This window comes from Candidatus Methanoperedens sp. BLZ2, from assembly GCF_002487355.1.
Taxonomy (GTDB): Archaea; Halobacteriota; Methanosarcinia; order Methanosarcinales; family Methanoperedenaceae; genus Methanoperedens.
Genome location: NZ_NTMG01000018.1, coordinates 1 through 55,414, shown reverse-complemented (window position 1 = coordinate 55,414; position 55,414 = coordinate 1). Strand labels below are relative to the sequence as shown.

Sequence of the window (55,414 nt, the reverse complement as noted above, 5' to 3'; positions counted from 1 at the left end):
GATTCATTAATTAAAGCAAGCGCAGTATCGAGAGTATTTGATTCCTCAATGCACACCATTTTTTCAAGCGAAGTCATCACTCCTGTTGCTTTTGTGTCAGATAATTCAAAAACATTGTGTATTATCTCCCTTTCGTGTTTCTCGATAGTCCCTTCCTTTTCCCCGACTCTTAGCATAATTTTAATTTTTTCTTCAGTGACGAAGGGATGCTGCACACGTTTCTTTCCGCCAAAGCGCACGATAAGGAAGTTTATGGATTCAGTTAAAACCCGGACAAGCGGATTTAAGATAAATATCACCGTTCGTATGGGCTTTGCTACATGCAATGCTATCGATTCGGGATGTCTTGAAGCAAGCGTTTTAGGAAAAACCTCTCCGAAAACAAGGATGAACATCGTCATGACTGCTGTAGCTATCGCGATCCCGCTGTCTCCAAATGTATGAAGCGCTGCGTCTGCTGCCAGCACTGAAGCGCTGATGTTGACGATATTGTTGCCTATCAGGATCGCGGTCAGGAACTGTTCAGGATTTTCAAGCAGTTCTAATATTACTGCTGCATTTTTATTGCCTGTATCTGCAAGGTGCCGGATCCGGATTTTATTTATTGAGATAAGTGCTGTCTCCGAGCCGGAAAAAAAAGCAGACAGCACAACCAATATTGATATAGTTGAAATTTCAATTGCTAACCAGGAATCCATCAATTATTTGACCTTTTTTCCATTTAATTTAAATAACTCTGAAACCGTATCCAGGAATTTTTCATCATCATGCTCCGCTGCATTCCTGAGAATCTTTGTTGGTTCTGCAAGGATCTGTTTGGCAAAAGAATTTGTCATATCATCCAGGACTTCACGCTCTATATCTCCTATCGTGTGTCTTGACTTGAGTTTGTTTATTGCCGCTTCGCGCTCCTGTTCCCGGATTTTCTCAACTTTAGAATAAAGAGCTGATATAATATTGTCCGCCATCTGGCGCTTATATTGCCGCTTAAGAAGAGCCAATTCTTCTTCTATAATGATCTCCGCTTTTTTTGCTTCGGCCCTTCGTTTATCAAGGTTTGCCTCGCTGATGCTTCTTAAACTGTCGATATTATGAAGGCTCACACCCGGCAGATCCCCTGTACTGCTTTCGATATTCCTGGGATTGCCAATGTCTACCAGCATGATATCCTTTTTTCGTTTTTCCAACAGTCTTGACATTATTTCTTGTGTTAAAACAAAATGAGGTGCCTTGGTGGCGCTGATTACAACATCTGATTTAGGGATATATTCTTCCATTTCCTCATACGGCACAGCTTCACCATTCAATTCACATGCCAGGGCCTGTGCTTTATCTAATGTCCTGTTAGCCACGTAAATAACCTTAATATCCTTATTAGCAAGCGCTTTTGCAACAAGAGTTCCCATCTCTCCTGCACCTATTACCATTACTGTTTTTCCAACAAGTCCGCCTAATTCCTTTTCAGCCAGTTCCACTGCTGCTGAACCAATAGATACCGAACCTTTGTTTATCCCGGTCTCATTCCGGGTACGCTTTCCAACCTGTATCGATTTATTGAATGCAGTATCAAGGACCTTTCCAACTGCCCCTGCTTTCTTTGCCATCAGGAACAATTCTTTTACCTGTCCGAGTATCTGGTCTTCACCCACGATCATCGATTCAAGACCTGAAGTCAGGCGCAAAAGATGCCTGAGTGATTCTTCATGGTCAAGGAAATCAATGATCCTTGAAGAGACTTTCATGTGTTTTGCAAACTCAAAAAGCACTTTACTTCCCTTTGGCGAAACAACGTAAACTTCAACACGGTTGCAGGTCTTAAGCACAGCGCATTCCTCTACAAGATCATGTGACTTAAGATGCACCAGAAGCTGATCTATACCGCCATGCCATGCGCTTTCCATTTCTACTATTGTCGCTTTGGTATGAGTAATTAGCATGCTTGATATTTCTGTCATTGATTTCCCTGTTTTTATGTTCGTTTTACCTTATATGCTTTGATGCAATAATATATGCTTTTTCATATGATTCTTCGAATCCCTTCCAAACATCATTGTCATTAATTATGTTCCACAGGATCTCTTTGCGTTTTTTCTGTTCGTCCACTTCGGTTTTTAATCTTTCACGGATTTCATTTTGAAGTTTTGACATTTGTGTAAATTCAGGTGTTATCACTTCTTCAACTTTTTGACGAATGTATTTTGAAAGGGCAGGACTCTGGCCCGCAGTGGAGATACCAATCACAATATCGCCTCGCCTGATGACTGAAGGGATTATAATATCCCCGATATCATCCACACGATTTACAAATTTTCCTTCATCTCTTGCGATCTTTGCTATTCTCTCATTCAACATAGCGTCATTGGTAGCCGGAATTACAATAAAGGCTTTTTTCAGGTAAGAGGAAATATCTTTCCCGGTAATATCTTTAACTTTTATCAGTTTTATTTTTCCCATCTCATAAAATCCGTTCAATCCGGATGTAAATTCCTTGCTTATGACAGTCACTAAAGCAAGCTCACAAAAAAGAGACGCTTTTCGCTCACCCACTTCCCCACCGCCGAAAATTATGATCTCTTTTTCCTTCAGGTCAAGCATAAGAGGTAAAAAATCACTCATAACCTCACGCCTGTTTTTTTGAACTCCCTTTCGCTGAAAAGTATGCTGTAATCCTTTATGCCCGTAGCAAGAGAGATCTCTTTTGCTATTTTTTCACATTCTTCACGCGAATATGCATGGACCATGGTAAAAAGGTTATAGTTCCAATCTGGATATCTGGGTCGTTCATAGCAATGTGTGACTTCCGGAAAGCCTGCCATTATGGCTCCCAGTTCTTCCACTTTCTCATCAGGAACGTTCCAGGTGCACATGGCATTAGCCGTTATTCCTATTGCCCTGTGTCCGATTGAAGCGCCAAAACGTCTTATGACACCTTCTTTTGCCATGCTGTGTACACGCGCAAGGACATCTGTTTCAGAAAGCCCAGCTTCTTTTGCAATATGTTTGAAGGGCTCGGATACAATCGGAATTCCATCCTGGATCGTTTTTAATAATTTCAAATCAATTTTATCCATGTTATCAGATAAGTTATTTTAGAAATATTCATATATATGTTCATTGTTTACATGTATGGATAGGAAATAAACCACCTGAATATGTAAACTTAGATATATTAATATGATAGAGATTAAAAACGTTTTAGAAGTTATAAATGAGGTACTTGTTTTACCGATAGCAATTATTACTTTTTTTCTATTGATCTATATAGTAATATATTTATATAAAAAAGATCCTGATGTGATTCGGTCAAGGATTTTCTTAAAATATGATGAAATCAAAAAGGCTTTTATTTTGTTTGCAGTATTTGCCTTTATATTAATCCTCCATGTATCTTTAATATATATACCGCATATTTTTTCACTGGATTATTCTTTTATTAAAGATTTACAAAGGATTTTTGGATTGATTCTTATTTTAATAATGATAACTTTTGTGTATATTATATTTGTAACTATACGAAAATCAAATTCCGAAATTGTTAAATGACCAATAAATTTCTAATTGGCATCACCTGCTCATCCTGATATTTACGTTCTTCCAATCACCATTAACCCCTCGAAGGGTTTCAATCGAGCCTTTGACCATCCCGCACAGGATTTTTTTAACAAAACCGTTCATAGGTATTTTTTTCCCATCAATCTCAAGAATTATTTCTATATCTTCCATATTATTTCTCCATTCCTAATATGTCAGATTCTTAATATAGTTCTATTGTTTATCCTGTCCGGAAAGATTTTAGAAGTATGAAAATAATTGTACGGGCCTATGCAGGAATACAAGATAAGGATCCATGATCTGCCAAAGGACGAGAGGCCGCGCGAGAGGCTCATAAAGAACGGCGCTTCGGCATTGAGTGATTCGGAACTTCTTGCAATAATACTGAGGACAGGTTCAAAGCAGGAAAATGTCATAAACCTATCCCAGAGAATCTTAAAAGAATACAACATTAAACAGCTCTCACAGATCAATTTAACACAATTGATGAAAGTCCATGGTATCAAGGAAAGTAAGGCAGCACAAATCGCAGCCTGTTTTGAGATCGCGCGGCGCCTCGAAACTTTCAAAGATGAGGACAAACAAAAGATCAACTCTCCCGAAGATGTTTACAGGCGGATATATCCAAAAATAAGGGAGCAAAAAAAGGAACTTTTCATCGAGCTTTGTCTTGATACAAAAAACCAGATCATCAAAGAGGAGACGATTTCGATAGGTTCTTTGAATGCCAATATCGTTCATCCAAGGGAGGTATTCAAGCTTGCACTGGCAGAATCCGCAGCACATATAATCGTGGTTCATAATCATCCGTCCGGGGACCCGACTCCAAGCCGGGAAGATATTGAAATAACACAGAAACTTGTTGAGACCGGGAATATAATGGGGATCACTCTTCTTGACCATGTAATAATCGGGGATGGAAGGCATTTCAGCATGAAAGAAGCAGGACATATATAGGGAAAAATATGGCATATTCTGCAATTATCCTTGCGGGAGGAAAAGGAAAACGTATGGGTTACCGGGAAAAAGCTCTTATGGCCATTAATGGTAAACCCCTTATCAGCTATGTTATCGATAGCCTTGAAAAGGTTGTTGACAACATTATAATTTCAGTTCGTGATAAAGCACAGGGAAAAATGCTGGATTCGGTGTTACCAGGATACACATATGCATTTGATGAATATGAAAACACAGGCCCTCTTGCGGGGATACTTTCAGGGCTTACGGTTTGCAGGGATGATTTTTGTTTTATCGCTGCATGCGATATGCCTTTTATAAATGAAAATGTAATAAAGCTGCTTTTTAAGTCCGGTGAGAATTACGATGCAGCCATCCCGCGCCGGGAAGATGGTTTTCTTGAGCCGCTTCATGCTGTTTATAAATGCAAACCCATGATATTTGAGACAGAGAAAGCTATCAGGAACGGAGAGAAAATAGTTCTTGCTCCGATTCAAAAATTAAGGGCCAATTATGTGGAAATGCAAGAGATCAGGAAAATCGATACGAATTTAAGAACATTTATCAATATCAATACCCCAGAAGAGATGGATATAATCAATAAAAATGTATAAAAAAAATTATCCTGCACTTGAGTTTAAAAGGTGTGTACCTGTACCGCATGAAAAAATCCATACGGTAGCTATAGAGAGCACTATTGAGATTTTCATAAATAAAATTCCGATCGCATCAATACTTGCTACACCGGAAATGATAAAAGAGCTTGCCATCGGGTATTTTATATGCGAAGGCCTTGTAAAAGATCCGGATAGCATAAAAGATTTTAAAATAGACGGGAACAGGATATATGCCGCAATAGAAGAGACCGTGCATATTGAAATCTGGCGTGAATTAAGGTCATCGGGCTGCGTTGGTGTACGATGGGAAGAGAATGAAAATATTTCAATTGATTCTGATACAAAATTCAGCATGGATCTAATTGGGAAAAGTCTCAGATTCCTGGAATCTGATATATACAGGGAAACGCGGGGAACACATGCAGCCTGCCTTATAAATGCCAGGGGTGAATGCGCGGCAAAAGCGATTGATGTAGGAAGACATAATGCTTTTGACAAGGTCGTTGGATATGCCTATCTTAACAGGATTAATGTAAGGGAGCATTTCATCATATCAACAGGACGCCAGTCTGCTGGAATGGTATTAAAAGCCGCAAGGGCCGGGATCCCTCTTGTTGCCACAAAAACCGCACCGCTTAATTCAGGCATTGATGCTGCCCTGCGGACCGGTGTTTGTCTTGTTTGTTTTGTTTCAAATGATAAAATGTCAGTTTTTTCACACTATGAGAGGCTTTTATTCCACCTGTAATTTGTATCGTTGGAAGCAGTAAAACCGGGAAAACAAGGTTAATGGAAGAATTGATAAAAGAATTGAAAATCCGGGATCTTCGGGTAGGAGCCTTAAAATATCACAAACATGGTGATTTTGAAATAGATATTGAGGGTAAAGATACATGGAAATATGCATTGGCCGGGGCTAATACTGTTGCCATATCCTCATCTGTGAAATTTGCGGTTATTAAAAATGACAAAATTCCGGTTGATATTGATGAGATTTGTGAAAAATATTTTGGCGACCTTGATGTTGTTCTTGCAGACGGGTTCACTCAATCCGATAAGCCCCGGATAATTGTTGTGGGGCCGGAGAAAAATGCGGGCATTTTCGAACACGGATGCAGGGTTATATCGGTTACGGATGAAAAAATCAAAGATATGGATATTATTCTTAATAAAGTGCTTGAATTCCTGAACCGGTCAGATCCAAAGTGAAGCTCCCAGAGTTGCGGACTCCACAACACACGCACAATAAGGGTAGCAGTTGTCTTGTTAAAAACCATTCTATTGATAGTGATTTTTGTTAGGTTAGAAGAGAACAGTATAAGATAGATTTTATTAATAAATATCAGTAAAAACGATAGTTAGAGCATCGATTCTACTTGTCGGATTAGAGGCAGAGACTGATATTCTAAGGGTTTAAGTACAGTGGTAAAATTATTTAACCCTAATTTTAACGCTTTGTTCCAAATTTTGTCTTATCATCACAAGTTTTTTACAACCTCCAAATCCAATATTTCCTTGCGTCTTTTCCAATCTGGCATAAGAGCTTCCATCATATTATAGAATTTTTCATCATGATTTCTATGCTTGAAGTGTATTAGTTCGTGCAATATTACATAATCAATACAAAATTTTGGAGCGTCAATTAGTTCGGTATTCAGCAAAATTGCTTTTTTATTTTCAATGCAAGAACCCCATCTGGCTTTCATTAATCGCATTACAATTTTAGGTCTTTCTATATCGTATTTTTTAATTTGTTTATATATTCGTTCTAGAGATTCGTTAAATACAGTTATGGATTTTTCTTTATACCATGACTTTACAAGTTGAGATTTTCTGACTGTGTCATTTTTGTCTTCAATAAACAGATTAAAAAAACCCCTCTGGCACTTGACACTCTCTTCGTTAGATTCAATAACTTTGAGTCGATACTGTCTTCCTAAGTATTTGAAGGTCTCACCGCTTATATATTCGCGTTCAAATTTTGTCTCAGGAAGTGTTTTTTTGAAGTATTCTGTGTTCTTTAATATCCAGGATGCTTTTTTTCTTACGAACTGGTTTATTTTATCAATTGGAACATCATGATTCGCAGAAACCTCTACTAATAAGTTGGGTTTTAAATTAAGGTTGATATTAGATACATTTTTTCTTGTGAGCGTATATTCTATCTTATGTCGCCCATAAGTAATTTCGTGTTTTACCATCGTCATTACCTAATATCTTTTGATTGAAATTGATTTTATTATTTCAATTATCTTGTCTATCTGCTCAATTGGAAGTTCCAAATTGTGTTCCTTTTTAAAGTCAAATAAAAGGTCGTCAATTTCCTGGGCAATTCTGTTATGGATGTCGGTATTGTCATGGAAATCAACTTTCACATGTTTGTCAATAATTGATTTTACTTTTAAGGAAATATCTGCTATAGGTTCATAAAGCCCTCTATCTTCATTTATTTCATAGACTTGCTCTTTTATGACCCCATAGAAAGCCTGAGCGTTCGGATCATTCTTGATGCTTGAAGGATATGCGATTCCAGAATCTCCTTTTCTGTAATCCTCTACAATTCCTTTCATTTTATTCAAATATTCTCCTTCAGATATTCTTGCTTCTTTATATGCTCGAAGAACTTCCTCTATTCTTTCAGAGAATTTTCTGTATAAAGCAGGATTTTCATCCCATTTTTCACTGATACTTTTTGACATTCTTGTTCTGATTGCATCGGCTTTTGCTCTTTTTGAACCAAGACGTTCAAGTTCTTTCTCAAAATTTGTTTTATCAAGAATGTCCACTGGATTAGTAATACGGATTATTTCTTCTGCCGAAATGTAATTATCCATCAGTTTTTGCATATGGGCTTCGTATTCCTTGTGGTCTATGCCGTCAGAATACCTTAATTTGACTACTTTTCTTAGCTCCTGGTAAAACTTTAAATCTTTCTTATATTTATCCAGTTCGTCTTTGCTTAATGCATTATATACTTGCTCTGATTCAAGTGCAATTGACAAATACCTGCCAAAGTGGCTCAGCATATTGTAAAAATCATCCCGAAGTTCTTCATTTGCCAATAGAACTTCAAATTCATCAACATCTCCCTTGTTTTTCACAGGAATAAAAATATTGATGAGATCTGTATGATATTGCCTTAAAGAACCGATTATACTGATAACGTCATATAAAGCACCTTTTAAATCTTCAGGATCAAAATTTTCCAATCCTGCTCCAGAATACATATCCATTGCTTCATCAAGTTTCTCTAACAAACCCCTGTAATCAATAATAAATCCAAAATCCTTGCCTTCATATAATCTGTTTACGCGAGCAATTGCCTGTAGAAGCGTGTGCTCTTTCATCGGTTTGTCCACATACAACACCGTTGCGCGCGGAGCATCAAAGCCCGTCAATAGCATATCAACAACAATTAACAAGTCAATTTCATCGCCATTGACAAATTCATCTTTAATTGTGTCCACATACTTTTCTTCATCGCCGTATTTTTCCATCATCTTGTCCCAGAATGTTTTGACCAGATCCTTTGATTTCTGGTCAACAGCTTCATACCCCTCCCAATCATCCGGCGCGGAGATTACAACTCTGCAATTGAGGTCATTTAACTCTTCAAATGCTTCCAGATAGCGGATAGCTTCTATTTTGCTGTTTGTTGCAAGCATTGCCTTAAAATTGGCGCTTTTAGTTTTGTAATTATCAACAAAATGCTGGTTAATATCGAATGCGATCATATTTATTCTTTGATCTGATGATGCAATCTTCTCAAACCTGCTCCATTTCTGCTTTACTTCTTCTTTTTGTTTATTATTCAGATTCCTTGTAATAATATCAAGTTTCTTGTCAATCGCCTTTTGATTGACTGTCTGCTCAACCATTTTACCTTCATAGAGAAGAGGTACAATTGTCTTGTCCTTTACACCATCGGCAATTGTGTATTGATGAATTATTTTACCAAATTTGATCATGGTGTTCTTTTCTTTTTTCATCAAAGGAGTGCCGGTAAAACCCAGATAGCAGGCATTGGGAAATACATTCTTCATTTTGATATGCATCTCACCGTATTGTGTCCTGTGTGACTCATCGACCAGGACAAATATATCTCTTGATGTCGTAGCTTTCGTCTTTTTCGATGCAGTATCAAATTTATGGACAAGGGTTGTGATTATATCAGCATTATTGTCTGCAATTAGTTCGATGAGGCGATTGCCCGATGTTGCCCTGCTGGCTTTTAATCGTGTGTGGTTAAAAGTATCCCGGATTTGCTTATCTAAATTTTTCCGGTCAGTAACTACGATCACTCTTGGACGTTCGACAGGCAGTTCAGATAATAAATATTTTGACAGCATGACCATTGTTATTGATTTGCCTGACCCTTGAGTATGCCAGATAACACCTGACGTGCGGTTTCCTTCTTCGTTGTTTGTGTTGATCGTCTTGATTATTTCTTTTACAGCGAAAAACTGCTGATATCGTGCGATTTTTTTCATATCAAGGTCATAAACAACAAAATATTTCGTGATATCCAGGAGCCGTTCAGGATGGAACAAAGAAACAATATTTTCATCCTGCACAGTTTGTTTCCTGTTTTTGACAATTTCACTTAAGATATTCTGGTGCCATTTCTCGTCCTTTTCTTTCCAGATTGACCAGAATTTTGCAGGCGTCGAAATTGTAGCGTATTTTGTCTCGTTCTTGTTTGTCGCCATTACAACCTGGACAAATTTGAACAGTTGGGGTATGTAATCCCTGCCCTGGTTTCTAATCATCTGGGATATTCCCTGTCCCATGTCGATAGATGCTTTCTTGCACTCGATTACTGCAAAAGGGATTCCATTGACAAATATAACAATATCCGGTCTTGCATTGTCTTTTGCGTTTTCTCTTTCAACAGAAAACTCTTCCACTACATGAAAAACATTGTTTTCGGGATTTTCCCAGTCAATAAATTTGATTGTAAACGACCGTTTCGTGCCGTCAAAAAGAGTCTCTTCATATGAGCGCCCAAGCATCAGGGAGTCGTAAATTTTCTCATTGGTCTTTACCAGACCGTTTCCCAGACCTTCATCAAGATCCTTCATTGCCTGCTCGATGTTTTTGTTGCTGAACTTGAGCTTTTGTCCTTTATATTCAAAGGAGTTTAGCTCTTCAAGCTGTTTTTTTAGTATTGGGGTTAGAAGCACATTGTATAAATTGCCTCTCAAAGTTTGCGCATCTTTTGGAGCGATTATCTTATAACCCAGATTATTCAATACCTCTATTGCAGGTTTCTGGGAAATATTTTGTTCATTATAATCGTCAGGATTTACCATTTTAATCTACCTCCACTCTTACTATTCCTGTAAGCAGTAATTGCATAAGGCCTTTTTTCTGCTCCTTGAGATGAATTAGTTCTGATTTTAAAAGTTCAATGTTATTGTCGAATAATCTTATGAATTCAACAATTTTATCTTGTTCAGTAATATCGGGTAAAGGGATGCGTATTTCAGAAAATTCATTCCACCTCAAACTGCCCCTTCTGTCTACAGATGCCGACATATTTACTTGATAAATAAAAATGTACAATCTTGTTTTTAGGAGATTAAAAAGAAAGTGATTATTTACTTTTGAGTTTGTTTTAAATACTGTATACATTGGACTAACTAAGGCATTTTCATACAGATTTTGACATCCAATGGAACCTTCATCAATATGGTTTGTTGCATAAACGAAATGATTCTTTTTAACTTGTTTATAAGTAGATATATCTTCACTGAATACTTGTCTCTTAAAATAACTCAATGAATCAACAAGTCCTTCATATTTTGTACAAGATAAAACAGGTAAATCGTCATTGTCTCCATTTTTTTCTGATACTTCAGTTGCGATTTCACCAATTTTAATGTATTCCCAATCTTCTGGAATGCGGATATATTTTGTATGTTTGTATTGATGTGATTTGATAAACTCATCAAACCTCTTTAAACCAAAAAGTAAATCATTTACAATAGCACTTCTTAGTTTCTTTTTCTCTTCAATGAGTGTTTCATTAAGCTCGATTGCCTTGTCCCAATTTGAAAGAATATTGATGATAATATTTCGTTCATTTATTTCTTGTGGAAATTGAATGTTTATTTCCGAAAGTATTTCTTGACTCAAATTAGAAATATTAGTTCCACCACCCAAAATAAATATTTGTTTCTTAATTGGATAAAAATGAAATAAATAGGCACAATAAAGGGCTTCAATTTCATTAGACTTGATTCTGGCTCGTATTGTGAAACCCGAAAAACTAGTAGAAGATATGATTTTATTAATATATAAACATCTACCAATTAATTTTCTGTTTCCGTTTGAGCGAACAAAAAGGAGATCTTCTTTTTTCAATAATTCATCATCATTAAGCTTTCGATCTATTATAATATTTTCAAACGAGTTATTTTGAGGTGTTATATTTTTTTGAAATCCCGAAACTCCAATGATTTTAACAATTTCTTTTCCATTATTTTTGATGAAGTTAAGACCATTTTTGAATTTGGCTAACCGTCCAAATTTTTTGACATCCCAGTCCCCTGGAATTATCCCCACCTTCGTCTTTCTATACCCTTCAGGAACTTCCCCCTTTCTTATTTTCTCAATCCGTTCCCTGATTTCCTGTTTCATTCCCCTTCCCCCTGCAACAATCTTTTCTTAGGTTTTTCTTCTATCTCTTGTATGCTTTTTTCAGGCAATTCGAGATCTTCAGGCATTGTTCCGCCAAGCTCTTTTATAGTCTGCCTTACTTTTTTGCCTACAACAAAGTGGGTATCATTAGCGTTCTCTTTTCCCCGGATATTTTCGCGCCTTAATTTATCATCAGTCTGGGTTGCCCTGAACAGGTTGGCTGCAAGCTCTGTGCTTCCCATATGATCCAGGATTTTCTGGTTTTTATCCACTCCTTTTCTTTTATGGATATCTTTAACACCAAGCCCATTATATAATCCCTGATAGCCTTTATTTTGAAATATTGCATAATCTTCAGGATTGTCAATACCGATTCTTTTGAATTTTTTCTGGTCGGAGGGATATTCACTCAAAAATTGAGATTTTTTAACTTCTTCAGATAAATGACTTGTGTAAGCATAATCAACCACAGAGGACGCAGAGATCACAGAGTGGTAATAATTCTCTGTGTCCTCTGTGCACTCTGTGGTTTTTTCGTACCAGAATTCAACACCATCTTGCATATGTTGTTTTGCCCTTTCAAAATCTCTCCGGGAATAATTTTCTATATCTGGCATAAGAATCACCTACAACCTGACAGACCTGCTTGCATTCTAATCCCGTCGAATTCGACGGGTTTGAAATCGGAATTTTTGAGCTGTTCCCGGACACCCAGAAATTCTATAGTGTTACGGTTTCGAAGCCAATTCCACGTGATTTTCTTTTTTTTGCTCATTTCGTTTCCCTCCTTGCGCACCTGCTCCACAATCATTTCCGTCACCCTCCGCTGACCTGTGACGCATTCGTGGATTAGCGACTTGTGGCAGGAGATGAGGATGGAGAGATGGAAGTATTTTGTCATGAGACGCCCCTTTCGGGAAGAACAGCCCGCACGACATCAGCAAGCTGTTTCTCAGTCGGCAGTTTGCCCTTCATATCCGCTGGCAGTTTCGACTGGAGTTGATAAACTGCAACACCGATGGGATTCTTCTTGGTGCGAAGGGCATATTCCACTTCCACGTCGTCCTTTTCAGCGCAGAGGATGATGCCGATAGACGGCTGATCGCCTTCACCGCGTTGCGTATCGTTGAGTAGATTCAAGTAGAAATCCATCTTGCCTGCGTATTCCGGCTCAAACTGTCCGACTTTCAATTCGAACGCCACCAGCGCCTTGAGGAAGCGGTGGTAGAAGAGCAGATCGATGAAATATTCCTTCTGGCCCAGCGTCAGCCGGTACTGGCGACCTACGAAGCAGAAGCCATAGCCGAGTTCAAGGAGGAACGCTTGCAGACGGGAGATAAGTCGATCCTCCAATTCCCGTTCCTTCACTTCCCGGCGGATTCCGAGGAATTCCAGATTGTAGGAACTCTTCATCATTTCATCGGCCTGCTCGGCCAGATACTCCGGCAGAGCGAGTGGAAAATTGTGCGTCTTCTTCTCGATCACGGCGCGTTCGTAAGCCCCGGCCTTGATCTGGTTGAGCAGGACGTTGCGGCTCCAGCCGAATTGGGCAGTGGCGCGCAGGTAATAAAGCCGGGCTACAGAATCACTCAATTTGTTAAGAATGAGCAGGTTTTGCCCCCAGGGAACTTCTGCGACAAGCTGCCGCATAAGTTCGATGACCGTTTCATTTGTCAATTTGGCTGCATCTTGTGGCCAAATTTCAGAGTCACCTACTTTAGCCCCCCTTGGCAATTTGGCTACAGTCTGCAGCCAAATTGTGGGATCTGAATAAGAGAGGAATAACTGTTTCGCACTGCGTAGATTTCTCGGCGAAAAGCCGGTCGTGCCTGGAAACGCCTGTTGCAGGTCTGCTGCGACCATCTCGACTACCGATTCACCCCATCCAAGTTCTTGCTGCTTTTCCACAATCCCACGCCCAATATCCCAGTATAGCAGGATCAGGTCGCAATTGACCGCACGTGCTGCACAGAGGCGGGCGGATAACACGCGAGCCTTCAGTTGTTCAATGAACTGCCGGTATTCCGGCGATGCGATGGAAACATCTTGCGATGTATTCATTTGTCGGCCTCCAATTCTCGGATATTCGATGCCATAAGCGTTTTCAGCTGGCGGATCGCAATTTCATTGGTGGATTCAATCCCTCTTTGAGGAGACAGCACAAAATAATTATTTCCGGCTTCATTTCTAAACCTCTCGAATTCGAGAGGTTTAAAATCAGGATTGCTTAATTTTTCCCACAAACCCAGGACTTCAATGGTAATATTTTTATTTTTGCTCATTTTCATCACCCCACCTACAACCCCAGTTCTTCAAGCTGCTTCTGCATCTTAACCTCAACTTCTGCAAGCTCTCGTTTGATGTTTGCGATATTTTCCTTGACTGCATCCATGTCAACAGGTTTTTCCTCTTCAAATGTATCCACATATCTTGGGATATTCAGGTTATATTCATTTTCCTTGATCTCATCGGGTGAGGCGACATGCGCAAACCTGTCAATATTTTCATATTTATCATAAGCATCAACAATTCTCTGGATGTCCTCCTCCCTTAAGATGTTCTGGTTCTTTCCCTTTTCAAAGTGCCCGTCATTAGAAGCATCAATGAATAATATATCCCTTCTGCTTCGGTTTTTCTTGAACACCAATATACATGCAGGAATTCCTGTACCAAAAAATAAGTTTGCAGGAAGCCCGATTACTGCATCAAGCAGGTTAAGTTCGATTATCTGCTTCCTGATTGCTCCTTCTGTTGCACCCCTGAAAAGTACACCATGGGGAAGGACAATCCCCATCCTCCCGCCTTCTGCAAGCGAGTAAAGCATGTGCTGGACAAAGGCATAATCCCCTTTTGATTTCGGGGGAACACCCCATTCAAATCTTCTGTAGGGATCAAGCGAGGCTTCCATTGTAAAGTCCCTATCATCTCCGCTTCCTGCAAAACCCATAGCCCATTTATCAAGACTAAATGGCGGATTGGCAACTATCACCTGGAATTTCATCAACTTTCCGTCTTCTAAGAACATTGGATTTGAAAGCGTATCTCCCCATGCGATGTTTGCATCATCAAACTTATGCAAAAACATATTCATCCTGCAAAGTGAATGAGTTTGCCCGTTTCTCTCCTGCCCATAAATTGCAACCTTTCCGCTTGGAACTTTTTTTGCAGTTCTGATTACCAGTGATCCTGATCCGATCGTGGCGTCATATATACGATCATTCTCTTTTGGCTTTACAAGTCTTGAAACTAATTCAGAGACCTCGGATGGCGTGAAAAACTCCCCACCTTTTTTCCCTGCATCAGACGCGAATTTTCCAATCATATACTCATACGCATCGCCGATGACATCTGCGCTTCCGATACTTGTTGGTCTCAAATCAAGATCCTTGAAATCTTCAAGCAGGTGCTTTAACATGATGTTTCTATCTTTGGTTTGTCCAAGAATTGATTCAGAGTTGAAATCTATATTTCTAAATACACCCCGCAGTTTCATTTTGTTTTCTTCTTCTATGTGTTCCAATGCCTTATTGATAACTTCACCGACATTTGATTCGTTTCTTTTACTGTAAATATGATCAAATGTTGATTTTTCGTCTAATACAAACCGATCTCTTCCTAAAGCACGCTGTATCCTCTCTTTATCTCCTTCATACTTTTTTTCATAATCTTCCAGATGTTCTTTATAGGTATCAGACAGATATTTTACAAACAACATGACTAAAACGTAGTCTTTGTAGGTTGATGAGTCGATCTTTCCTCTAAATGTATCACATGCCCTCCACAGGGTATTTGAAATAGTTGTCTTTGATGTCTTTGGTTCCATGATTATTTCTCCATTATGATTTTATTTATGCTGGCTTTTGCAAGTTTTTCTTTTTCTTCCATTAAACAAGACAGTAACATTTTTTCCTTCATTTGAAGTTGATTAAGTTCAACAATTTTCTTTTGCATAGCGAGGGGTATATCAGAAATGTCTATTTCTCTCAGATGCTTTGTTTTAATCAAGGGTATTGTTGTGCTGATAGATGATTTGAAGAACTTTTTTTCAATAATTTCAGAATTTAAGAATAATGCAACAAACTCTGGTATGTATGTCTGTTCTTTTAATCGGATTATGGCAAAATTAGAGGGTATGACCAATCCTTCCTGTTTTTCATTTATGCAAATTGCTGTATAAGGGGTTGTAAGTCGGACAATAATATCTCCCTTATTTGTAAGATACTTTTTTTCGAGATTTTCTTTTGAGAAGAATACATCTAACTCGCGCTCATTGAGAAATCCCTGAGGTTCAAAACTTTTCAGGGTCAACATACGATACTTATGTGTATCCTTATCTTTAGCATCGGCCCTTTTTCTTACAAGGACGAGACCTGTTTGCACTTCTGAGATGTATATTAAGTTCATTAAAATCAGTTCTTTTTTTGTTAGTACTGTTTTATATGAATTCATACTTAAATAGTTTGTGCTTATTTTTGTACTAATTAAAAAGTAACATAATTCTCTAAATGTTTTTGTAAATTTGCAAAAAGTAATATAGTCGATCACGGTAATTTTACCCGAAAATATCGTGCAGCCTTATCCAATAAGTCTCCCAACCATTTTAGCTTAGAAAAGTATCGCATTGATAAACTTGCTACCGTGTTCGGGGGTAGCGAGGAAGATGTTGGTTATTAGGCAATATAATTTCCAATATTTAATTTAAATACTGGATATAATTTTCAGCATTAGGCATATTTAAGAATTAACCTTACCTCAAAAATTCATCTCACCGACATACATTAACAATTCATCGATTCCTGTACCATTCAATTGTATTCCTCAGGCCTTCATTCATATCGTATTTTGCTTTGAACCCGATCTTACTTATTTCGGTAATATCAGCGACACTATGCTTGATATCCCCACTTCTTTCTTTTTCATATATGATACTTGATCTTGATCCGGTTTGCTTTATGATCTTTTCTGCAATCTCATTAATTGAAGTGGCAATGCCATTAGCAACATTAAATGTCTTCCCATCTCCCTTTGACATCACTAATTCATTAGCCTGCACAACATCATTGACAAAAACAAAATCACGCGTTTGCATTCCATCACCATATATCCGGATTTTTTGGTTCTTCAAAGCCTTTTGTAAAAAGATGGGGATTGCAGCAGCATATGGCGATGTCGGGTCTTGTCTTGGGCCGTAAACATTAAAATAGCGCAAAGAAGTGGTTTTCAATCCATGCTCTTCAAAATATATTCTCGCAGCATATTCACAATCAAGCTTGGAAATGGCATAAGGAGATTTTGGAACAGGGATCATGATCTCTTTTTTGGGAAGCTCAAGCGAGTCACCATAAACTGCTGCCGATGACGCAAGTATCACTTTTTTGACATTTCCGGATATAGCTGCCTCCAGGATATTGAATGTGCCTATAGTATTGATCTCTATTGTCTTAGCAGGATTTTTCATGCTCTCAACAACCGAAACAAGAGCAGCTTCATGGAAAATATAATCAATGTCTGTTATTGCTTTTTTCAGCAATTCCCTGTCCCGGACATCCCCTTCTATCAATTCAAAATTATTATTTTCTAAAAAAGGAGAAATATTTCCTTTCTTGGTATTGATATCATAGGTAGGGTCAAAATTGTCAAGGCATACAGTATCATATCCCCGCTCAAGTAAATGCCGGATAATATGCGAACCGATGAACCCAGCTCCGCCTGTTACTAAACATTTCATTGCTGTTTAAGATGGAGTGGACATTATTTAAAGATAATCTTTAACAAAACTGTTTTGAGTCTGAACATAGTTGAGTAATATTAATATGTAAATGCTCTCAATTGCCTGAACAGATAGAGGACAGAAAATGAGTTCAAAAAAAAAGAATATTAAATTAAAGAAAGTTGAAAAGAAATCTTCCATTAAATCAGGTATTTATGTTATGATCGGTATGCTTCTACTTATTGCACTGGTTTATTATCTTATCCCGCAGGGAAGCGATAGCAATAAATGGACTGTGAGTGATAAAGGAATTCTCTCGTATCCTGAAAACAGGGGCAAGGTTGATGTCAAAATCCTGAAAACCGAATCAGGACCTGATTATATCCTCAAAAACATTTCTTTTCCGAGCAAGGATTATACCGTAGAAGGACTTCTTCGCATTCCTGTTGCAGGAAAAAAAGTACCTGGAGTTGTGATCCTGCCCGGAGCTACTGTCCCGAAGGAAGGAACACAAACTCTTGCCGAAATTTTTTCCAGTATGGGATATGCAAGCATCGGAATCGAACAGCGAAACCGCGGTGGAGTGGATATGGATTATGATTATGGCCTCTGGAAAAAGGGATTAGAACCTGTGGAACATAAAATGGTATTTGATGTCCTGCGGGCTGTGGATGTGTTAAGGCAGGAGCCATCGGTTGATCCTGATAGGATAGTAATTGTGGGTGAGAGTAACGGAGGACGTTTTGCTATAATTGCAGCAGCAATTGATTCTGGAATAACAGGTGTGATCGGGATAAGCACAAGCGGTTATGACATCGAGTCACAAATTAGTGAGATAGGGGATGAGAATGTCATACGGTTCTATCGCTCAATCGATCCTGAAACCTATCTTGGGTCTATTCCTCCAGGAAAATTCGTTATGATCCATTCTGTAAATGACACAATTATTCCTGTACAGCTTGCCCGAAAGACATTTGAGAAAGCTAAAGAGCCAAAGCAGTTTTATACGGTAACCACCGGAACCCATGGATATAGCGAGGGCATGAAAGAGCCGCTGGAGAATGAATTAAAGAGTATGTTCAAGGAATAAACGCGCTTTTGCGCTTGCAGCTATAAAATCACGCACAAGCTTTGCTCCAAGGACTGCCGTTCCCCCGGAATCGTAAGCAGGGGCGATCTCGACAAGGTCAAAACCCACTATCTGGGGCGCCAAGCATGATATTACGTCCCTGACATCACGCGGTGTTATCCCGAACGGCTCCGGGGTGCCAAGAGCAGGTGCATAAGCAGGGTCGATCGCATCCATATCTACAGATAGATAAACCGGTCCCTTGATGTAATCGCGAAATTCAGAAATAATTTTTTCTATGCCTATTGAGTAAACATCTTCCGCCGTGAACATTTTTATTTTATTTTCACTGACGTACTCGTATTCTTCGCGGGTTCCGCTCCTTATCCCGATTGAAACATATTTTTGTGTCAAATCATCAATGACATGCCTTGATATGCATGCATGGCTGTTCTTCTCACCATGAAACTCCTCTCTCAGGTCCATATGCGCATCAAGAACCACAAATCCCAGTTCCGGATATTTATTTTTACAGGCTTTTACAAATGGATATGAAAGAGAATGCTCGCCTCCAAGCATTACAGGGATCTTTCCGTCGTTGACATATTTATCGGCGTATTTTGAGATTGCAAAAAGCGTATCATCGATATTTTCAGCGACTTCAAGATTGCCAGCATCATGGATGTCCACATCTGCAAGGTCATGATCAAAAAAACTGCTATAAGTCTCAAAATTATATGATGCTGCCCTCATTTCGTCAGGCGCAAACCTGCTTCCAAGCCTGTAGCTTGAGGTACCGTCAAACGGCACCCCGCAAATCACGTAACGGGCTTTTTCGTAATCGGAATTGGCATCTGCAAAAAGAGCCTGATGCATTTAAGTACGTATGTCTATTTTCATTTTACCCATGGCGACCAGATATGAAATATCTTTTCCGACTTCAATCAGTCCCTTATATTCTTCGGGTATTTTGAGCTCAAGTGTGGAATAGTCGGCGTTATCCATAATCTGGCAGACATCGCCTTTTATAGCCAGGACCTGTCCATTCTTCCTTTCTACGACAGGGACATACGTCTTATCCGTAACTGGCTGCACGATTGATCGTTTTGTACCGTCGAAAATGCCTATGGCATCGATCCTTGCTTTTGCTGAACCATGTTTTCCTGTTTTTGCATGAGAAATGCTTTTGATGACACAGGGTTCATCATCAATTAAGACATATTTTCCTTCTTTTAATGTCCGAACTTCAACTTGATCCTTCATTGTTAATCTCCTTGCCTCATGATAGCTTCTTATATATTAAACCTTTCTAAATGTATATATTTATATTTATCACTATATTTCATACTCTTGAGACCACATAATAACATATTTAAAGACCTATTAAATCTTAAGAAATCCCTTTCATTTGGGTTAATTATTTTTCCTTTTAGGCTTCATGATTGCTATAACTTAATGCCATTAGGACTTGTAGGTGGTAGTTCACCAATGATATAACTCAATAATCACTCCATCAATAACATAACTATATCACTTTTAAGTATTATTAAGCCGGATAATGTCGCAGTTTGACTCTAAATTCTATGATTTTTTCACGCATCCCGATAGCCTCGAACCAATGGCAGCGCTGGCAAAAAAGTATGGCTATTCAGGAATAGTTGTTACGAACCTAAAAGCCAATGAAGGTATCATTCTTCCGGATGATTTTTCCATATACAAAGGTGTCGAGATCCAGGCAAAGCCATCAAGGGTCAGGGAAGAAATAAAAAAACACAGGGACTCAAATCTTATTTCCACAGTCAGGGGAGGAGAAGAAGACATAAATCGTGCAGCTGTTGAATCAGAGGGTCTTGACATACTTTTACAGCCATCTGAATTTAATAATGTCCTTGCTAAAGCTGCGAGTGATAATTCCATAGCTATCGGATTCAATCTTGGCTTACTAATAAGGCTAAGGGGGGATGCGCGCGTCAGGGAATTAAAGAATATGAGGATAATTCTTAAACATGCAAGGAAATACAAACTCAAAATGATCCTCACAGGTGATTCCGGTTCAATTTATGATCTTCGTTCCCCGAGGGAAATGGTCGCACTCTCAAGCCTTTTCGGGATGACACCTTTCGAAGCCATTGACTCAATGAGTGCGACACCAGAAAGCATACTTCGAAGAAAAAGCCCTGATTATATCAAGGAAGGCATTGAAATAATATGAAAACCCTGCCCACCTTGCGTGAAAAAAAAAGATATATAGCGTTTGAAATTAATTCACAGAAGACGATAAACAGGCAGGAGCTGATCAGAGAGATATCGAATTCAATAATTTCTTTGTTCGGAGATAAAGGAGCAAGTGAAATTAACCCTTCGCTCATGTCATTTGAGGGAAGATTCGGGATACTTCGCTGCGCCCGGGAAAAAACAAATGAAACAAGGGCAGGTCTTGCCTGCATCAATAATATTCACGGAATACTCGTTTCTATTCATGTACTCGGTATATCCGGCACTATTAAAGGTGCAACGGAAAAGTTTATACAACAATCACTCGTTAAAGAGTCAGAACCCGAAAAAGGATAAAGAAATAACAGACTATAGGAAATTACGGTTTTTCATATAAGGAGATGATAGAATGCAAATGGCACCACAAATGGGATATGACAGGGCAATAACTGTTTTTAGTCCTGATGGAAGATTATTTCAGGTAGAATATGCACGTGAAGCAGTTAAACGCGGAACAACGGCAGTTGGAGTAAAGGCTGTGGATGGGGTGGCACTTCTGGTCGATAAACGTGTTACGAGTAAGTTACTTGAAGCGGAATCAATTGAAAAAATATTCCAGATCGATGATCATATAGGAGCTGCCACATCAGGTCTTGTTGCAGATGCCAGGGCGCTCATTGATCGAGCCCGCGTTGAAGCCCAGATAAATAAAGTTACTTATGATGAACTCATAGGTGTTGAAGTCCTCTCCAAGAAAATCTGCGACTTTAAGCAATCATATACACAATACGGTGGTGTCAGGCCTTTCGGGACAGCTCTACTTATCGCAGGAGTTGATGACCATCGTGCGCGCCTTTTTGAAACAGACCCCAGCGGCGCTCTACTTGAATATAAGGCCACAAGCATTGGTTCGGGAAGAACAGAGACCATGGAGGTCTTTGAGAAAAAATATACTGATGATATAAAACTGGAAGATGCAATTATCCTTGGCCTGGATGCACTTCACAGCACGACGGAGGGGGTTTTTAACGCTTCTACTATCGAAGTCGGTATAATAGAACTTTCAAACAGGAAATTCAGGAAACTCACTCCATCGGAAGTGGAAAAATACGTGGAACGGGTAATAAAGATGCACGCCTCCGAAACAAAGGGAAAGGATAAGAAAAAGAAATCTGAAGATTGAGGTAAATATGGTCACTCTTGATGAGTCCATAATTGCGCGTCTTAAGACTCACGGAAAAACTTTTGAGGTTTTTGTAGAACCTGAGGGAGCGCTGGCATATAAAAAAGGCGACCCCGTGAAGATCGAGAATATCCTGGCAGTGGAAGAAGTCTTCGAAGATGCCAAGAATGGTGACAGACCAAATGAACAGGATGTTATTAATGCTTTCGGGACGACCGATGCGTTGAAGATCGCGGAAAAAATAATTACGGATGGAGAGCTTCATCTTACAACCGAACAGAAAAAGAAGATACAGGATGAAAAAAGGCATCGTGTAATAAGTATCATTGCGACCAATGCCATCAATCCCCAGACAAAAGGTCCGCATCCGCCAGCACGTATCGAAGCTGCTATGAATGAAGCTGGCGTGCATATCGACCCGATGAAAAACGTGGATGAACTTGTAGAAATCGCGATGAAAGCGATAAGACCTATCATCCCGATACGATTTGAGGAAGTAAAGATCGCTATTAAGCTTCCGGCAGAATACGCAGTAAAAGCGTATGGTGGTGTTGCAGGATTTGGAACCCTGACAAAGCAGGAATGGCAAAATGACGGCTCCTGGATCGGTGTTTTAACTATTCCGGCGGGAAGGCAGGATGAACTGTACAGCCTCCTGAACAGGCTGACAAAAGGGAGTGCGGAGACAAAGTTCTTAAAGTGATGTAAATGGATAAAAAATTAGTAATTCCGGGTGAATTCTTATCAGATGATGTAAAGCTTGCTGATGAGGGTACATATGTTGAAGATAGTAAAGTATTTTCATCTGTCTTTGGTGTAGCATCATTGAAAAACCATATCAAAGTCGTGCCGCTGTCAGGGAAATATATACCCAGACAGGGCGACCTTATTATAGGCATAATAAACGAAGTCTCTTTTTCGAACTGGATAGTTGATATTCGGTCCCCTTATGAGGGTTTACTGCATATATCCGAATTTCCAAGACGAATAGATAACTCGGAAATGTCAAAATATCTTAAAGTCGGCGATTCAATAATGACGCTTGTTAAGGACGTTGACCAGAGCATGAAGGTCGAACTTACATTGAATGACCAGAGACTGAGGCAAATAAAAGACGGCAGGATCATTGAAGTAACACCTTCCAAGGTGCCAAGATTAATAGGCAGAAGCGGCTCGATGATCGCTATGCTGAAAAGTGAGACTAACTGCAATATATTTATCGGGCAAAATGGCAGGGTATGGCTTACAGGCAAAGATAAGAATCTCGATCTTGCAGTACGGACGATCCAGAAAATCGAAAAAGAATCTCATATTCCGGGTTTGACAGACAGGATAGTCAACTTCTTGAAAGAAGCAAAAGGGATACCGGTCAAACAACAGGTAAAAAAGAAAGCGAAAAAAGAAGAGACAGAAAAGCACGAACAGGTACCTGCAGAAGAAACTGCCAGAGGCGAAAAAGAAAGCGAAGAAACGGTCATGGAAGATGCAGAAGAACCTGAGAACATTGAAGAGAATAAATCCGGTGGGATTCTGGATGAACTGCTGGATAAATAATATGTCTTGTATGAAATTATAAGGAACGAGGAAGAAAGAGAAGAGGAATCTTATGGTAAAACCAGAAAAGTTAATTGAAAACGGTATTCGCCTTGATGGCAGAAAACCAGATGAAATAAGACCCATCAAAATAAAGGTGGGCGTTTTGAATAGGGCTGACGGTTCATGTTATTTTGAGTTCGGAGGGAACAAGGTAATTGCAGCAGTATACGGGCCGCGGGAAGTACATCCCAGACACCAGCAGAAATCAACAAGCGCAGTTGTTCGGTACAGGTATAATATGGCATCGTTCTCAGTTGAAGAACGAAAACGCCCCGGACCTGACAGGAGAAGCATTGAAGTCTCAAAGGTGAGCAGGGAAGCCCTGGAACCTGTTATATTCCAGGAATATTTTCCCCGTTCAGCCATAGATATCTTCGTAGAAGTCCTCCAGGCTGATGCAGGTACAAGGACGGCAGGAATTAATGCCGCATCCATAGCTCTTGCAGATGCGGGTATACCAATGAAAAGCCTGGTTTCGGCCTGCGCGGTTGGTAAAGTCGATGATACTCTTGTTCTTGACCTGAATAAAGATGAAGATAATTATGGGCAGGCTGATATGCCAATTGCCATGACTCCGGATGGAAAGATCACACTATTGCAGATGGATGGTCATCTTACCAGAGACGAATTCAGGGAAGGGCTTGAAATGGCAAAGAAAGGATGTCTTGAGATAGCGCAATTACAAAGAACTGCACTCATGGAAAAATACTCCTCCCTGATGGAAGGTGAAGTCAATGAGTAATGAAATTATGTCCGAACTTCGTAAAGATTATATCTATAATCTGATGATCAAAGGAGAAAGAGAGGATGGACGAAAATTTGACGAGTACAGGGAGATAACAATTGACACAAATGTTATTGAAAAGGCAGAAGGCTCTGCACGCGTCAAACTCGGGGATACACATGTGGTCGTCGGGGTTAAGATCCAGACCGGCACACCTTTCCCTGACACACCCGATAAGGGAGTGATTATTACAAATCTTGAACTTATCCCTCTTGCTTCACCTGTATTTGAATCAGGCCCGCCAAGGGAAGATGCCATAGAACTTGCCAGGGTAGTTGACAGGGGCATCCGTGAATCAGAGTCAATTGACCTTTCAAAGTTGTGTATAACACCCGGAGAAAAAGTATGGATGGTTTTCATTGATGTTCATGTCCTTGATGATGGCGGGAACATCATGGATGCTGCATCCCTGGGCGCCATAGCAGCTCTTATGACCGCAAAATTACCGGCACAAAAGTTTGGTGTGGGAGAGGACACGCCTGTTCCCATGAGGGATGTGCCAGTGGCCGTAACTGCGGTTGAGATCGGCGGGGCTATCATGCTTGACCCCTCACTTGATGAACAAAGCATATCGGGAACAAAACTGACAGTTATTTCCAACCAGGATGGCGGTTTATCAGGCATGCAAAAGAGCGGTGTTTCGCCGCTTACAACTGAACAGATAAATTATATAGTGGATATTTCAATTGAGAAGGCAAAAGAATTAAGAGAAAAATTCCTGGAGATATAATCATGGCTAAAATCAGTTCAAAAGGACATAAATCAAGATCCGCCGGAAGATTTGGTGTAAGATACGGAACAAAGGCCCGAAAACTTGTGGGCGATAGTGAAGAGAAAATGCGGGCCGAATATACATGTTCCAAATGCGGCGCAAAGAAAATATCAAGGATCGGCACAGGAATATGGCAGTGCTCCAAATGTGAACACACATTCGCTGGAGGCTCATATGTTCCACAAAGTCCGGCACACATGACAGTCTTAAGAGCAGTTCAGGCTGTAAAAGCTGAAATTAATAAACAATTAGCTTCAGCAAGATAAGGATACAGTATGGTTTATAAATGTACCCGTTGCAAGCGGGCAGTGGAGATAGATTATGAATATAGCGGTGTCCGTTGCCCTTATTGCGGCCATCGAATCCTTGTCAAGGAAAGACCTGTGGTTGTAAAACAGGTCAAAGCCGAATGATCATTACCACTGCACGAAAACCATCACCAAAAACACGAATATTCTGCAAACATTTAGGCAGGTTCACGGGCTGGAAATATGTGACCCGCGGAAAAGCCAGCCTGCAGGAGTTTGCAGATAAATCTTTTTTATTAGTAGGTGAATACAAAGGAAACCCTGGCAGTTTTAATTTTTTTTTTAAAGAAAAATGTCTTCTCTCAATCCGTGCCAATGTATCACTCGATAAAGATATCGGTATTGGGATCGAACCTGTAATCCAGGGAAATAATTCCCTTGCGCTTGATCTTGGTAAAGTCACAGGATTAAGAACAGGAACAGGGGAAAAATCAAAACGGATTATTATGGTCGATGATAATATTGAATTTACAAGTGATGGTGAATCCTATATCAAATTAAAAGTACTGGAAGTACGAGGCGAAGATAGTGTTTGATCTATTCAAGAAAGAAGAAATCAATTCCCTGAAAGCAAGAATATCACAGCTTGAGGAAGAGAACAGGATACTCTCCCTTCAGCTTGGGAAAAAAGATGAAAAAGCAAAAAAAACGATCGCAATAAAACAGGATGTTGACAGGGAATTAAATGAAGCCATAAATAAGATCTCTTCACTTACTAACGAGATACAGACTCTGAAAAAAGAAACATCACAGGAGTTTAAATTCAGGCTATCCGAAAGCATGTCCAAAAACAGGCTTGAGGAGATAATTTTTTTTATTAGCACAATGAAGTCGAAGATTTCGACATTGATAACAGTTTACCTGGAAAAAGATAAGGCGGTCGGGGATGTGGCAAGAGAAACGGTAAGCCTTTTTGACAGTTCAGCTTTGCATCTTATTGAAAAAATAGAATCATCAACTGGAAAAATAATTCTTTACGATACCAACCGGATCGTTAACCTTGTAATAATACCGGTTTTTCCAATCCTTACTTCAGAATGTGTTCTGGGTACACAATTCGACCTTGAACCTTTAAAACAGAATCTTGAATATGAAAAAATACTTGTTGTCAATACCCATGCAGGTGAGACCATTATAGGAATTGTCGAAGCTGATACTTTTGTGGAACATGAGATCGTAAGAAGCAGTGTTATGGGAAAACATAAACAGGGAGGATGGAGCCAGAAGCGATTCCAGAGCCTGGTTGAAGAGGATGTCAAACATCATGCGAATAAAGTGAGGTCTGCACTTGATCCGATGCTTTCAAAGCATACGGATATTCAATATGTCCTCGCAGGCGGAGAAGGTAAATTGATAAAAATGATAATGGAAGGATATGATTTTCCCCTTGTTATGAAGAGTATGGATACAATTTCAAACGGGAATGTTGACCAGGTCTTGAGGGATGTACTGGCTGTCAGATGTTACTGGATTTAACACCAGGAACAGTTAAATCTGCCATGTATAAATACGAGAATGCAAATAGTTATAGCATCCTGAGGATAAAAAAAATTGACTCAAAAAAAGAATATTCAAATAGATGAAGAGGTCTTAAAGAATACTACAAAATGCAGAAAAGATTTTTCCTGCCTATCGGATATAAGAAATAACCTTTGCAAGGTTGAACTCAATATCGATAATAAAATACATTTTGTGAAATGCATGAGCAGTGAACCCTGTAATTACAGGATATCATTTGGTTATTCTTTCGTTTGTATATGTCCTGTGAGGAAAGAACTTTTTAATCGCTATAATATCTGAGCTCAGGATATGCACAGCTTTGCCTCGAATATGGCTCAAGAACTGTGCAGCCCCGAATATAAAATTATATATGTATCAAGTCCTATCTTAGACGATTAATAGTGCGAAATGAGATGCAAGAATGACAAAAAAGATCAAACTCTCTGAACTTGGAAGCCTTCTTGGTGGCGATATTGAAGCCCTTGAAGGAGTAAAAATAGAAGGTGATGTTGAAATAGACCTCGGACAAATGGGTATGAATCCCCAGATGGCATACGCGTTAGGCCACGAAACCGCACAGATGGCTCTCCACCTGATGAATATTTCAAGAATATTGGGTTATCCCATTGACCAGGTGTTAGGAGGACAACAGGTTGCAGCCCCAAAGAAGTTAAGCAAGTTGATCGAGTCGAAATTCAGCGTTGGAAAAATAGAGGAATGGAAAACTCCTATCCAGGAAGTCGTGCTGGGAGCAACTTCATCAGACGGTGGAAGCAGAAAGAGTACAATAACACTTGGCGGGGAAAAATCCCTACCTTATTATTTTGACAGTCCGATGCCGCATCGCAATCACATCACTATGGATGTTTTTGACATGCCCATTAACATGGCAAAAGCGGTAAAATCCAACTATGAGGACGTTATCAACAGCCCTGCAGAATGGGCAAAGAAAGTCGTCCGGGATTTCGGCGCTGATATGGTCACAATTCATCTTATCAGTACCGATCCTAACATCAAGGACACATCCCCGGCGCAGGCTGCAAAAACCGTGGAAGAGGTCCTGCAGGCAGTGGATGTGCCTATTGTGATCGGAGGTTCGGGTAACCCGGAAAAAGATCCTGCTGTTCTTGAGAAAGCGGCTGAGGCCGCTGAAGGCGAACGATGCATTCTTGCATCAGCCAGCTTGAACCTTGATTACGCAAGGATTGCTGAGGCGGCTAAGAAATATAATCATGTTGTGCTCTCATGGACGCAGCTTGAGATAAACGCACAAAAAGAACTTAACCGAAAGCTTATGAAACAGTGCGGTGTGGCGCGCGAAAATATATTGATGGATCCGACGACTGCAGCCCTCGGATACGGGCTTGATTATGCTTACACGAATATGGAACGGATAAGGCTTGCAGGTTTATCCGGTGATACTGAACTTAATTTCCCGATGTCAAGCGGCACAACCAACGCATGGGGGGCGCGCGAGGCATGGATGACAGCGTCACCTTTAAAGGAAGATTCTGACTGGGGGCCCCGTGAGTACCGTGGCCCGATATGGGAAATAATCACAGGTTTGACATTATCGCTAGCGGGAAACGACCTTTTTATGATGATGCACCCCACCGCTGTTCAGGTTCTCAAGGAAATTACACAGACATTGTATGGTTTGAAAGAAACAGAGCCGCTTAATATTGATAATTGGATCACGGCGGTGGTATAATGAAAGTAAATAGTCCGCTTCAAGTCTATAAATTCCTGCCGCAGACAAACTGCGCAGAATGCGGTGAAGCAACATGTATGGCTTTTGCGTCCCATCTCATTGACAGGTCAAAGAAAGTTGAGGATTGCCCGCCCATACTGAAGGAAGGATTTAAGAAAAAATACCTGGAATTGGTGACGCTTCTTGCTCCGGAGATACGCGAGATCACGATCGGTACGGGAGAACGCGCAAAAAGGATCGGGGGAGATGATATTCTTTACCGGCACCAGTTGACTTTCTTTGATCCGACTGCATTAGCCTACGATGTATGGGACACAATGCCTGAAAATGAACTTGTGGAAAGAGTGAACAAGATCCAGAATTTCAGGAAATTCTATGTCGGGAAGTTCCTGAATGTTGACATGATAGCCATAAGATGTGTTTCCGGTGATGCCCTTAAATTTGCCGCGACGGTCAGGAAGGTAAGCGAGATCACAAAACTTCCATTGGTACTCTGTTCATTTGATCCGGCAGTCCTCAAAGCAGGACTTGAAGTCGTTAAAGATAAGAATCCGCTTATATATGCAGCAAATGAGAAAAACTGGAGTGAAGTTTCAGAACTTGCTTTGAATTATAAAGTTCCTGTGGTATTATTCTCATCAGACCTTGATAAGCTCAAATCCCTTGCCCTGACCTTCGGGGAAATGGGCATAAAGGATATTGTCCTTGATCCTGGTACTTATCCGCAGGGTAAGCAATTGAAGGAAACTTTTGAAAGGTTCATAAAACTTCGCCGCTCAGGAATAAAAGAAGGACAAAAGGATATAGCTTATCCGATCATGGCTGTTCCCCTCAATGCCTGGCTTGTTTATAAGGATACGGTTACTGCTTCTTACTGGGAAACGGTACTTGCCTCAATATTTACCGTAAGGTACGGCGACATCATGATACTTCACAGCCTTGAGCCGTATGCCATGCTTCCTGAAGTCCACATCAGGGATACGATCTATACAGATCCCAGGACACCGGTGAAAGTGGCGCCAGGTGTAAATGAAGTTGGTTCTCCAACAAAGGATTCGCCTGTGATAGTTACAACGAATTTCGCTCTTACTTACTATACTGTGGAGAGCGACCTTTCTTCCAATAAGATAAACTGTTATCTTGCAGCGGTTGATACAGACGGTATTGGAGTTGAAGCCGCGGTTGCAGGCGGACAGCTTACCGCAGCCAAGATAAAAGATACATTCCAGAAGGCCAATTTCGAGTTCAAGGATAAAACTTCCCATAGTACTGTTATTCTTCCGGGTCTTGCTGCAAGGCTGCAGGGGGATGTGGAAGATGTGACAGGACTTCGTGTGATGATCGGTCCGCCCGACTCAGGAAGAATTCCGGGCTGGATGGAGAAGAATTGGCCTCCAAAACCGAAATAAAAATACGTTCACACCTTTTTTTTCTTTTTACACACCTTTTTATCAATCAAATCTATATACTTTAACAGTGTAATCAGTAAAGAGACCCATAATGTGGTTCGAAAGAGGCATTTAATATGGTTAACGAAAAGTTAGCAGAGTTTGTAAAGACGTCAAAGCCATCAGTGGCCGTAGTCGGGCTTGGTGGCGCAGGATGTAATATAACGACATGGATAGCAGAAAAAGGAATGGCGGGCGGAAAGATTATAGCAGCTAATACCGATGTAAACCACTTATCAACAATGAGTAAAGCTGATAAACTGGTTCTGCTTGGTGAGAAATTATGTAAGGGACATGGATGCGGGGGATATCCGGAAATGGGTGCCCAGGCAACCAAAGAAAACCTCACAGAACTCAGGGCTGAACTTGAGGGAACAAACCTTGTCTTCCTTGTAGCAGGATTGGGAGGAGGAACAGGTACAGGAGCAATACCTGTAGTTGGCGAATTAACAAGAGAACTCGGCTCTCTCACAATTGCATGTGTGACAATTCCATTCAAGATCGAACAGTTCAGAAGAGAGAAGGCCAGGGAAGCCATTAAAGCGCTCTCAGCAAGCTGTGACGCAACAATTGTTATTGATAACGGAAAATTAAGAGAAGTTGCAGGTAACCTTCCATTAAAAGAGGCACTTGCAGTAGCAAACGCACTCATTGGAGCATTTGTAAAGAACATTACCGAGACGATCACACAGCCAAGCTTGATAAACCTTGATTACGCAGATCTTCGCGCAGTAATGGAGCGAGGCGGAGTCTCAGCAATAGGCATTGGCGAAGGAGACGGTGAGGACAGGGTAGCTAAGGCAGTTTCACAGGCACTTGCAGTCCCATTGCTTGATATTTCAGATATGTCAGCAACCTATGGCGTATTGATCCACATAGTTGGTGGCGAAGACCTGACACTCGAAGAAGTAGCAGTAACTGGCGAATTGATCATGGACAAAGTCCCGAATACCAAGAGAGTTATCTGGGGCGCAAAAGTCGATGACCAGCTCACAGGCAGAGTACGTGTAATGGCAGTATTGACCGGTGTCAAGAGCCCATTCATGGAAGGAGAATAATATTTTACGTGATGTGATTTTTCACATCACATAATTTCTATTTTTTTATCAAAACCTATTGTACTTACATCCGCATATTTATTCAATTGATGAGTTCGATTTCGATTGAAACGAATAATGAGAAGCAGCTCACAGTCGATGAGTACGTCCGCTACATCGGGATAAGAGACCAGATCCAGCATATCCTGGATAATGCCAATATTAAAGAAACGCTGCAGGATGCTGAGGAATCAATTAATGGTCTCTCAATCGATCTGATTGTTAAATTTTCTGTCAATAAGAAAAAACATTAGATGCCTGTCTTGAACCTTAATATCGCCGCTATCCCGCCAAATGCGTTCAAAAGCTGGTTGCCTTCTTCAAAATCACTTGAAATGAAAGCTATGTTCGTCCCCATCTGGTCAGCAATATCTGATAGCTCCTCTACGATATCTACGGATTCCATAACTTTCAGGCTTGACCCGCATTTTGTACAATTACCCGGCTGGTATTCATCATCACCGAGTTTCTTCGTGATAGTCTTTTTTTCCTCGAAACCGCAATTGCCGCATTTTATTGTAAGGCGCACTTTTCTCAGTTCATCCGAAAGTAAAAGCGTCTCTACCGAACCCATCTGAAGGTTCTTTCGCACCTGTTCCTCGCCATAAGAGGCAAGCCCCATATCACTTACAAGTTCTTTAAGGAACCGTTCCATGTATTTTTTTTCCTGGACAACTTCCACATCCTGCAAAGCATCGCCCAGTCTGTCGAAGAGTTCGGTGAGACCCGATTCGTCAGTATTTGCCACATCAAAAAGACCCAGTATCTTCTTCTGTATCTCATGATGCAGATATGCCCCTGCTTCGAATTCTTCTTTAGTGGGCGATGGTCCGCCTATGAAAACTCCCTCGAAATCCTTCTGGTTGATCCCCAGATAGACCTCGCTTGCCGCATCCCCTATGCGTGTATAGAATTCATTGATAGCAATGAGTCGAAGCTGCTGGAACCTGTGGGAACTCTGACCACCTTTTCGCTGTTTGCCAGGAACATTAGAAGTAAGATGTGCCATTTCTTCGATATGTTTTCCTCTTAAAACTCCAATAGTAGCTTCGCGCCTGTCAAGAACAAGGAGACCGTAGGTTTTTTGCTCGTGAAGCATCTCCTCAAGCGGGGTGAGAAGGAACGATGAGTCGCAATGGTATTTGTATGATACTATGGGTTCAGGCGGCTCGATTATAAAGGTCTGCATATCTGTTTTATTTGCGCCAATGTCCACAGCGCCGCAAAAAATAACAACACCATTCTCTGGCGCTTTTGGTATGAGTTTAAGTCTTGACAGCAGCGACTCAATTGCACCCTGTACATTCTGGCGTGTCACCCTGGATTTGATGTTCGACGCCTGGCCAAATTCTTCCCTGAGCTGGCTCGTTATATCCGATACCTGCTTGTCATGCGGTATATATAGCGAGATGAGTTCTGTGCCCCTTCCGCGTTTACCGCGAAGCGCTTCAAGTGTTCTTTTAAATTCGTATTTTTTATGTGCGTCTGATTCGACCATTTTGGAATAAGCTCCTTCCATTGATTGGAAGATGTATGTGATTCTTCAATATCTGCTATTATAGATAAATGTTGAGTCTTTTATTCAACAAAACATAATAAACATAATAAAAATCAACAGAACATAATACATTATGAAAAAAATATTCGCAGGTGTTCAGGAAAAATAAAAAGAAGTATTGTTCTTACCGATTATTGTTGTTACTGATATATTTGTTTCTCGGCAATATCACCGATCACCGGTAATTTATATTTTTCTCCCTGGTATGCTTTATACATCAGGAATATAAAAACAATCAGTCCCAGCATCCATACCAGAGGTATAAGTGCAAACAATATCCAGATAAAAGACGCTATTGCCGATAACATTGTGGCTACTACAATCAAAACGACAAAAGTAATTGCTGATTGCATAGCATGAAATCTTACGAATTTATTGTCTTTCTCTAATGCCAGTATTAAGATCGCAGATAGGATTCCTCCAAGATAGCACAGTACTCCTACTATGTTTCCTTTCACTACACCAGTATCTTCTACAACTGTTTTTTCCAACATATTATTTCCTCCTTAAATTTCTGTTCCTTACTTCGGTTGCGACATGTCAAGTTTGTTTATTATTTTTCCAGATTTATCTTTAGTGATCATAACCATGTAGCTGGAATCTTGACTGAAATATTGCTCCATAGACCCTTCGTCACCAACGTATTCTGATAAGCAGACTTCTCTACCTTCGTAGTTGACAATTCCCTTTATTTCATATGATCCCTGCTGCCCATTGACACCTGTCATCGTCATTTTTGTTCCTGTCTTACACCAGGCAGGCCCGGAACCTGAGCCCTGTGATACTTTTAGATCTCCGCCTGGAGTACTGATGGTCTGCTCTTTCGTTGTACATCCTGCAAACGCTGTCAATAATATTATTGATATAATCATGAAGACTTTAACGTTTTTACCTGTTTTTGTGCCTATATCTGGTCTCATTTTTTTCTCCTGAATTTGTGATTCTAAAGAGTTCATCGTGCATCAATATCAGATTAATATATAAAAGTATCTTCAACTAAAAATAATATATATGTATATAATACTTGTTATGATCATAGACTTTCCATGTATCAATCCATCATTGGAGATAGTACCGGTAGATGAATTTGCCAATGCAGTAAAATTCATATTGGATTAACACATTAATAATGATAGAATGACCATATTAGACGGATATAAATCATTTTTAGATGCCGAAGAAGACCCGAATCTTAAGGCTTCAAAGAAAAAAGATGGCATGTTCTTTATTTTTCGCTCGATAGAGGCCTGGAAAGAAGAGAAATGCACGGAAGAGGACATTCCGGTAAAAGAACTTGTTCTGAATGAGTTTACAAAGAACAGGTTTATTGCACATCCCTGATTTCTGGTTATTTTTACAGTTAAATATTTATACTGTTAAATCGTTGCATCTTAATTAGTGATAAATGAATGGGCAAAGTAAAAACTGCTATCCCTGGCCTTGATGAATTAATCGAAGGAGGTTATGTCGAGTATGATGTTATCCTTGTGACCGGAGGCCCCGGCTCAGGAAAAACAACCTTCGGAGTTCAATATCTTGTGGAGGGTGCAAGAACTTTTAATGAACCCGGGGTACTTGTTTGCATGGAGGAAACCCCTTCAAGGATAATCCGGGATATGTGGAGATTTGGCTGGGAACTTGAGAAACTTATATCCCAGAAGAAGCTGAAAATAATTTATGCAAATCCTTTCACATATACCAGGTTCGTAAAAACACTACAAGACACGCCAGGCAATGTTATTGCTGCAAGGAAAAATATTGGCGACCTATTTGAGCAAATTCAAATCGAAGTTGAATCGATCCAGGCAAAAAGAATATTTATCGATTCGATAACATCTCTTAAAATATCTCCGGACCAGTCAGAAGTGAGGCATATGATATCAGAGTTTATCAAGAATCTTGAATTTCTTGATTGCACTACGGTTCTATCAAGTGAAATACAAGGAGAGCAATCATTCAATGTTGAGGAATATCTTTGCTCAGGCGTCATAAGACTTCATGTGTTCAGGGTGGAAGGAAACAGGGTAAAAGCAATCGAAATATTAAAGATGAGAGGCGTCAAGCATGATGAGACCCTGCATCCATACGAGATCAGGGAAAAAGGCATTGTCGTTTATCCGGGTGAGACCGTAATGAACGATGAGATCAGCCTTTTTGATGCAGCAAGAAAGAAATGACCCGGAGAAGAAAACAGATGCCCCTTAACTATAATGAAATAGTCAGCAAATATGAAAAATATATATTCCAGACATATACCCGCCAGCCCATAGCTATAAAGAGTGCACAGGGCGCGCTGGTCACGGATGTTAATGGAAAAGAATACATTGACTGTGTGGCAGGGATCGCCGTAAATAATGTAGGACACTGCCACCCTGAAGTCGTTTCTGCCATAAAACAACAGGCTGAGCAATTAATTCATGTCTCAAACCTGTATTATACCGAGAACCAGGCAATCCTCGCCGAAGAACTTGCAGGCATTTCAGGGCTGGACCGTGTATTTTACTGTAATTCCGGCGCTGAAGCAGTAGAAGGCGCCCTGAAACTTGCCAGGAAAGCCTCTGGCAAAAAAGAGTTCATAGCCACAGAACATGCATTCCACGGACGCACTCGCGGCGCCCTGAGCGTCACTCATAAAGAAAAATACAGGAAACCATTTGAACCTCTTGGCCCCGCAGTTTTTGTCCCTTATAATAATGCCGATGCAATACGGTCTGCTATCGCTGATAATACCGCAGGCGTAATACTTGAACCCATCCAGGGAGAAGGCGGAGTTATCATTCCGTCTGAAACGTATCTTAAGGAAGTAAGGGAGATTTGCGATGAGAACGGCGTTTTATTGATCCTTGATGAAGTACAGACGGGTTTTGGCAGGACTGGAAAATGGTTCGCAAAAGAGCATTCCGATATCACCCCGGATATAATGACAACCGCAAAAGCAATGGGAGGAGGCTTCCCAATGGGCGCAATGCTTGCCCGTGAGGATGTGGCTGCAAATTTTGTTCGCGGCGACCATGCTTCGACGTTCGGCGGCACAGCTTTAGCCTGTGCGGCTGCTCTTGCTAATATCGATGTGATCAAAAAAGAAAAACTTGTGGAAAGGTCGCAAGTTCTGGGAGAGTATCTTGTTTCGAAACTTCGCGAGCTTAATAAGGATTACATTCTGGAAATACGGGGCAAAGGATTGATGGTTGGCATGGAACTCTCGGTTAAGTGCGAGGACATTGTTGCAAAAGCACGCGAAAAAGGTGTTCTTCTTAACTGCACATCAGAATCAGTCCTGCGTTTTGTCCCGCCTCTTACTATCACAAAACAACAGCTTGATACAGTGGTGTCGGTGCTGGATGAGATTTGAAAAACTGGTTCGGCCAACGGTAAAGGATATCAAGGAGTACGTACCCGGAAAATCCATTGAGGAGATAGCAAAAAAATACGGGCTTGATCCTGCTACCATAATCAAACTGGGTTCAAATGAAAATCCGCTTGGGGCCTCACCTCTGGCAGTTTTGGCCATAAAAGAAAAAGCGCCAGGAGTTCACCTGTATCCACAGGCTGATGCGCTTGAATTGAGGAAAGCCATTGGAGATCATACAGGATATCCGGTCAGTAACATTGTTGTATCGGGGAATGGTATGGATGGGATTTTTGATACGATGATGAGGCTATTCATGTCACCGGGCGCTGAATCAATAATACCCATACCAACGTTTTCCTATTATGAGATATCGACACTTGCCAATGGTGGAAAACCTGTGTTCGTTGAGCGAGATCCTGATTTTTCCATTTCCCCGGAAAAGATACTTGGCAAAGTAAATGAGAATACAAGTTTGATATTTCTCTGTTCTCCCAACAACCCATCCGGGAATTCGATCCCTGAAAAGGATGTACGAAAAATCCTTGATTCTACTGATGCTATCGTGTTCATAGACGAAGCTTATGTTGAATTTGCAGGCAGCAGCATAACCGGGCTTGTCAGGGAATACGAAAATCTTATTGTCGGCCGCACTTTTTCAAAAGCGTTCGGGCTTGCAGGGATGCGCATGGGTTATGCAATTGTACCGGAATGGATAGCAAGAGTTTATATGAAAGTAATGACCCCATTCTCAATGGATGTTTTATCTACTGCTGCGGGATTAGCTGCCCTTAAGGATAGGGAATATCTTAATAAGAGCATCGAGACCGTAAAAAAAGGGCGCATGCAGCTTTCAGGCGCACTTGGGTCACTCTGTAAAGTATATCCAAGCGATGCTAATTTTATCATGATAGATGTATCTCCCCGCAGCGCAAAAGAAGTTTCTGAATCCCTGTTGAGAAAAGGTATAATAATCCGGGACTGCACGTCTTTCAGGGGCGCAGGTAAGTCCCTGATACGGATATCTGTTGGTACAGAGGTGCAGAACGAAAAAGTCATTGAAGCATTTCGAGAAATATTATGATAATTGCTCTTACAGGTACGCCGGGCACAGGAAAAACAGCGGTCTGTGAAGTAATTAAAGAACATTCACAGTACAAAAAGCAATACAGCATAATAGATGTGAATAAAATTGTTCTTGATGAAAAACTATACACAGGAAAAGACGAAGTGCGGGACACTTATGAAGCTGATATGGATAAGCTACAGGTGCGCGTGAAACAGGAAATTGAAAATATATGCAATGGAGTGGATATCATAATGGAAGGACATCTTTCACATCATTTGCCGGCGGATGCCGTTATCGTGCTTCGGGCGCATCCTGTGGCCCTGCGAAAGCGCCTGGGAAAAAGGAAAAATTATTCATTTCAAAAAGTAAAAGAAAATGCTGATGCTGAAGCGCTGGACGTAATATTGGTGGAAGCGACCCAGGGAAATAAGAACGTGTTTGAGATCGATACTACAAATATGAACCTGCTGGCAGTTGTGAAATCGGTTATTTCAATAATTGAAGCCCTTAGACAGGGAAAAACACCTGTTGAATTCATGCCCGGGAAGATAAACTGGATCGAGCAGGTGGAAATGGATTAAATTTATATAAAGTCTATCGGTCACTTCTGGCAAAAAGTGACCGATGGAGTTTAAATCACCATGTTTCCTGGTGAACAAGCCGTTCCATAGCGATCCTTGGCGGCATGGCTGGCTGTTCATCCGGATATCCAACAGGTATTATCGCAACAGGTAATGTTTTATCCGGTATTCCGAGAAGCTCTCTGACCGCATTTTCATCAAAAGCGCCGATCCAGCACGTGCCAAGCCCCACAGAATAAGCCGCAAGAAGCAGGTTCTCGATGCCCGCAGCAGCATCCTGTGCCGCATAAAGTTCTCCTCTTGATCTGTATATGCGGGATGAGCGCTCAATATTAGCAACAGCAACGATAACAACAGGCGCCTGCTCAATGAAAGACTGGCCAAGAGCCGCTTTTGTTAATTTTTGTTTTGTTGTTTTGCTGGTAACTATTATAAAATCCCGCGCCTGAAGATTTCCCGCAGATGGCGCCATTTGCGCGGCTTTGAGCAATTCTTCAATTATCTCTTTTCCTACTGCCCGGTCTTTGAATTTCCTGACAGACCTTCTCCCTTTGAGCACTTCCATGAACTCCATCATACAACCTCATAATTAAAATGATTCTTAAACATTATAAAATAACCGAAAGCTTCATGTAATTGTTTTCTCCAACTCACCCATTCCAGTAGACCTTATCCACAATCACTTCCATTTTCAAGATAATATCCACATCATAAGAAGGTACGAAAGCGACACCTTTTGAATTCGTATCCATGTATAATAAAATGAACTTACATGAAGTCTTTGTATTTTTTAAAGTATTTAAATAATCATATAAATTTTGTGTGTTTTTTGGGGTTGTGGTGGAAAAATCAATAAATTGTGATAATGAATCCAGAATTATATAGTCAGGACAAAGTTGTGAGATATATTTTTCATTTAATTTTGACATTTCATCTATCGTCGAAGGCGGATTCTCATAGAAACTTGTCATTGTATTCTTCTTTTCAAACAATCCCCCGGAAACGCAATCAACTATGAATAACGAAGCCCCCATATCCTGAAAATAAGGTCTTATTGCATTGTCCGTTTTTGTCAATGAAATATACAATATTTTCTTTGCCCCTGTTTGTTTCTTTATAAAATCCACAATCCCTTTAACTTCCCTGGAATTATGAAAAAGCAGTAAAGTTTTCCATGGCTCAGAGAGTATTTTCTTCAGGTCTTTCCTTGTTTCCTTCCAGTAATTTACAGCAAGTACTTCTGAATCCATATCAATTTAGTCCAGGTGTTTCCTTACCCTGCTCACGATATCCTGAAGGTCAAACGGTTTTGTGATGTAATCCTTGATATTAGATTCAGTCATCAGGATTTTTCTTTCTTCATCTGAAAACCTGACAACTGTGACAAGTATTATTTTCAGGTTCTTGAGCCCTTTTTCCTTAAGCTTTACCAGTATCTCTTTTGTTTTCAGTCCCGGCATCATTACATCCAGGAGAACAAGGTCTGGTTTTGCATTTTCAACCTTATTCAGGAACTCTTCTCCACTGGATGCGGTCTCAGCTTCATGTTTTTCAAGCTCCATTATTGTTTTCAAAGTTTCTGATATATCAGGGTTGTCATCAACTATCATTATTTTTGCCATTGTTATCACTTATTTTTCATACTTTTTCAAATAAATTCATTTCAGATTTCTTCTAGTTCTTTTCATATTTTAGAGGAATTGTAAATTGGAATGTTGATCCTTTACTTAACTCACTTTCAATCCAGATCTTCCCGCCATGAGAATTTATTATCCCCTTACATATAGAAAGACCAAGACCTGTCCCTTCAAACTTCCTTGTGTCAGTAGAATCCACCTGGACAAATGGCTTGAATAACTTTTCCTGATCTTCTTTTTTAATCCCGATCCCGGTATCCTTTATTTTAACAATTGCATCTTTGTCGCTTTTTAATATATCGACATTTATTATGCCCCCTGGACGCGTAAACTTAATCGCATTATTTACAAGGTTAATTACTACCTGGGTGATCCTGTCAGTATCCATTATTATATTCTCAACTTTTTCTTCTTTTAGATTAAGTTCGATATTCTTATCCTCAGCTTTTTGCCTCATTGTTTCTATCGCATTCCTGACCACTTCATTAAGGTTAGCCCTGTCCTTGTCAAATTTCATTACCCCTGCTTCAAGCTTGGAAATATCAAGAACGTCACCTATCAGGCGGTCAAGTCTCTCGGTGTTTCGAAGTATCATTTCGAGGCTTGTTTTTTGCTTTTCAGTCACTATCCCGAAGTATCCTGCAAGGTTCATCTGTAGCTGTGCTTTCATAGGCGTGATAGGAGTTCGAAGCTCATGGGAAACAATACTTAAGAATTGTGTTTTTATTTGATCCGCCATTTTAAGTTCCAGATTAATCCGGATTATTTCTTCCTCCAGTCTTTTTCTGTCTGTAATATCGCGTATTATACTGGCTTGATAGGTCCCTGATGTCGTTTTCCATGATGCTACCGATATATCCAGTGCGAACTCGGTTCCATTTTTCCTGAGGCCGTGCATTTCTATGGATTTTTCTGAAATACTTACCCCTGACAACATCCATTCCAGCCCATATCTGTAAGTCTCTTTATATCGTTTCGGCAGCAGGTTAAGAAATGATTTCCCGACCATTTCGTTCTCATCATAACCGAACATAATTATTGCACTTTTATTCAAGGAGATTATGTTATTCTCACTATCTGTCAAAATAATTGCATCGTTTGCTGACTGAACTGTCAAACGGAATTTTTCTTCACTTTCCCGAAGTTTATCTTCAGCATGTTTGTTCCGGGTAATATCTCTGGATATATGGATTACCTGAATAACAGTCCCATTCATATCTTTTATTGGGGACGTGGATATCTCAAGATATATTTTTTCTCCGTTTTTTCCATAATGAATATGCTCAGCAGATGAAACCATTCCAGTACTTCTTGTCTCCATAAGAGAACATCCGCCTTCCGGGGAATTGCAGGGTTCTTTTGCATGATGGGTAATCTCAAAACATGTCCTTCCGATAATATCTTCTTTTTTAAGCCCGAATTCGTTTATAAAAACATCATTTGCTTCGACAATTCTGAAATTATTTACATCTATGATGCAGAAAGCATCTTTCATACTGTTGAAAATTGTCTTTGAGAACTCATTTGATGTCGTAAGATTATCAATAACTTCCTTGCTCTGTGTGATATCCCTGATAGTCGCCTGAAGAACCCGTTTATTCCTGAACTGGAGCGCGGTCAGTAGCACATCAGCCTGGAATTCATCCCCATTTTTTCTTTGATGTACCCACTCAAAACGGTTCGAACCTTTCCTGAATGCCTCAGCAATTTTATTATTCGCAGATTCCAGAGAATATGCGCCATCAGGCTGATACAGCGGCGATACGTCTTTCGGATGAATTTTGGTAAATTCTTCTTTTTTCGAAAATCCGAATATCCGAAGTGTCGCATCATTACAGTCAAAAAATCCGTCTTCATCAAGCATCATGACCGCATCCGATGAACCTTCATACAGCATACGGTATTCTTCTTCGTTATCTCGAAGCAATTTCTCGTCTTTTGCAATTCTCTCACTTAATATAATAACAACACTGGAAATTACTATAAACATAATAGAACGAATTATATTATCGTAACTGGGTGCCTCTTTTTTAATAAGAATATCGCTGAGAAATAGCACTTCCACTAAAAATATAGCAACGACCATGCCTTTTCTTTTCCACCACAGGGCTGCCAGAATAATAGGAATATAAAAAAAATGGGTAAAAATAATACCTGTCTTTAGTACCGCATGAAAATAATAAGTAAGAAAAGAAGCGACACTTAGCAGGACAGATATTATAAAAAATTTATATTTAGTTTTCAATTCCGACATGACTATATTCAGATTATTAGATTCAACCGAAAAGGCTCAACAATTAATATTCGAAGTGGTTTTACTCATAGATGTATCTCCCCGCAGTTGAAGGGATATTTATCATGATTATAATGATTATAACATTGATTTTTTATACTATATATACTATTTCATATATCATTTTTTTTTAATGTATTTGAAAAAAGATCAAAAAATTATGCAAGTTTTGTCTGCTGGGACTTTGCTTTCAATCCATCAAGGTCGATCAGATCTTTAATAATATCTATCAGGACTTTGTTCCCAAGAAGCTGGATCTCAGTTGTGTCCCCGTTCATTTCAAATGCCGGATCATCTACTGGAATTTTTATGCGTGTTACAGCCACGCGGTGTTCGTTGAGAAGGGCATCTTTTGACTCTTTTATGGTTTCGGTCTTTCGCGCCTCAATACCCAGCAATTCAAGTTCGTATTTAAAAGACGGGCGGTGGAAAAGTGAGGTAAGGATAAATACTGCAATTCCTAACCTTTCTGAAATGTCGATATCTTTCAAATGCTCTTTCACAATACTATAAACATCACGCTTCATACCGGATTTTAAAACATATACTTTTGATGGCGGTATGTCAATTTCTTCCATGTAACCGGTCTCATGCAAAGCCCGAAGATATCCTGTAAGTATCAGCCTGTGCTGGTCATATCCGTTCTTTTTCAATTCCCTTGCTATACTGCTGATGGACATCTGCTTATTTGCCATCACTTTTGTAAGGATATTGTAATATTCCGACATGAACAAATTAGATTTGATAACAAACCTGATAAATGTTTGGGTGTTAAACATCATTATCATAGAGAAAACAAAAAAGCCTACCTGTCACTTCTGGCAAAAAGTGACCGATGGAATTTAAATCACCATGTTTCCCGGTGAACAAGCCTTTCCATAGCGATCCTTGGCGGCATGGCTGGCTGTTCATCATATCCAGATTAAGTGATTTTTTTATTCGATATTTGTTTTTTTGATTCTTTCCTCCAGACGTTTACGCTCAATAATATCCTCAAAGATCATTACAGTACCCATAATATTTCCAAAATTGTCTTTTATAAGGGATCCAATAACATCAACAGGTACTTTCATTCCCTCTTTTGATATCAATACAGTGTGCTCTGCAAGTCCGTAGTAAATTCCTTCCCGGATAGCCCTGGTTACCGGGTTTTCCACTTTTATATCGGGTTTTTCACTGATTATATTAAAAACAGTAGAAATGGGTTTTGCAAATGCTTCATCAAATTTCCAACCAGTCATAGCCTCTGCAAATGGGTTCATGGTCTTTATCAAACCGTCTTTATCTGTTGATATTACAGCCTCCCCGAGGCTTTTGATCGTTGATGACAACCAGTGTTCGCTTTCTTTTAATTTATTTTCCATCTGGTGTTTATAGATTGCTATCTCGATATTGATATGAAGCTCTCTTTCCCTGAAGGGTTTTATTATATAACAGTATGGTTCTGTTATTTTTGCTCTTTCAAGGATATGCTCATCAGAATATGAAGTAATATATAGGATAGGAATATCGAACCGGTCATGTACCTCTTTTGCCGTCTCAATGCCGTCCATTGCACCCTGCAACATAATATCCATAAGCACAACGTCAGGGCGCATTCCTTCTATTTTCTCGATAGCTTTTTCCCCTGAAGATTCAACCGAAGGAACTGCATATCCCAAACTGATCAAGGTTTCCCTCAGGTCTTCAGCAACGATACTTTCATCTTCGACAATGAGTATCTGTTTTTTAGACATTATTTAGCTCCTTTAAAATTAATTTTGATTTCGGTCCCATGATCACGATTCAGATTGATATCTCCATTTAACTGTTTCTGTGCCAATATTTTAACCAGATGCAAACCCAGACTGTTACTGTTATCGAAATCTATTCCTTGCGCTATGCCTATCCCATTATCGCATACTTCTAAACTATATTCATTTTCACCTGTTCGCCGCATAAAAATCTTGATATCACCTTTTTTACCATCAGGAAATGCGTGTTTCAATGAATTGGTGACAAGCTCATTGATGATCAAACCGCAGGGGATGGCTGAATCAATCCCAAGTGAAACATTTTCAACTTTAATAGTCGGTGTGATACGGCTTGAAATAGTCCCATAAGAGTGGAATATACTCTTTATCAGGTCTTTTGCATAAACACTAAAATCAATTTTTGTAAAATTTCCGGACTGGTAAAGTTTCTCGTGAACCAGAGCCATGGAAGAGATCCGGTTCTGGCTATCTTTGAAAAACTCAATATCGTCCTTGTCTTTGGCATATCTTGATTGTAGCCTGAGTAAACTGGAAATAACCTGCATATTATTCTTGACCCGATGATGTATTTCCCTGAGAAGGGTTTCTTTCTCTAAAAGAGAAGATCTTATCAGTTCTTCCGATCTCTTCCGTTCAGTTATATCCCGTGATATTCCAGCAAAAGCAACAACTTTACCTTCGGCATCCTTTATGGGTGAGATTGTCACGCTGACATCAAAAACACTTCCGTCTTTTCGCCTCCTTATAGTTTCATGAGCCGTAATGACATTGCCGGACTTTACTTTCGCCAGGAGCTTCTCGGTTTCTGGAATTATATTTACGGGTATTGTGGGCAATTTGATCCCCACTGCTTCCGCGGCAGTCCATCCATATATCTTTTCAAAACCAGTGTTTACCTGGAGGATTTTTTCTTCCAGATCCAGTATTATGATGGCATCAGAAGTGTTGTTAATAAACGATTCAAGTTTTTCTTTAGTACTTTTCAGTTCAGCTTCTGCTTTCTTTCGTTTTCGCCGCTCTTGTGCCTCGCTGAGCTCTCTCTCGATAGCAGGTATGAGCCTTGCAAGATTGCCTTTTATGAGATAGTCATGCGCTCCGGCTTTCATGGCCTGTACAGCAGTATCTTCACCGATATTTCCTGATACAATTATTATCGGTATGTCAAGACCGCTTTCCTGTAAGATCCTGATCGCATCCAATCCTGAAAAATCAGGCATTACATAATCAGATATAACGATATCCCATGATTTTGCCGTAATTGCAGTTCGCATACCTTCGGGAGTGTCCACAAGTTCATAATCAGGTTCGTAACCACCATGCTCAAGTTCCCCAATTAATATCCGTGCGTCAAATCTGGAGTCTTCAATAACCAATACACGAACCTGTTTATTCATTAAGGATTATCCCCTTTTAAAAGATATATTTATGGTTATGATACTAATCATAATAGTTTAAATAGATTTTCATGTGCAATTTTTTTAAATTGTGCAATATAAAATTTGGACGTTTCATGCAAAGCCCGAAGATATCCTGTAAGTATCAGCCTGTGCTGGTCATATCCGTTCTTTTTCAATTCCGACATACTTCATGAAATTATGGTTAAGCAATGGCACGAAAGCTGAATTCGCTGGATCTTCAAATTCTTAAAAAAATCGCTTCTGAACTTGCTGATAACACATGCGGACATGCGGGCTGGGAATTCAGGTCAGTGCTTCCTCCTGTAAGCCAGCATATTTCTACCTCAAAGCTGTTTTCAGTAAGGTTTCAAATGTTTCAAGACTCACCTCCCTGGAAGCAAAAAGGAATATGGAATACAGGATACGCGAACTGAGGATGTTCACTCCGGAAAGAAGATGCGATGGTGCTGGAACCGTGATCACTGATAATCCTGCAGCGGGAAAACTTCGTTTGATAGAGAAAGAAAAGAATATTAACCTGATCCTTATCGGGGCTCACCTCACAGGTATCCAGTTCAGGGAAACGCAAGAGATTATTGCGAAAATGGATATTATCACAAGCTGCGCTTCACATATGGTGCGCCACCTTATACGTCCTGTCCTCCAGGCTGGCACTTCTGTTCCCATGTTTGCATTGACACAGAAGGGTAAAGAGCTGATCATTGAGAGAGCAAAGGAAATTGATTCACCGATTCTTACAAGCACTGCACAATTGCCTGTGCTTCCTGAGCATAAACAGCCAAAGCCTCTCATTTAAGATGCTTTTTGATGCATATTTGATCCTGGCCATGCCGCAATGTGCTGACAGCCAGACAATATTCGAAACATTTATAATGTATAATAAGGTACTCCGATAAAACTAATATATAGTTTTTTATGGTGATTTGAATTCAATATAGGAGGATATGATAAAATGGTATTAGATTTAACCATGAGCATGGCTATATTGGCACTCATGGGAGCTCTTGCTACTATAGCGGGATGCCTTGAGGACCTTGAATCCGATGTAGGCTCCCAGAGCAATCCGAACTCCCAGGTACAATTAGCTCCCCAGATGGGGTTTTTGCACAGAATATTTAACAAAGCGATTTCAGGTGAACCAATCAGCAACGGCATGTCGGCCGTGATCGGCGGTACGGTCACAACCGTACTTTTGAGCCAGAAGTTCTATCCATTGACTGCAATAGTAATCGGCGCGTTTTTCGGCGCAATCATATTGGGCATCTTTGCTACAACCTCATATGCAGGAAGGGTTGCGAGCCAGACAAGGTTCAAGCAGCCTTTGTATATGGATATTATGAGATATACGACACCTTCGATCATCGGGCATAATTTCATTATGAATTTCTGCCTTGTAGCTATTGCATACATCCAATTTGAAATACTCGGATATCCTTTCACTATTCCATTCCTTGCATTGATATGGGGAATTTCCGTGGGCGCTATCGGCTCATCTGTTGGTGATGTGCATTACGGCGGAGAACGTGAATTCCAGAACCGCGAATTCGGGTGCGGTCTTAACACTGCGCTCTCAGGACGCATTGTGAGGAAAGCCGAATCTGGCTTAAGGAACAGCATAGATAATGTCTGGTTCTGCGCCAAGTTCGGAGGACCTGCAACAGGCATAGCTCTTGGTCTTACTGTGTTCTTTTCAAGCTGGCCCACAACCATTTTCGGGTATACCTGGAAAGCGATAGGTGTGGGTGTATTAATTGTGGTAGTTCTCATAATAATGAACAGGCTGATAGAACTCAACGTCAGGCATGCTTATGGCCCATATAAGGAAGAAAAAAATGAAAAGGAGGCTAAAGCATAATGGTAGCGATTGATCCAACATTATTAACCAATATTTTATTGATCGGCTTGAGCGGGACTCTTATTTGTCTTGCAGTTCACTTCATTCCAGTAGGCGGCGCTCCTGCGGCAATGGCACAGGCAACAGGTATCGGAACCGGGACTGTGGAACTTGCGGCAGGGTCAGGTCTTGTAGGACTTATAACAGCGGCTTATATGTATACAAATGTTGAAAACGCGCCAATGGCTTTAATACTGGCTGCGGGAGCAGTTGGCTCCATGGTAATGCTTGCAAGCACCATGTTCTCTGGCGGTTTGATATATGCTTATGGCGTGGCAGTGCCATTTGCCTCAGCACAGGTCAAAAAAGACCCGATTACTGGAGACAGGCAGGATACCTATATTTCCAAAGGAACACAGGGACAGGGCCTTCCTACTATCTGCTTTGTTAGCGGTATTGTGGGCGCTGCGCTTGGAGGTATTGGAGGGGCTCTTATCTATTATGTCCTGGTTGGAATATACGGACAATTGATCAGTGCAACAAGCGCCGCCGCAGTTGCGGGCGTATTTACCCTGGGCGTTTTCTATGTTAATGCTGTTGTCCCATCATACGGCGTGGGCGGAACAATTGAAGGAGTTCATGATCCCAAGTTCAGGCGTGTGGTCGGCAAAGACATTTTCACAAGCTTTTTCGTAAGCATTCTTTGCGGACTTCTTGCAGTATTGATCGCAGGAGGAATCTCACCATGAGCGATGTCAAAGAAAGATCACCCAATCAATTACTGCTTATCGGGATAATCGGAGGGCTTCTTGGAATATACCTCACCTATTTACTTCCATTTGCTGGAGATAAAATCGGTGGTAATCCCGCGATCGTCCTTAGAACCATAGCCCCCACATTCGGAGCGCTTGGAGGCATTTGCGCTGTTGTGTGGGGCGCAGACGCAGTAAGGCGCGTTGCAAAATATGGCCTGGGAACAGGTGTCCCATCCATCGGACAAATTGCGATGGGAATGGGAATAATCGCTGCCATGTTCGGCCTCGCAATAGTAAAAACTATTGTCCTTGCAGGTCCGATAGTAGCTCTGGTAACAGCATCCATTCTCGGATTCATAGTTGGCTGGTTTGCACAGAACGTCATAAAAATGAAGATACCTGTGATGATCCGCTGTATGACTGAAATCGCTGCTTCCGGAACGATAATCATTATCGGCTTTTCCGCGGCAGTAGCAGGAAATTTTGAGTTTGCAAATATTGTTACACTGGTTTTCGATAATGGTATAATACTTGCAGTCTTCTGGGTCGGGGCTGTTGCAATGCTGCATCCTTTCAATGCATGTCTCGGTCCTGATGAAAAGCAAAAGAGGCTTCTGTATCTTGCCGGCTCAACAGGAGCCATAACAATGGCAATAATCGGAATTGCTGCAACCATGACACTCGGTACATCAGGAGTTATAACCCTGGTCCTTGGAATAGGTCTCTGGATAATATTTTACAAGAAATTCTGGGATGAAGTTTATCATGATGCTTCATCAGTAGTCGGAACCGGATTGATCCCCAAGACGGAGGCATAAAAATGAGCCATATAAGAGTTGTTCCTGAAATGCACCTGATCCTGGATCCCACGACAGGTGTGATCGCAGAAGAAAAGGATGATGTTGTGGAATATTCACTCGATGCTGTGAAAACACAACTGGATGAACTGGATAATATCGTCACTGATATGATGAACCAGCTTGATCCCAGGGCAAAATTATTGAGCATGTTCCCTGGAAGAGAGAGTGCTTCCTATAATGCAGGAATAGTAACAAATGTATTCTATGGTGCAATAATAGGATTTATCGTGTCCTTTTTATTGCTCACTGTGACGAAGCTTGGAGGGATGTAAATGGCTAATAAAGTAAAACCTGCAGCAGGCTGGCCCGTTGTTAAAGGTGAATATGATGCGGGAAACCCGGAAAATTGTGTTGCAGTAACCACATGCGGTTCGCATCTTAAAGGCGCACCTCAAATAGCAGCTGGCGCATGTATCACCGGCCCGCACAAAACTGAAAACCTGGGTATCGAGAAAATAGTTGCGAACATCATTTCCAACCCCAACATACGCTTTCTTCTCGTTACAGGCGCTGAAGTAAAGGGTCACATATCAGGTGAAGCAATAATAATGCTTCACAAGAATGGGATCAAAGACAACAGGATCGTAGGTTCAACAGGCGCTATCCCTTACATTGAAAACCTGCCTGATGATGCCGTAAAGAGATTCCAGGCACAGGTCCAGATAGTTGAAATGATGGGCACTGAAGATGAAAATGCCATCATTGCAAAGATAAAAGAACTGGCAGCAAAAGACCCGGGAGCCTTTGATGGCGAACCTATGATAATCCAGGTCGGCGAGGCAAAAGAGGCAGAAGAGTTAGGCGGTGTCAAGCCCATGTCAGCCGAGCTTGCGTCCATCCAGGCAAGGATAAAAGGCGTTCAACAGCAGACGATCGATATCGGGAATATGAATAAATTAATGTCAGGTATCTATGCCGGAAAGATAGAAGGTATGATGATAGGTCTTGTCGTGGGATTGACCATTCTTGGAATACTGATATTCGGCGGAGGTGTTTAAAATGGCAGAGAAAGAATACGAATATGGAAAAGGCGTACCAATGGTATTAAATCCTTCAATGGTTGCCATAGAATCGCTGGTAGAGGATATCAGATACAGGGGCCAGCTTATTTCACGAAACCAGAAACTTGAATCAGGTGTCGGCGCAACAGGCGTGATCGGTATCTCGATCGGTTTCGTGATCGTTATGATAGCAGTACTTGTTCCTCCTTATTTGATGGGGTGAAAAAATGGCAGAAAAAGTCCCAATAGTTATCGTAGATCCGGAAGACTACAAAAATATCCTCCAGAAATTAGATGAAATAGATGAAAAGATCGAGTTCACAAATTCTGAGATACACCAGAGATATGGAAAAAAAATAGGAAGAGACATAGGAATACTGTACGGGATTTGCGCATCGCTCATGATTGTGGTGGTATATTTGTTACTGCTTCTTTCACCAGCGCTTTCAAACCCGGTATTGATCAATGCAGTAAAGAAAGCTTTAGGATTAGAATAAGTGAGGTGCCAAGATGTTCAGATTTGATAAGAAACAAGAAGTATTTGAGTTCGGTAAAACAAAAGTGGGCGGACAGCCTGGAGAATACCCAACAGTACTTGTCAGTACGATGTTTTATTTAAAACATAAGATCGTGACTGATGAAGACCATGGTGTATTTGACAAAGCTGCAGCCGAGAAACTGTGGAATACACAGGAAGTGATGGGAGATACGACAGGAAATCCATATTTCAATCAGCTCGTTGGCGAAACGCCAGAAGCTATCAAGAAATATATTGACTGGTTCGTAAATATATGCGATGATGTACCATTCCTTGTTGACTCCTCTGACGGACATGTCAGGGCTGTTGCAGCAAAGTACGCAAAGGAGATCGGTGTTGAGAAACGTGCCATACACAATTCCATAAATGCAAGTATCGGTGCTGAAGAGATCAAGGCCCTAAAGGAGAGCAAGATGACATCCGCAATTGTTCTTGCATTCAATGCCACAAACCCCAGCGTTGAAGGAAAACTTGAGATCCTTGAGAAAGGAGGAACAGGACAGACAAAAGGTATGCTTGATGTAGCAAAAGAAGTCGGAATTACAAGACCCCTGGTGGATGTAGCAGCAACACCTCTCGGAGCAGGTTCCGGAGCTACTATCAGGTCGGTTCTTGCCATAAAAGGTAAATTAGGCTTACCCGCAGGCGGGGGCTTCCACAACATGGCTTCAGCATGGGACTGGATGAAAAAATACAAGAAAACAGATCCGGATGCAAAGACCGAATCATGGCCGCCAGTGGATATAGGCACAAACCTTGTCGCACAGATAATGGGCGCCAATTTCCTGCTGTATGGTCCGATTGAAAACGTAAAGAAGGTTTTCCCGGCAGTAGCAATGGTAGATATTATGCTCGGTGAAACCGCAAAAGACCTTGGCCTCAGTGTTCTGGCTGAATCCCATCCGATAAAGAAATTGGTGTAAATTTACACCAATTTTTTACCACCAAAGACTTTACTAAAGACTCTATCCACTAAAGACGGTTCTTCCAAGCTCTCTTAATTTATCGAGACCTTCAGGCTCACGTTCAAGAAGAGGAACTATAAGCATCGGGGTTTTGAATCTCTGCTTTATTTCAGATAAATACTTCTCTTGCTGTTTTCTTCTATTGCTGAAGAACTTATTCTTCCCAAAATCCTGCGGAAGCAGGTAATTAACCGCTACCAGGGCGGTTTCTATTTTAACCTGCCTTTTTAATTCTTCAGAGGCTCTCCATGCTTCTATTATGGGTGTGTATTCGGGATACATCACAAAAACAAACGTGCTTTTTTCTTTGTTTTTCATTGTTTCTATGACATTGGCATACTTATTCTTAGTTTCAGTTTCATCAGATGATTTCTTTGTTAAATCCCCCAGGTCGATAAATCCTTTCCAGTCAGAAGGAAGTTCTAATAATCGCAGGGTGTGCCCTGTCGGTGCTGTGTCAAAAATTATTATATCATATCCATTCAATTCAAAATAATTTATAAATCGTTCAAATGCAGCCATTTCTTGCGCGCAGGGAGAGTTCAGGTCTTCTTCCACAGATTTCTTTGTTTCCTCGTCATTATCTTTAACTATATCCAGAATTCGTTTTTTATACTCCTCCAGTGCTTTCTTCTGGTCTATTCTTGCTGCATATAAATTATCCACACCGCTAATTCTCGTCGGTTCATGCTCAACCGTCTGCCCGAAAATATCCTGTAAATGAGATGCTGGATCTGTTGTGAGTATCAAAGTTCTAAAACCTTTTTCTGCCAGATAAAGGGAAGTTGCACAGGCAATCGTGCTTTTACCCACACCCCCTTTGCCTGTGAAAAATATATATCTGGTTCCATTCAAAGGGGTGAGTAAATCATACAGTTCACTTTGATCAGTTATCAACCCGGATTCCTGGATTTTCCCTTTCTTATTTGATAATTCTAATTCTGTTTCTATTTCTATTTCAACATCCTCTATTTTAGCTTCATATAAAAATTTCCCTGCTGCTTCTAACAATTCCAGACCAGAAACCTCAGAATCTCTGAGCTGGTAAAATAATTTCTGCATGGCAGGAAATGTTTCATTGATTTTTTTCACTATTTTTTGCTCATCTACTTTCTTCTTTTTGAAAAATTCATCTGTACACGCCTCTTCTGGCAGTATTCCATTAATTATCAGGATATTTATTTTAATTCCCAATTTAGATAATTCATCAGAACTTCTTTTTGTTTCAAGAAGCGAGGAGCTCTCAGGTTTCAGAACAAAGATGAAGGAAGTTTTAGCATCATCCTGAAGATACGATATTGCTTTTTCATATCTGGATTTTGCATTCTGCAAAGATGCGCCGGGTCCTATGCAGGTAGAGGCACTTTTTTCTAATGTTGTGCTCCAGCCGCCTGGAAGTTCTAAGAGTCTGATCGTATGTCCGGTCGGTGCGGTATCAAATATGACAACATCATATTGGGGATCATCCATAAATTCTATGAATTTATCAAATGCTGCCACTTCCTCAACGCAGGGGCTGTTCATCTGCTCATTTATTACCTGTATATTCTTTTCATCCAGAATCTTTCTCATAGGGGCAATAATTCTTTCTCTATATTCTTCGGAAGCTGTATCGGGGTTTATCTCGATTGCGAACAGGTTCTCAATATTATTAATGGAAGTAATTTTATGCCCGATTTCCTGTGTAAATATATCAGAGAGATTTGGAGCCGGGTCTGTGGTAACGAGTAAAGTTTTATAACCTTTTTTTGCAAGCCACACAGCAGTAGTGCAGCTCATCGTGCTTTTCCCAACTCCGCCCTTACCGCTGAAAAAAACGAATTTTGTTTCTCCTTTTTGTTGTGGCTCTATTAATTGATTTGTCACATTATTGTCCATTTGCTATTTTTCAATTTCTTTTTTCAGTTCAGCGTATGTTAAATATTTTTGTTTGGCAACAATTTTGCCGTTGATAGTGGTAATGGGGAGTACACCCGGTCCATTAACTTGTATCAGTTGAGAAATTTCACTATTCTTAAGGAACATGTCCAGGTTAAAAGATATGCTTGCCCTTACTGCATTCAATTCTTTGAATTCTTTTTGCAATCTTTTTAATGCCTCGTTAAGCTCTATCAGTTCCTTATTCGGCTCCGGACCGCAGACGCCAGTGGAGCAGCACATCGCACCTTCGTATATAACCAAATTTATCTTTGCCATCTATTCCTTTTTCTCCATGATTTTTTCATATACATCGCTCGCATCTCATAAGCACAGAAGCCGTCACAGATATGAGTTCTTTTGTGCGAAGATCAAGCGCACCTTCTTTATATACAGAATTTCTCAACTCAGAAAATGCTTTCGCAACATCCGGTGTTTTCTCGTTGAACCATGACAAATTTTATTCCTCCTTTATATTCAAGTTTCCTGTAACATCAGCAGTAATTTTTCTATTTATCGAAAGACCTTTTTGATCAAACCACATGACGCTTACCCGTCTTGCTACATGTACCAGTCCCAGCATAACAGGCACTTCAATCAGCGGTCCCACCACGGCTGCAAAAGCCACGCCTGAATCTATCCCGAACACCGCAACAGCTACTGCAATTGCAAGTTCAAAATTGTTGCTTGCTGCTGTGAATGCCAGGGTTGTGGATTTGTCATAAGAAAAGCCCAGCCTGTACGACATGAAAAATGAAATGCTAAACATCAGGATGAAATAAATAAGCAGCGGGACTGCTATCCTGAACACGTCCATGGGGAGTTTTAGAATGTACTCTCCCTTTAAGGAGAACATAACTATAATTGTAAAAAGCAATCCGATCAAAGCAGTGGGACCAAGCTTTTTCATAAATACATTATCATACCAGTCTTTTCCTCTCTTTTTCACAAGGACAGACCGTGTTATTATACCTGCAATAAAAGGAATCCCCAGATAGATGAATACAGCTTTGGCGACTTCCCATATGGAAATGTCCACTACAGCGCCTGCTCCGGTTCCGCCTATCCATGCTGATAATACAGTTACAAATAAGTACGCCAGAACCGAATAAAGCGCCACCTGGAATATTGAGTTCACAGCCACAAGGACAGCGCATAATTCATTATCTCCACCTGCCAGCTGGTTCCAGACAAGAACCATGGCGATGCATCGCGCAAGACCGATTATGATCAAACCTATCCTGTATTCAGGAAGGTCAGGAAGAAAAATCCAGGCAAGAGCGAACATCAGCACAGGCCCTATTACCCAGTTCTGCACAATGGATACACTCAGTGCCTTTCCCTGCTGCTTCATTTTATAGAGTTCTTCGTATTTCACACCCGCAAGTGGCGGGTACATCATCCATATAAGACCTATTGCAATTGGCAGGGAAACCTGTTCAATACGGACAGCATCTAATATTTTAGCCACCTGCGGATACGCAGCGCCTATAATTATGCCAGCTGCCATGGCAAGAAGAATCCATAAAGTCAGGAATTTACTTACTATGCCCAGGCTACCTTTATCTATTCTATTCCTTACTTGAGACATTGCATATTATAATGACGTTCCAGTAATAAAACCCTGATAAAAATTTCAAAAAAATTTGAACGATCAGTTTCGAAAAAGAGAGAGCGTTTTTTCTCCACCCCGGGAAAGTGAATAGAATGCAAACCTGGAGCGTTTTATTTTGCATATCATTCCATTTTTTTCTAACATCATCAAATGATAAGAAACAGCAGACTTTTTGGCTTTTAACTTTCTTGCCATCTCATCCATACAATGTTCTCGCTGCCCAAGCATCAGGAGAATCTCAATCCTGTGGGAATTTGCGAGGAGTTTTAATTTCCTGACGATTTCTTTTGAGGTCTGCCTTAATGGATCATGTTCTTTTTCCAGGTCCATAAGCCAGGCTTTACGAAGTTTTTTATCACCGGGGCAGCAAAATTTTGCGGTTTTTGAAGCACACAGGCATTTATTATTCATGATCCTCTGCATTTTATGTCTTTTTATTGCAACTTATTGTTCTTTAAGCAGCTGCTTTTGTGCAACCATAGCAAGTATTGAGTTAACAAGCTTTTTCCCTTCTTCAATATCATTTACCTCTCTTATAGTAACTTTTCCGCTTGCGAAAAAATTAACCTCACGCTTTCCAAGACGTACAAGGACCACGCCCAGGCTCTCGGAATAACGCGCATCCAGGGTCTGGGCAAGCTCTTTAAGATCAGGCGGGCTATTAAGATGAGCGATTATCCGTAGTTTCCATGGATCTACCAGGCATGGAAGCACCTGTTCTATGCGTTCGACAAATTTCATACTCATATATTAATGAAATCAGTATGATTGGCATTGATAGTATCAAGGTAATGTGAACTACCCCTTGCTCTCACAAGGGGCTTCCCGCTTCATTGCTTCCCTATTGGGATTGCTCTGTCGGGCTTGAATTCCGGCAATACCTGCCGTACTACTTCTACTTTCTATTACCATCGCAGATACATGGTCTCTATTTAGCACAAGACCACAGGAAGGGCATGAATGAACTCTTACTGCTAATGTTTTCGGTACATGATATCCGCATATACAGGTCTGCGATGTTCCATTAGGGTTAACCAATTCCACTATTTTACCAGCGTATTCTGCTTTGTATATAGTTAAATTGATTAATTGTGACCATGATGCATCTAC

General features: G+C 40.4%; 68 protein-coding genes and 1 pseudogene (1 of these 69 cut by a window edge). 35 read left to right on the top strand and 34 right to left on the bottom strand.

What is annotated here, in order from left to right; genetic code table 11:
• The 4 genes in view from CL181_RS02025 to ahbB are tightly spaced (at most 25 nt apart) and all read right to left on the bottom strand, a layout consistent with a single transcriptional unit that may run on beyond the window.
• Window positions 1-698, bottom strand: the 5' portion of a protein-coding gene (locus CL181_RS02025) for a hemolysin family protein (RefSeq protein WP_141398761.1). It extends 319 nt beyond the left edge of the window; the window shows 698 of its 1,017 coding nt (coding positions 1-698); the start codon lies at window positions 696-698; its stop codon lies off the left edge, out of view.
• A gap of 3 nt (window positions 699-701) precedes the next feature.
• On the bottom strand, window positions 702-1,955 hold the full coding sequence (gene hemA / locus CL181_RS02020; protein ID WP_097297578.1) for a glutamyl-tRNA reductase: 1,254 nt from the start codon (window positions 1,953-1,955) through the stop codon (window positions 702-704).
• A 25-nt stretch (window positions 1,956-1,980) separates the two neighbouring features.
• A complete protein-coding gene (locus tag CL181_RS02015; protein ID WP_097297577.1) occupies window positions 1,981-2,616 on the bottom strand; it encodes a bifunctional precorrin-2 dehydrogenase/sirohydrochlorin ferrochelatase in 636 nt (211 codons plus the stop codon).
• Entirely contained in the window at window positions 2,613-3,071 is a 459-nt protein-coding gene (gene ahbB, locus CL181_RS02010; RefSeq protein WP_097297576.1) for a siroheme decarboxylase subunit beta, read from the bottom strand. Before ahbB ends, CL181_RS02015 begins: the two co-directional genes overlap by 4 nt.
• A 103-nt stretch (window positions 3,072-3,174) precedes the next feature.
• Between ahbB and CL181_RS02005 the strand changes: the two genes are divergently transcribed.
• A complete protein-coding gene (locus tag CL181_RS02005; protein WP_097297575.1) occupies window positions 3,175-3,543 on the top strand; it encodes a hypothetical protein in 369 nt (122 codons plus the stop codon).
• A 21-nt stretch (window positions 3,544-3,564) separates the two neighbouring features.
• Here CL181_RS02005 and CL181_RS20010 read toward each other — a convergent pair whose 3' ends face one another.
• Window positions 3,565-3,723 carry a hypothetical protein gene (locus tag CL181_RS20010; RefSeq protein WP_176505009.1) on the bottom strand — a complete coding sequence of 53 codons (159 nt, stop codon included), beginning with the start codon at window positions 3,721-3,723 and terminating at the stop codon, window positions 3,565-3,567.
• A 99-nt stretch (window positions 3,724-3,822) separates the two neighbouring features.
• Here CL181_RS20010 and radC point away from each other — a divergent pair, with 99 nt between their 5' ends.
• From radC to CL181_RS01985, 4 genes are read left to right on the top strand one after another with little or no spacing between them, the layout of a single operon-like run.
• The gene (radC, locus tag CL181_RS02000; RefSeq protein ID WP_097297574.1) at window positions 3,823-4,509 is read left to right on the top strand and encodes a DNA repair protein RadC; all 687 of its coding nucleotides are present in this window, start codon (window positions 3,823-3,825) and stop codon (window positions 4,507-4,509) included.
• Window positions 4,510-4,517: 8 nt separating this feature from the next.
• Window positions 4,518-5,123: a molybdenum cofactor guanylyltransferase gene (locus tag CL181_RS01995; RefSeq protein ID WP_097297573.1), complete on the top strand. Its 606-nt coding sequence runs from the start codon at window positions 4,518-4,520 to the stop codon at window positions 5,121-5,123.
• Complete coding sequence (gene fdhD / locus CL181_RS01990) at window positions 5,116-5,874, top strand: formate dehydrogenase accessory sulfurtransferase FdhD (RefSeq protein ID WP_097297572.1); 759 nt, start codon at window positions 5,116-5,118, stop codon at window positions 5,872-5,874. Before CL181_RS01995 ends, fdhD begins: the two co-directional genes overlap by 8 nt.
• Before the next feature lie 41 nt (window positions 5,875-5,915).
• Window positions 5,916-6,335 (top strand): molybdopterin-guanine dinucleotide biosynthesis protein B, encoded by a 420-nt coding sequence (locus tag CL181_RS01985; RefSeq protein ID WP_097297571.1) that lies wholly within the window; start codon window positions 5,916-5,918, stop codon window positions 6,333-6,335.
• Window positions 6,336-6,604: 269 nt separating this feature from the next.
• On the opposite strand, the gene CL181_RS01980 is transcribed toward CL181_RS01985, so the two are convergent.
• From CL181_RS01980 to CL181_RS01935, 10 genes are all read right to left on the bottom strand, one after another.
• On the bottom strand, window positions 6,605-7,327 hold the full coding sequence (locus tag CL181_RS01980) for a M48 family metallopeptidase (RefSeq protein WP_097297588.1): 723 nt from the start codon (window positions 7,325-7,327) through the stop codon (window positions 6,605-6,607).
• Window positions 7,328-7,336: 9 nt separating this feature from the next.
• On the bottom strand, window positions 7,337-10,438 hold the full coding sequence (locus tag CL181_RS01975) for a type I restriction endonuclease subunit R (RefSeq protein WP_097297570.1): 3,102 nt from the start codon (window positions 10,436-10,438) through the stop codon (window positions 7,337-7,339).
• Between the two features lies 1 nt (window position 10,439).
• Window positions 10,440-11,768 (bottom strand): restriction endonuclease subunit S, encoded by a 1,329-nt coding sequence (locus CL181_RS01970; RefSeq protein WP_097297569.1) that lies wholly within the window; start codon window positions 11,766-11,768, stop codon window positions 10,440-10,442.
• Window positions 11,765-12,385: a hypothetical protein gene (locus CL181_RS20805; RefSeq protein ID WP_217993064.1), complete on the bottom strand. Its 621-nt coding sequence runs from the start codon at window positions 12,383-12,385 to the stop codon at window positions 11,765-11,767. Before CL181_RS20805 ends, CL181_RS01970 begins: the two co-directional genes overlap by 4 nt.
• 5 nt (window positions 12,386-12,390) lie before the next feature.
• A complete protein-coding gene (locus tag CL181_RS01960) occupies window positions 12,391-12,543 on the bottom strand; it encodes a hypothetical protein (protein WP_217993063.1) in 153 nt (50 codons plus the stop codon).
• A gap of 122 nt (window positions 12,544-12,665) precedes the next feature.
• On the bottom strand, window positions 12,666-13,829 hold the full coding sequence (locus CL181_RS01955) for a YhcG family protein (RefSeq protein WP_097297568.1): 1,164 nt from the start codon (window positions 13,827-13,829) through the stop codon (window positions 12,666-12,668).
• On the bottom strand, window positions 13,826-14,050 hold the full coding sequence (locus tag CL181_RS01950; RefSeq protein WP_176505012.1) for a hypothetical protein: 225 nt from the start codon (window positions 14,048-14,050) through the stop codon (window positions 13,826-13,828). Before CL181_RS01950 ends, CL181_RS01955 begins: the two co-directional genes overlap by 4 nt.
• Window positions 14,051-14,064: 14 nt before the next feature.
• Window positions 14,065-15,591, bottom strand: a complete 1,527-nt coding sequence (locus CL181_RS01945; protein WP_097297567.1) for a type I restriction-modification system subunit M — start codon at window positions 15,589-15,591, stop codon at window positions 14,065-14,067.
• Window positions 15,592-15,593: 2 nt separating this feature from the next.
• Window positions 15,594-16,217 (bottom strand): restriction endonuclease subunit S, encoded by a 624-nt coding sequence (locus CL181_RS01940; RefSeq protein ID WP_097297566.1) that lies wholly within the window; start codon window positions 16,215-16,217, stop codon window positions 15,594-15,596.
• A 337-nt stretch (window positions 16,218-16,554) separates the two neighbouring features.
• On the bottom strand, window positions 16,555-17,496 hold the full coding sequence (locus CL181_RS01935; RefSeq protein ID WP_097297565.1) for an SDR family oxidoreductase: 942 nt from the start codon (window positions 17,494-17,496) through the stop codon (window positions 16,555-16,557).
• A 127-nt stretch (window positions 17,497-17,623) separates the two neighbouring features.
• Between CL181_RS01935 and CL181_RS01930 the strand changes: the two genes are divergently transcribed.
• On the top strand, window positions 17,624-18,568 hold the full coding sequence (locus CL181_RS01930) for a S9 family peptidase (RefSeq protein WP_097297564.1): 945 nt from the start codon (window positions 17,624-17,626) through the stop codon (window positions 18,566-18,568).
• Here CL181_RS01930 and speB read toward each other — a convergent pair.
• Together speB and CL181_RS01920 are read right to left on the bottom strand one after the other, a co-directional pair.
• Window positions 18,545-19,423 carry an agmatinase gene (gene speB, locus CL181_RS01925; RefSeq protein ID WP_097297563.1) on the bottom strand — a complete coding sequence of 293 codons (879 nt, stop codon included), beginning with the start codon at window positions 19,421-19,423 and terminating at the stop codon, window positions 18,545-18,547. The genes CL181_RS01930 and speB overlap by 24 nt on opposite strands.
• Window positions 19,424-19,810, bottom strand: coding sequence for a translation initiation factor IF-5A (locus tag CL181_RS01920; protein WP_097297562.1), 387 nt, complete (start codon window positions 19,808-19,810; stop codon window positions 19,424-19,426).
• Between the two features lie 295 nt (window positions 19,811-20,105).
• On the opposite strand from CL181_RS01920, the gene CL181_RS01915 reads away from it, so the two are divergent.
• The 15 genes and pseudogenes from CL181_RS01915 (at window position 20,106) to CL181_RS01845 (ending at window position 31,414) form a co-directional block, all read left to right on the top strand.
• Window positions 20,106-20,759 (top strand): RNase P subunit p30 family protein, encoded by a 654-nt coding sequence (locus CL181_RS01915; protein WP_097297561.1) that lies wholly within the window; start codon window positions 20,106-20,108, stop codon window positions 20,757-20,759.
• The gene (locus tag CL181_RS01910) at window positions 20,756-21,118 is read left to right on the top strand and encodes an Rpp14/Pop5 family protein (protein ID WP_097297560.1); all 363 of its coding nucleotides are present in this window, start codon (window positions 20,756-20,758) and stop codon (window positions 21,116-21,118) included. Before CL181_RS01915 ends, CL181_RS01910 begins: the two co-directional genes overlap by 4 nt.
• A gap of 52 nt (window positions 21,119-21,170) precedes the next feature.
• Window positions 21,171-21,944 (top strand): archaeal proteasome endopeptidase complex subunit alpha, encoded by a 774-nt coding sequence (gene psmA / locus CL181_RS01905; RefSeq protein ID WP_097297559.1) that lies wholly within the window; start codon window positions 21,171-21,173, stop codon window positions 21,942-21,944.
• 7 nt (window positions 21,945-21,951) lie between these two features.
• On the top strand, window positions 21,952-22,647 hold the full coding sequence (locus CL181_RS01900) for a ribosome assembly factor SBDS (protein ID WP_097297558.1): 696 nt from the start codon (window positions 21,952-21,954) through the stop codon (window positions 22,645-22,647).
• A 5-nt stretch (window positions 22,648-22,652) separates the two neighbouring features.
• Window positions 22,653-23,384, top strand: a pseudogene (gene rrp4 / locus CL181_RS01895) (exosome complex RNA-binding protein Rrp4); the annotation flags it as partial.
• Window positions 23,385-23,550: 166 nt separating this feature from the next.
• Entirely contained in the window at window positions 23,551-24,282 is a 732-nt protein-coding gene (gene rrp41, locus CL181_RS01890) for an exosome complex exonuclease Rrp41 (protein ID WP_097297556.1), read from the top strand.
• Window positions 24,266-25,054 (top strand): exosome complex protein Rrp42, encoded by a 789-nt coding sequence (gene rrp42, locus CL181_RS01885; protein ID WP_217993062.1) that lies wholly within the window; start codon window positions 24,266-24,268, stop codon window positions 25,052-25,054. Before rrp41 ends, rrp42 begins: the two co-directional genes overlap by 17 nt.
• A gap of 2 nt (window positions 25,055-25,056) precedes the next feature.
• Window positions 25,057-25,362: a 50S ribosomal protein L37ae gene (locus CL181_RS01880; RefSeq protein ID WP_320410164.1), complete on the top strand. Its 306-nt coding sequence runs from the start codon at window positions 25,057-25,059 to the stop codon at window positions 25,360-25,362.
• Window positions 25,363-25,371: 9 nt separating this feature from the next.
• Entirely contained in the window at window positions 25,372-25,509 is a 138-nt protein-coding gene (locus tag CL181_RS01875) for a DNA-directed RNA polymerase subunit P (RefSeq protein ID WP_097297553.1), read from the top strand.
• Complete coding sequence (locus tag CL181_RS01870; RefSeq protein ID WP_097297552.1) at window positions 25,506-25,940, top strand: hypothetical protein; 435 nt, start codon at window positions 25,506-25,508, stop codon at window positions 25,938-25,940. Before CL181_RS01875 ends, CL181_RS01870 begins: the two co-directional genes overlap by 4 nt.
• A complete protein-coding gene (locus CL181_RS01865; protein WP_097297551.1) occupies window positions 25,933-26,880 on the top strand; it encodes a Vms1/Ankzf1 family peptidyl-tRNA hydrolase in 948 nt (315 codons plus the stop codon). The genes CL181_RS01870 and CL181_RS01865 overlap by 8 nt, the downstream gene beginning before the upstream one ends.
• A 445-nt stretch (window positions 26,881-27,325) precedes the next feature.
• A complete protein-coding gene (gene cdhD, locus CL181_RS01860) occupies window positions 27,326-28,615 on the top strand; it encodes a CO dehydrogenase/acetyl-CoA synthase subunit delta (RefSeq protein WP_097297550.1) in 1,290 nt (429 codons plus the stop codon).
• Window positions 28,615-30,024: an acetyl-CoA decarbonylase/synthase complex subunit gamma gene (gene acsC / locus CL181_RS01855; RefSeq protein ID WP_097297549.1), complete on the top strand. Its 1,410-nt coding sequence runs from the start codon at window positions 28,615-28,617 to the stop codon at window positions 30,022-30,024. The genes cdhD and acsC overlap by 1 nt, the downstream gene beginning before the upstream one ends.
• Window positions 30,025-30,140: 116 nt before the next feature.
• Complete coding sequence (gene ftsZ / locus CL181_RS01850; protein ID WP_097297548.1) at window positions 30,141-31,121, top strand: cell division protein FtsZ; 981 nt, start codon at window positions 30,141-30,143, stop codon at window positions 31,119-31,121.
• An 89-nt stretch (window positions 31,122-31,210) separates the two neighbouring features.
• Window positions 31,211-31,414 carry a hypothetical protein gene (locus CL181_RS01845; protein ID WP_097297547.1) on the top strand — a complete coding sequence of 68 codons (204 nt, stop codon included), beginning with the start codon at window positions 31,211-31,213 and terminating at the stop codon, window positions 31,412-31,414.
• Here the strand turns inward: CL181_RS01845 and prf1 are convergent.
• The 3 genes from prf1 to CL181_RS01830 form a co-directional block, all read right to left on the bottom strand.
• Window positions 31,411-32,658, bottom strand: a complete 1,248-nt coding sequence (gene prf1 / locus CL181_RS01840) for a peptide chain release factor aRF-1 (RefSeq protein WP_097297587.1) — start codon at window positions 32,656-32,658, stop codon at window positions 31,411-31,413. The two genes, CL181_RS01845 and prf1, sit on opposite strands and share 4 nt — an antisense overlap.
• A gap of 200 nt (window positions 32,659-32,858) precedes the next feature.
• The gene (locus tag CL181_RS01835) at window positions 32,859-33,212 is read right to left on the bottom strand and encodes a DUF4870 domain-containing protein (RefSeq protein WP_097297546.1); all 354 of its coding nucleotides are present in this window, start codon (window positions 33,210-33,212) and stop codon (window positions 32,859-32,861) included.
• 27 nt (window positions 33,213-33,239) lie between these two features.
• Window positions 33,240-33,638 carry a hypothetical protein gene (locus tag CL181_RS01830; protein ID WP_097297545.1) on the bottom strand — a complete coding sequence of 133 codons (399 nt, stop codon included), beginning with the start codon at window positions 33,636-33,638 and terminating at the stop codon, window positions 33,240-33,242.
• A 217-nt stretch (window positions 33,639-33,855) separates the two neighbouring features.
• Between CL181_RS01830 and CL181_RS01825 the strand changes: the two genes are divergently transcribed.
• From CL181_RS01825 to CL181_RS01805, 5 genes are all read left to right on the top strand, one after another.
• Complete coding sequence (locus CL181_RS01825) at window positions 33,856-34,059, top strand: hypothetical protein (RefSeq protein ID WP_097297544.1); 204 nt, start codon at window positions 33,856-33,858, stop codon at window positions 34,057-34,059.
• 68 nt (window positions 34,060-34,127) lie between these two features.
• The gene (locus CL181_RS01820) at window positions 34,128-34,895 is read left to right on the top strand and encodes an ATPase domain-containing protein (RefSeq protein ID WP_097297543.1); all 768 of its coding nucleotides are present in this window, start codon (window positions 34,128-34,130) and stop codon (window positions 34,893-34,895) included.
• Between the two features lie 17 nt (window positions 34,896-34,912).
• Entirely contained in the window at window positions 34,913-36,070 is a 1,158-nt protein-coding gene (locus CL181_RS01815; RefSeq protein ID WP_255251361.1) for an acetylornithine transaminase, read from the top strand.
• Window positions 36,060-37,151 carry a histidinol-phosphate transaminase gene (hisC, locus tag CL181_RS01810; RefSeq protein WP_097297541.1) on the top strand — a complete coding sequence of 364 codons (1,092 nt, stop codon included), beginning with the start codon at window positions 36,060-36,062 and terminating at the stop codon, window positions 37,149-37,151. Before CL181_RS01815 ends, hisC begins: the two co-directional genes overlap by 11 nt.
• Window positions 37,148-37,717 carry an adenylate kinase family protein gene (locus tag CL181_RS01805; RefSeq protein WP_097297540.1) on the top strand — a complete coding sequence of 190 codons (570 nt, stop codon included), beginning with the start codon at window positions 37,148-37,150 and terminating at the stop codon, window positions 37,715-37,717. Before hisC ends, CL181_RS01805 begins: the two co-directional genes overlap by 4 nt.
• Before the next feature lie 55 nt (window positions 37,718-37,772).
• On the opposite strand, the gene CL181_RS01800 is transcribed toward CL181_RS01805, so the two are convergent.
• The 7 genes from CL181_RS01800 to CL181_RS01770 all read right to left on the bottom strand — a co-directional run bounded on the left by CL181_RS01800 (window position 37,773) and on the right by CL181_RS01770 (window position 44,795).
• Window positions 37,773-38,294 (bottom strand): nitroreductase family protein, encoded by a 522-nt coding sequence (locus CL181_RS01800; RefSeq protein ID WP_217993061.1) that lies wholly within the window; start codon window positions 38,292-38,294, stop codon window positions 37,773-37,775.
• Between the two features lie 73 nt (window positions 38,295-38,367).
• Window positions 38,368-38,967: a hypothetical protein gene (locus CL181_RS01795; RefSeq protein WP_097297538.1), complete on the bottom strand. Its 600-nt coding sequence runs from the start codon at window positions 38,965-38,967 to the stop codon at window positions 38,368-38,370.
• Between the two features lie 6 nt (window positions 38,968-38,973).
• Window positions 38,974-39,339 carry a response regulator transcription factor gene (locus CL181_RS01790; protein WP_097297537.1) on the bottom strand — a complete coding sequence of 122 codons (366 nt, stop codon included), beginning with the start codon at window positions 39,337-39,339 and terminating at the stop codon, window positions 38,974-38,976.
• A 52-nt stretch (window positions 39,340-39,391) separates the two neighbouring features.
• Window positions 39,392-41,608, bottom strand: coding sequence for a PAS domain-containing sensor histidine kinase (locus CL181_RS01785; protein WP_097297536.1), 2,217 nt, complete (start codon window positions 41,606-41,608; stop codon window positions 39,392-39,394).
• A 197-nt stretch (window positions 41,609-41,805) separates the two neighbouring features.
• Complete coding sequence (locus CL181_RS01780) at window positions 41,806-42,375, bottom strand: hypothetical protein (RefSeq protein ID WP_141398760.1); 570 nt, start codon at window positions 42,373-42,375, stop codon at window positions 41,806-41,808.
• Window positions 42,376-42,582: 207 nt separating this feature from the next.
• The gene (locus CL181_RS01775; protein ID WP_097297534.1) at window positions 42,583-43,383 is read right to left on the bottom strand and encodes a response regulator; all 801 of its coding nucleotides are present in this window, start codon (window positions 43,381-43,383) and stop codon (window positions 42,583-42,585) included.
• A complete protein-coding gene (locus tag CL181_RS01770) occupies window positions 43,383-44,795 on the bottom strand; it encodes a histidine kinase dimerization/phosphoacceptor domain -containing protein (protein WP_097297533.1) in 1,413 nt (470 codons plus the stop codon). The genes CL181_RS01775 and CL181_RS01770 overlap by 1 nt, the downstream gene beginning before the upstream one ends.
• A gap of 283 nt (window positions 44,796-45,078) precedes the next feature.
• Here CL181_RS01770 and CL181_RS01765 point away from each other — a divergent pair, with 283 nt between their 5' ends.
• From CL181_RS01765 to mtrH, 9 genes are all read left to right on the top strand, one after another.
• Window positions 45,079-45,615 (top strand): DUF2099 family protein, encoded by a 537-nt coding sequence (locus CL181_RS01765; RefSeq protein ID WP_097297532.1) that lies wholly within the window; start codon window positions 45,079-45,081, stop codon window positions 45,613-45,615.
• 156 nt (window positions 45,616-45,771) lie between these two features.
• Window positions 45,772-46,674, top strand: a complete 903-nt coding sequence (gene mtrE / locus CL181_RS01760; protein ID WP_097297531.1) for a tetrahydromethanopterin S-methyltransferase subunit E — start codon at window positions 45,772-45,774, stop codon at window positions 46,672-46,674.
• 8 nt (window positions 46,675-46,682) lie between these two features.
• Complete coding sequence (gene mtrD / locus CL181_RS01755) at window positions 46,683-47,402, top strand: tetrahydromethanopterin S-methyltransferase subunit D (protein ID WP_394336508.1); 720 nt, start codon at window positions 46,683-46,685, stop codon at window positions 47,400-47,402.
• Window positions 47,399-48,226: a tetrahydromethanopterin S-methyltransferase subunit MtrC gene (gene mtrC, locus CL181_RS01750; protein ID WP_097297529.1), complete on the top strand. Its 828-nt coding sequence runs from the start codon at window positions 47,399-47,401 to the stop codon at window positions 48,224-48,226. Before mtrD ends, mtrC begins: the two co-directional genes overlap by 4 nt.
• Window positions 48,227-48,228: 2 nt before the next feature.
• Window positions 48,229-48,540 carry a tetrahydromethanopterin S-methyltransferase subunit B gene (locus tag CL181_RS01745; RefSeq protein WP_097297528.1) on the top strand — a complete coding sequence of 104 codons (312 nt, stop codon included), beginning with the start codon at window positions 48,229-48,231 and terminating at the stop codon, window positions 48,538-48,540.
• Window positions 48,541-49,266, top strand: coding sequence for a tetrahydromethanopterin S-methyltransferase subunit A (gene mtrA, locus CL181_RS01740; RefSeq protein WP_097297527.1), 726 nt, complete (start codon window positions 48,541-48,543; stop codon window positions 49,264-49,266).
• A 1-nt stretch (window position 49,267) separates the two neighbouring features.
• A complete protein-coding gene (locus CL181_RS01735; RefSeq protein WP_097297526.1) occupies window positions 49,268-49,492 on the top strand; it encodes a tetrahydromethanopterin S-methyltransferase subunit F in 225 nt (74 codons plus the stop codon).
• Window positions 49,493-49,496: 4 nt separating this feature from the next.
• On the top strand, window positions 49,497-49,766 hold the full coding sequence (gene mtrG, locus CL181_RS01730; RefSeq protein WP_097297525.1) for a tetrahydromethanopterin S-methyltransferase subunit MtrG: 270 nt from the start codon (window positions 49,497-49,499) through the stop codon (window positions 49,764-49,766).
• A 13-nt stretch (window positions 49,767-49,779) separates the two neighbouring features.
• Window positions 49,780-50,730 (top strand): tetrahydromethanopterin S-methyltransferase subunit H, encoded by a 951-nt coding sequence (mtrH, locus tag CL181_RS01725; RefSeq protein WP_097297524.1) that lies wholly within the window; start codon window positions 49,780-49,782, stop codon window positions 50,728-50,730.
• Window positions 50,731-50,772: 42 nt separating this feature from the next.
• Here mtrH and arsA read toward each other — a convergent pair whose 3' ends face one another.
• The 7 genes from arsA to CL181_RS01690 all read right to left on the bottom strand — a co-directional run.
• A complete protein-coding gene (gene arsA, locus CL181_RS01720) occupies window positions 50,773-52,638 on the bottom strand; it encodes an arsenical pump-driving ATPase (protein WP_217993060.1) in 1,866 nt (621 codons plus the stop codon).
• A 15-nt stretch (window positions 52,639-52,653) separates the two neighbouring features.
• Entirely contained in the window at window positions 52,654-52,968 is a 315-nt protein-coding gene (locus CL181_RS01715; RefSeq protein WP_097297522.1) for an arsenic metallochaperone ArsD family protein, read from the bottom strand.
• Between the two features lie 25 nt (window positions 52,969-52,993).
• Entirely contained in the window at window positions 52,994-53,146 is a 153-nt protein-coding gene (locus CL181_RS01710; RefSeq protein ID WP_097297521.1) for a carboxymuconolactone decarboxylase family protein, read from the bottom strand.
• 3 nt (window positions 53,147-53,149) lie between these two features.
• On the bottom strand, window positions 53,150-54,280 hold the full coding sequence (gene arsB, locus CL181_RS01705) for an ACR3 family arsenite efflux transporter (protein WP_097297520.1): 1,131 nt from the start codon (window positions 54,278-54,280) through the stop codon (window positions 53,150-53,152).
• Window positions 54,281-54,343: 63 nt separating this feature from the next.
• Complete coding sequence (locus CL181_RS01700; RefSeq protein ID WP_176505010.1) at window positions 54,344-54,715, bottom strand: helix-turn-helix transcriptional regulator; 372 nt, start codon at window positions 54,713-54,715, stop codon at window positions 54,344-54,346.
• A 33-nt stretch (window positions 54,716-54,748) separates the two neighbouring features.
• Complete coding sequence (locus CL181_RS01695) at window positions 54,749-55,051, bottom strand: hypothetical protein (RefSeq protein WP_097297518.1); 303 nt, start codon at window positions 55,049-55,051, stop codon at window positions 54,749-54,751.
• A gap of 51 nt (window positions 55,052-55,102) precedes the next feature.
• Window positions 55,103-55,414 (bottom strand): zinc ribbon domain-containing protein (locus CL181_RS01690; RefSeq protein ID WP_141398758.1); only part of this gene is annotated, 312 nt, incomplete at its 5' end.

What these genes read in the sequence shown, in the direction of transcription:
- CL181_RS01950 (WP_176505012.1), bottom strand. Translation starts at nt 14,050, where the DNA reads ATGAGCAAAAATAAAAATATTACCATTGAAGTCCTGGGTTTGTGGGAA.
- CL181_RS01915 (WP_097297561.1), top strand. Translation starts at nt 20,106, where the DNA reads ATGTCGCAGTTTGACTCTAAATTCTATGATTTTTTCACGCATCCCGAT.
- arsB (WP_097297520.1), bottom strand. Translation starts at nt 54,280, where the DNA reads ATGTCTCAAGTAAGGAATAGAATAGATAAAGGTAGCCTGGGCATAGTA.
- CL181_RS01870 (WP_097297552.1), top strand. Translation starts at nt 25,506, where the DNA reads ATGATCATTACCACTGCACGAAAACCATCACCAAAAACACGAATATTC.
- CL181_RS01995 (WP_097297573.1), top strand. Translation starts at nt 4,518, where the DNA reads ATGGCATATTCTGCAATTATCCTTGCGGGAGGAAAAGGAAAACGTATG.
- acsC (WP_097297549.1), top strand. Translation starts at nt 28,615, where the DNA reads ATGAAAGTAAATAGTCCGCTTCAAGTCTATAAATTCCTGCCGCAGACA.
- radC (WP_097297574.1), top strand. Translation starts at nt 3,823, where the DNA reads ATGCAGGAATACAAGATAAGGATCCATGATCTGCCAAAGGACGAGAGG.
- mtrC (WP_097297529.1), top strand. Translation starts at nt 47,399, where the DNA reads ATGAGCGATGTCAAAGAAAGATCACCCAATCAATTACTGCTTATCGGG.
- CL181_RS01765 (WP_097297532.1), top strand. Translation starts at nt 45,079, where the DNA reads ATGCGGACATGCGGGCTGGGAATTCAGGTCAGTGCTTCCTCCTGTAAG.
- mtrA (WP_097297527.1), top strand. Translation starts at nt 48,541, where the DNA reads ATGGCTAATAAAGTAAAACCTGCAGCAGGCTGGCCCGTTGTTAAAGGT.
- CL181_RS01745 (WP_097297528.1), top strand. Translation starts at nt 48,229, where the DNA reads ATGAGCCATATAAGAGTTGTTCCTGAAATGCACCTGATCCTGGATCCC.
- CL181_RS01880 (WP_320410164.1), top strand. Translation starts at nt 25,057, where the DNA reads ATGGCTAAAATCAGTTCAAAAGGACATAAATCAAGATCCGCCGGAAGA.
- CL181_RS01960 (WP_217993063.1), bottom strand. Translation starts at nt 12,543, where the DNA reads ATGAGCAAAAAAAAGAAAATCACGTGGAATTGGCTTCGAAACCGTAAC.
- CL181_RS02005 (WP_097297575.1), top strand. Translation starts at nt 3,175, where the DNA reads ATGATAGAGATTAAAAACGTTTTAGAAGTTATAAATGAGGTACTTGTT.
- hisC (WP_097297541.1), top strand. Translation starts at nt 36,060, where the DNA reads ATGAGATTTGAAAAACTGGTTCGGCCAACGGTAAAGGATATCAAGGAG.
- CL181_RS01805 (WP_097297540.1), top strand. Translation starts at nt 37,148, where the DNA reads ATGATAATTGCTCTTACAGGTACGCCGGGCACAGGAAAAACAGCGGTC.
- CL181_RS01695 (WP_097297518.1), bottom strand. Translation starts at nt 55,051, where the DNA reads ATGAGTATGAAATTTGTCGAACGCATAGAACAGGTGCTTCCATGCCTG.
- mtrE (WP_097297531.1), top strand. Translation starts at nt 45,772, where the DNA reads ATGGTATTAGATTTAACCATGAGCATGGCTATATTGGCACTCATGGGA.
- CL181_RS01800 (WP_217993061.1), bottom strand. Translation starts at nt 38,294, where the DNA reads ATGATGGAGTTCATGGAAGTGCTCAAAGGGAGAAGGTCTGTCAGGAAA.
- CL181_RS01940 (WP_097297566.1), bottom strand. Translation starts at nt 16,217, where the DNA reads ATGAATTCATATAAAACAGTACTAACAAAAAAAGAACTGATTTTAATG.
- CL181_RS01790 (WP_097297537.1), bottom strand. Translation starts at nt 39,339, where the DNA reads ATGGCAAAAATAATGATAGTTGATGACAACCCTGATATATCAGAAACT.
- CL181_RS01980 (WP_097297588.1), bottom strand. Translation starts at nt 7,327, where the DNA reads ATGGTAAAACACGAAATTACTTATGGGCGACATAAGATAGAATATACG.
- mtrG (WP_097297525.1), top strand. Translation starts at nt 49,497, where the DNA reads ATGGCAGAAAAAGTCCCAATAGTTATCGTAGATCCGGAAGACTACAAA.
- CL181_RS01945 (WP_097297567.1), bottom strand. Translation starts at nt 15,591, where the DNA reads ATGGAACCAAAGACATCAAAGACAACTATTTCAAATACCCTGTGGAGG.
- CL181_RS01985 (WP_097297571.1), top strand. Translation starts at nt 5,916, where the DNA reads ATGGAAGAATTGATAAAAGAATTGAAAATCCGGGATCTTCGGGTAGGA.
- CL181_RS01700 (WP_176505010.1), bottom strand. Translation starts at nt 54,715, where the DNA reads ATGAATAATAAATGCCTGTGTGCTTCAAAAACCGCAAAATTTTGCTGC.
- CL181_RS01785 (WP_097297536.1), bottom strand. Translation starts at nt 41,608, where the DNA reads ATGTCGGAATTGAAAACTAAATATAAATTTTTTATAATATCTGTCCTG.
- CL181_RS01780 (WP_141398760.1), bottom strand. Translation starts at nt 42,375, where the DNA reads ATGTCGGAATATTACAATATCCTTACAAAAGTGATGGCAAATAAGCAG.
- prf1 (WP_097297587.1), bottom strand. Translation starts at nt 32,658, where the DNA reads ATGGTCGAATCAGACGCACATAAAAAATACGAATTTAAAAGAACACTT.
- CL181_RS01910 (WP_097297560.1), top strand. Translation starts at nt 20,756, where the DNA reads ATGAAAACCCTGCCCACCTTGCGTGAAAAAAAAAGATATATAGCGTTT.
- CL181_RS01735 (WP_097297526.1), top strand. Translation starts at nt 49,268, where the DNA reads ATGGCAGAGAAAGAATACGAATATGGAAAAGGCGTACCAATGGTATTA.
- CL181_RS01715 (WP_097297522.1), bottom strand. Translation starts at nt 52,968, where the DNA reads ATGGCAAAGATAAATTTGGTTATATACGAAGGTGCGATGTGCTGCTCC.
- CL181_RS20805 (WP_217993064.1), bottom strand. Translation starts at nt 12,385, where the DNA reads ATGCCAGATATAGAAAATTATTCCCGGAGAGATTTTGAAAGGGCAAAA.
- hemA (WP_097297578.1), bottom strand. Translation starts at nt 1,955, where the DNA reads ATGACAGAAATATCAAGCATGCTAATTACTCATACCAAAGCGACAATA.
- cdhD (WP_097297550.1), top strand. Translation starts at nt 27,326, where the DNA reads ATGACAAAAAAGATCAAACTCTCTGAACTTGGAAGCCTTCTTGGTGGC.
- CL181_RS01795 (WP_097297538.1), bottom strand. Translation starts at nt 38,967, where the DNA reads ATGGATTCAGAAGTACTTGCTGTAAATTACTGGAAGGAAACAAGGAAA.
- CL181_RS01920 (WP_097297562.1), bottom strand. Translation starts at nt 19,810, where the DNA reads ATGAAGGATCAAGTTGAAGTTCGGACATTAAAAGAAGGAAAATATGTC.
- ahbB (WP_097297576.1), bottom strand. Translation starts at nt 3,071, where the DNA reads ATGGATAAAATTGATTTGAAATTATTAAAAACGATCCAGGATGGAATT.
- CL181_RS01935 (WP_097297565.1), bottom strand. Translation starts at nt 17,496, where the DNA reads ATGAAATGTTTAGTAACAGGCGGAGCTGGGTTCATCGGTTCGCATATT.
- CL181_RS01775 (WP_097297534.1), bottom strand. Translation starts at nt 43,383, where the DNA reads ATGTCTAAAAAACAGATACTCATTGTCGAAGATGAAAGTATCGTTGCT.
- rrp41 (WP_097297556.1), top strand. Translation starts at nt 23,551, where the DNA reads ATGGTAAAACCAGAAAAGTTAATTGAAAACGGTATTCGCCTTGATGGC.
- speB (WP_097297563.1), bottom strand. Translation starts at nt 19,423, where the DNA reads ATGCATCAGGCTCTTTTTGCAGATGCCAATTCCGATTACGAAAAAGCC.
- CL181_RS01975 (WP_097297570.1), bottom strand. Translation starts at nt 10,438, where the DNA reads ATGGTAAATCCTGACGATTATAATGAACAAAATATTTCCCAGAAACCT.
- mtrH (WP_097297524.1), top strand. Translation starts at nt 49,780, where the DNA reads ATGTTCAGATTTGATAAGAAACAAGAAGTATTTGAGTTCGGTAAAACA.
- CL181_RS01875 (WP_097297553.1), top strand. Translation starts at nt 25,372, where the DNA reads ATGGTTTATAAATGTACCCGTTGCAAGCGGGCAGTGGAGATAGATTAT.
- CL181_RS01900 (WP_097297558.1), top strand. Translation starts at nt 21,952, where the DNA reads ATGGTCACTCTTGATGAGTCCATAATTGCGCGTCTTAAGACTCACGGA.
- CL181_RS01930 (WP_097297564.1), top strand. Translation starts at nt 17,624, where the DNA reads ATGAGTTCAAAAAAAAAGAATATTAAATTAAAGAAAGTTGAAAAGAAA.
- CL181_RS20010 (WP_176505009.1), bottom strand. Translation starts at nt 3,723, where the DNA reads ATGGAAGATATAGAAATAATTCTTGAGATTGATGGGAAAAAAATACCT.
- CL181_RS01835 (WP_097297546.1), bottom strand. Translation starts at nt 33,212, where the DNA reads ATGTTGGAAAAAACAGTTGTAGAAGATACTGGTGTAGTGAAAGGAAAC.
- CL181_RS01830 (WP_097297545.1), bottom strand. Translation starts at nt 33,638, where the DNA reads ATGAGACCAGATATAGGCACAAAAACAGGTAAAAACGTTAAAGTCTTC.
- CL181_RS01820 (WP_097297543.1), top strand. Translation starts at nt 34,128, where the DNA reads ATGGGCAAAGTAAAAACTGCTATCCCTGGCCTTGATGAATTAATCGAA.
- CL181_RS01970 (WP_097297569.1), bottom strand. Translation starts at nt 11,768, where the DNA reads ATGAAACAGGAAATCAGGGAACGGATTGAGAAAATAAGAAAGGGGGAA.
- fdhD (WP_097297572.1), top strand. Translation starts at nt 5,116, where the DNA reads ATGTATAAAAAAAATTATCCTGCACTTGAGTTTAAAAGGTGTGTACCT.
- CL181_RS01845 (WP_097297547.1), top strand. Translation starts at nt 31,211, where the DNA reads ATGAGTTCGATTTCGATTGAAACGAATAATGAGAAGCAGCTCACAGTC.
- CL181_RS01955 (WP_097297568.1), bottom strand. Translation starts at nt 13,829, where the DNA reads ATGAATACATCGCAAGATGTTTCCATCGCATCGCCGGAATACCGGCAG.
- ftsZ (WP_097297548.1), top strand. Translation starts at nt 30,141, where the DNA reads ATGGTTAACGAAAAGTTAGCAGAGTTTGTAAAGACGTCAAAGCCATCA.
- CL181_RS01815 (WP_255251361.1), top strand. Translation starts at nt 34,913, where the DNA reads ATGCCCCTTAACTATAATGAAATAGTCAGCAAATATGAAAAATATATA.
- CL181_RS02015 (WP_097297577.1), bottom strand. Translation starts at nt 2,616, where the DNA reads ATGAGTGATTTTTTACCTCTTATGCTTGACCTGAAGGAAAAAGAGATC.
- CL181_RS01770 (WP_097297533.1), bottom strand. Translation starts at nt 44,795, where the DNA reads ATGAATAAACAGGTTCGTGTATTGGTTATTGAAGACTCCAGATTTGAC.
- psmA (WP_097297559.1), top strand. Translation starts at nt 21,171, where the DNA reads ATGCAAATGGCACCACAAATGGGATATGACAGGGCAATAACTGTTTTT.
- CL181_RS01825 (WP_097297544.1), top strand. Translation starts at nt 33,856, where the DNA reads ATGACCATATTAGACGGATATAAATCATTTTTAGATGCCGAAGAAGAC.